Here is a 57,671-nt window from a genome sequence, read left to right on the forward strand (position 1 = left end):
CTGCTGTTGGCTGCTCTGCCCGCATCGGCACACCACATGATGGGCGGTCAAGTGCCCAGCAACGGCTTTGAAGGATTCATGTCCGGTTTGGCTCACCCGGTGATCGGCTTGGATCACTTGGCCTTTGTGGCGGCTTCCGGCTTGGTGGCGATCGGGGCGGCCCGAGGGTGGATTGTGCCTGTGGTCTTTGCGGCGGCGGCCCTCGGCGGTACGGGGCTGCACCTGCAAAGTTGGGATTTACCCTTCCCGGAGCTGATGGTTTCCGGTTCGGTGGTGCTGTTTGGGTTGTTGCTGGCCATGGGTCGCCAACTGCCGACGGTGGCCTTGGGGGCGATCGCCCTGGTGGCTGGCCTGTTTCATGGTTATGCCTACGGTGAATCGATCGTGGGGGCGGGTATGGTTCCCCTCACGGCCTATCTGGTTGGGTTCACGGCCATTCAGCTCACGATCGCCCTCGGGGTGCGGGGGGTGGTGCAACAGTTGGCGGAAGGCTCGATCGCCCAAACCCTTCGCTACATCGGCTTTGCCATTGTGGGTGCGGGCGCGGCATTTTTAGCCTCGGCCTTGGGCGCATAGGGCCGTTCAGGACTGGAGTTCAAGGACTGAATTCAACACCAATAACCATGCACAAAATTCCCGTTACCGTTGTCACCGGCTTTTTGGGCGCGGGCAAAACCACGCTGCTGCGCCATTTGTTGCAAAATCCCCAAGGCCGCCGGATTGCCGTGCTGGTGAATGAGTTTGGCGAAGTGGGGATTGATGGGGACTTGCTGCGATCGTGCCAAGTCTGTGATGAGGAAGATGCGACCGACCCCAATAACGGCCCCAGCAACGTGATTGAGCTGACCAATGGTTGCTTGTGCTGCACGGTGCAAGAGGAATTTTTGCCGACGATGCAACAGTTGCTCGATCGCCGGGAAGATATCGATTGCATTGTGATTGAAACTTCGGGGCTGGCGCTGCCCAAGCCGTTGGTGCAGGCCTTTCGCTGGCCGGAAATCCGCACGGGGGCGACGGTCGATGGCGTGATTGCCACGGTGGACTGCGAAGCCCTGGCGGCTGGTCGGGTGGTGGGCGATGTGGCCGCGTTGTTGGAGCAACGGGCCGCCGATGACAGCCTGGAGCACGAAACCCCGATCGAGGAGTTGTTTGAAGATCAGCTCGCCTGTGCTGATTTGGTGTTGTTGACCAAGTGCGATCAAGTGGCCCCGGCGGATGTGGCCCGGGTGGAAGCCTGGCTGAAGCAGGAGTTGCGACCCGGGGTGAAGATTGTCCGTTGCCAGCGGGGGGCGATCGCGCCGGAACTGCTGTTGGGCTTCAATGCGGCGGTGGAAGATAACCTAGCCGATCGCCCCAGCCACCACGACCATCACCACCATGACCACGATCATGACGATGAGCATGATCACGATCATGACCATGATCATGACGACGACATCAGCGCGATTGCCCTCACCCTCGGAACCGTGGAGCCTCGCGCCCTGGTGCAACGCCTAGAGCGGCTGGTTCAGGAGTGGGAAATCTACCGCATCAAGGGATTTGCCGATGTGGCTGGCAAGCCGATGCGGTTGGTGGTGCAAGGGGTGGGGCCGCGGTTCGAGACCTTCTTCGATCGCCCCTGGCGGCCCGATGAAGCGCGATCGACCCAATTGGTGATCATTGGTCGTGATTTGGATCGATCGGCGATCGCGGCGGCCATTGGATAAGGCTAGGCTCGGGGAAAAGTTACATCGCCTGATTCCAGGTCGTGCCCACAAACACGATCGCCGCCATCAGGGCCAACAGTCCTTGAATCACGTTGCCAATGATGGATCCCAACAGGATGCCCAAAGCCGCCTTTAGGGAAACTTTGAAGCGGGGCACGAGTGGTATGGTACGCCGGTAGAGCATTTCCCCCACCACGGCCCCCAACACCGGCCCCAACAAAATGCCTGCCAAAGGCCCTCCGATCGGGAGGGCCGGCAACAGGCCAAAGAACCCCAACAGCAACCCCACGATCGAGCCAATTTGCCCCCACTGGCTGGCTCCGGCCTTTTGTGCGCCAATGATGCCCGCCAGGTTGTCGATTAACAGGCTCAAGACCAACACGGCGATCGACACCCACAGGGCCGTGGTCACCAGGGCCCAGCCCTTGACGGCTCCCCAAATCACCACGGCCAACACCACCAAACTGGGCCCCGGAATGGCGGGGATGAAGGATCCCAAAACGCCCACCAAGGCCATGGCGATTAAGCCCAAATACAAAATTGTCTGACCTGTCTGCCCGTCCATGTTGAGTTGCGAATTGAGCTGCGAGTTGGTTGGTGAATTTGGGCGAGTTAATCGGGTTGGGATGACAACGGGCTAGCGATCGAGCCGCACCCTCGGATCCAAAACTCCGTAGAGTCCATCCGCAATCAGATTGAACAGCACAATCAAAATCGCATAGATAAACGCGATCGCCATCACCACGGGCGTATCGTTGCGCTGGATGGAGTCCACCAGCAAAGAGCCAATGCCCGGCACACGGAACACCTGCTCCGTCACGATCGCCCCCGTGAACACCGCTGGCACATCGAGCGCCACCAACGTCACCACGGGAATCAAGGCATTGCGCAAAATATGCCGCCCCACCACGATCCATTCCGGCAGTCCCTTCGCCCGAGCCGTGCGCACATAGCCCTGATAGACCTGTTCCAGCACCGAAGCGCGGGTGAACCGCATCAGGCCGGCCGTTTGAAACAGGGCCAACACCCCGATCGGCATCATGGACTGCTTGATCTGCTCTCCCAGGCTAGCGAAATCCACCACTTGCAGGTTGCTGTCATAGATAAAGGGCAGCCAGCGCAGTTGCACACTGAACAGCAAAATCACCAGCAAGCCCGTGAAAAAGGGCGGCAAAGAAAAGCCAATGAAGGAAATGAGCGTGGCCGTGCGATCAACCCAGCCATGGCGCTTGAGGGCGGCAATTAGCCCCAACGGCAGGGCAATGAGAGCGCTGAATCCATAGGCCACCCCCACCACGGCCAGGGTGGTGGGTAACCGTTGGCCAATCAATTCCAAAACGGGCACTCGACTCACGAAGGAGTAGCCTAAGTCGCCCCGTAGCAGGGACAGCAGCCACTTGACATAGCGGATATGAACGGGTTGATCCAGCCCCAGGGAGGCGCGAATTTGCGATCGCACCTCGGGGGAGAGGGCCCCGTTGGCGGCAAATTCACCCAAGGGGTCGCCGGGGGCCAGGGCCAGGATGCCAAAAATAATCAAACTGATGGCGAGCAGCGTTGGAATTGCCACCCCAATTCGTCCGAGGAAGTAGCGCCCCATGGGTTTAGTCGCGATTGACCCGGCTGATGGATCGAGTGATTGAATCGAGTGATTGAATCGAATGCCTGAATTGAATGACTGAATTGAACGATTGATCAGGGCATTGACCAACGTTCAAAGTTCAGAGTTCAAAGTTCAGAATTCAGACCGATGATAGGCCCTTGGAGCCGATCGCCCCGTAGCCAGCGAGACCCGCCGTGCAGATCGCTTTGGGCGGGTCTCGCTTGGCCAAATCGGCCTTAACGGACAAATTGGGGCATGATTTCAGCGGCGGTGAACAGGCCAAACTGCCCGCGCCGTTGCAGGGAAACGCCGGCCTTCAGGTAACCAAAGGCGGGGCCGCAAACGTTGGCGGCCATGCTGGTTTCGTCGCCGAGGGTGAAGGTGTGGGTGGAGATTTTGCCCTCGAAGGTGCGGCCCGTCACTTGCACATTGGTGCTGAGGGGTTTCTTGGCGTTGCGCGTATCCACCACACCACCGACGGTGACCCGATCGCGGCTGCAAATGCCCGCCAGTTCCAGCATCAGATCATCGGCATGTTCCATGTTTTCCAAGGATAGGATGCCGTTGGTGGTGTCGAGCAGGGCTTCGACTTCCGCATCGGTCATCAGGCGGGCCCGCTCGGTGTCATAACCGGGCATGTGGGCGATGTCTTCGCGGATGGTGGCGCGGTAGGCTTCCCAGTTGGCGATGCCGACTCCGAAGGTGATTTTGACGCTGTGAACTTCGGCGTAGCTTTGGGCGGCGATCGTGGCGGCGGCGGTCAACAGGCCGGGAGTGGCTCCGCAACCGGTGAGGTAGGTGATGCCAGCGTTGGCGAGCCGATCGCCCAGGGCCAGGATCTGTTCCATGGCGCTGGTGCGTTTGAGGGCATCCACCAACACGCCGCGCCAACCGGAGGCGATGATTTGTTCGACAACCTCGGCCATGAAGGTGTTGGGCAGGTTGGGCAGGGCCAGGAAGAAGCCATCGACGTTACCCTTGGCGGCTTCGATCGCCTCGATGATGCTGGTGGGGCTGAGGGAGCCGCCGGGCAGATGGCCCACGGAACCCCGATCGCGGTAGGTGGCGATCGCCCGATCGGGATCTAGCCCCTCGGGGCTGTAGGCAAAGCCATCGCGATCGACCGCTGCCACCAACAGCATTTCGCGCTTGGGAGCCAGCACCCGCGCCGCCGCTTGGCCCAAACCGCCAAAGCCCATCACCCCAACCCGAATTGCGCCGGTCTTGTCCGAATTCACCATTTGCGCCGATGCCAAGTCCACAACCGAATGACTCATAACGGAATCCCCAAACTGAACGGGTCAATCAACTTCCAACAAATTCCCACAATACAGATTCCAACAAATTCTCAGTGCGGGAAAACGCTGGAAAAAGATAACCCCCAATCATTGCAGTGATCGGTAAATCTCAGCAATCGCGATCGCCGGGCCACCTGCTTGGACTCGGCGGGTTTCGATCGAGATTGCCTAGGCGGTGGGTTGCCCAAACCGGTAGCTGACAATACTTTCGAGCGATAAATGGTGGGCGCTCAATGGCCGATCGATTGCCCCAAACCCTTGCCAATGCGTCCCTTGACTGCGATCGGAAGTTACGCCACACTATCAAAAAGGCAAAGTCAGCGCTCCTATTCAATTTAAACAATTGTCAAGAAGCGTCTCGAAATGGATCGTTTTTTGGACGATCCGAATCGATCGACTCTCGATCGATATTTCAGACCCTCGGTAACTCGGTGAAATCCCGATTCTAAAAAGACCATGGTTTGCTCGGTTGGCGCTTTCTGCGGCCCGGAACTCCTCCGTTGGGTTCCCCGTTGCGAAGCGATCGCCCGAGTCAGTGCTCAAACACCGGTACGAGTTATCCCGCTTGGGAACTTGTGCAAAGGCCTTGAGACCGCCTGTTGGCCGCCTAGTCTGGAAACCCTGCATGGAAACCCTGGAATTCATCATTTACCCCGATGGTCGGGTACAGGAGAAAGTCACCGGTATCATCGGGGCCTCCTGTGCCGAAGTGACCGCCGCCATCGAAGCACAACTGGGGCGGGTCATCAGCCGCGAGGTAACTTCCGAAAACTTTGCTCGGGCCCAAGCGGATCGCGAGGCCTCGATCGAAGCCCAAACAACCTTCAGCGAGTGGTAGCACTCTGGGATTTCTAAGGCGCAGCTTTCGAGCCATTCGGGAGCGGCGCTTTAAAAATTTCAGCCGCGCTTGCTCCGGGGGGTCTGCATCGTTCAACCCGTTCAGATCGCTGTTAACGAAAACCACCATGTCGCACTTTAGCCAAATCAAAACGCAACTTCGCAACCTGACTTCCCTGAAAGCCGCCCTGACGGATCTGGGCATGGATTGGAAAGAAGGCCCCGCCACCGTGCGTGGTTATCAGGGGCAAACGGAAACCGCCGACGTGGCGATCGAACAGCCCAACGGCTATGACATCGGCTTTGCCTGGAACGGTCAGGAATATGCCTTGGTGACCGATATGCAATTTTGGCAACTGAACGGCTCGGTCGATCGGTTCCTGAAGCAAGTGACCCAGCGCTATGCCTTCCACACCGTGATCAACAGCGGTGCTGAACAGGGCTTCCAAGTGGCCGAGCAGGTCAAGAATGAGGACGGATCGATCCGTCTGGTGTTGCAACGCTGGAATGGTTAAGGTTCGTTAAGGGAGAGGCTTTGATCCTTTCTGCGCAACGACTCAACCGGCCGCGTCGTCTCCATTGTCTAGCGCTGGCTTTGCCCAAAGCAGTGGCGATCTCGCCAGATTTTCTCGCTTGCGATCGGGGCAGGTTCTCAGAGTCCAAACTCGGAACTTGCCCCGATTTGTTTTTTCCGATTGTCGGCTTGCTATGCCACTAGAGGCAGGAAAAATCATGGATCAGGAACCACAAGCACCAATGGAATCCGCAATGGGATCCGCAATGGGATCCACCGACCTGGGGGTCAACAATGACGCGGGCCCCGGGTTTGCGCCAGAGCTGGGCGGTGCATTGCGTGGTCTGGGCGATCGCACCGGATTGGAGCCGGAGCTAGGCGGCCTGGTGCGCCAAAAGGGCGTGTATGTGGACGAAATTACCTGCATTGGCTGCAAGAACTGCGCCCACGTGGCCCGCAACACCTTTTACATTGAGCTGGAATATGGCCGGGCCCGAGCCATTCGCCAAGACGGCGACCCCGAGGAATTGATCCAGGAGGCGATCGACACCTGCCCGGTGAACTGCATCCATTGGGTTCCCTTTGCGGAGCTGAAGCGTCTTGAAGAAGAACGGCGCTATCAAGAAATTCCCACGGCGGGCTTCCCGATCGATAAATCCGTGATTGCGGCTAATTTGCGTCGTCGCAAGGAAGCGGCCAGAAAACGGCGATCGGAACAGGGTTGATCAACGATTGCAACCCACCATTACAACCGACGATTACAACCCACCATCACGAGCCTGAGTCCACGATTTAATGGTCGATCGCCCCTGACCCACGGGCTGGCCCCGTTTCCCGAAGCTCTTGTTTCCCGAAGCTATGGTTCCTGAACCGCGAGTGAATGAACCCAGGGCCGATCGATCGCAGGTGGATCCTCCCAGGGTCGATCGACTCAGGGCGATCGTCATTCGTCCTGGCTTGCCCAGCGACGCAGCGGCAATTGCCCGACTTTTTCACGATACTGTGCGAGAAATTAACAGCCGTGACTACAGCCTCTCGCAGGTGAAAGCTTGGGCCCCGGATGATTTGTCGTTTCGTAACTGGGCTGAACGCAGCCAAACCCGCTGGACAATCGTGGCTGAAGATCGGTCAGTACCCGATCGCTACCTGATCGCGGGTTTCTGTGAACTGGAACCCGATGGGCATATTGATTGCTTCTACTGCCACAAAAACTATCAACGCTGTGGTTTGGGTCGGCAGCTTTACCAGGCTTTAGAAACTGAAGCACTCGATCGTTCTCTTCAACAATTGCAAGTTGAATCCAGCATCACAGCGCGCCCTTTTTTTGAAGCGATGGGCTTTATTATGCTCTCTCCCCAGACCGTAAGTGTTCGAGGCGAAAGTTTTGTGAATTACAAGATGGTTAAAGCGCTCAGCCCAACTCCCAAAGGCAGCATAACCTAAGATTTAAACAAGCGAAATCTGCATCTCTGCCATGCGATCTTTTGATGACAATTCGAGAATTAATCACTAATAACTTTGTGATTGAAAAATGAAAAAATTAGTTGATTAATTTCAATTAAATCAACTAATTTTTGATCTGAGAATCATAGAGCAAATACTGATTGTTGATTCCTGAATTGGGGACTTAATTATAAATTTTGTCAACTGCTGGGATCGGATTCTAGCAATGGAGAAACGGGCGTGCTACCTTGAAAGTCCGGAAAAACTCGTAAATTAGTTCGAGCATTTCGAAGCATTACCCCTGCCCATGACCTGTCTCTGTCACGATCTTGCCCCCCTGATCCCGATACGTTGGTATCAATTTAAACCAGAAAATCTGTATTGATCAATCCTGGTTGTTCCGGCATTGCTTGTAAAGCGGCCTGTGCAAGCTAAATCCTGAGACTATGAATCAGAGAAAAAATAAAATAATCCTAAAAAAGTTGAATTGCCATCTGTTGTTGTGGTTCGGTCTGAATGACCGATCGGCCCTCGGCTCAGAGTGAGCCTGCCACTCGCTGCTCCTATCCTCTTCATTGCTGAAACTGATGGCCCCAAAATGATGGTTCTCCAAAAATTTCGACCCAAACGGTTCCCACAATTTCTGTTGGTTTGTGCATTTGTTCTGAGCCTGGTGATTCATGGCTGCTTGGCCGGTGGAAATCGCGAGCTGCCGACCTTGCGAGTAGGGATGAATAATTGGCCCGGCTACATGATTGCCCTCTACGCCAAAGAAGCGGGCCTCTTCCAAAAGCGCGGTCTCCAGGTGGAGTTAGTGCGCTTCACCAATCAGCAAGATAATATTCGGGCTACCATTCGCGGCTCGTTGGATGCCAGTTTTGTGCCCCTGTGGGAGGCAATGCAGGTAGACCCGGGGAACGATCGCCCGGCCTATGTGATGGTGGCGGACATTTCCCACGGTTCCGATGGGATTGTGGCGCGATCATCCGTGCCCTCGGTGAAAGATTTGCGGGGCAAAACCGTGGCGGCCAAGTTGGGAACCGTCAGCCATCTGATCTTGCTAGAGGCTTTGCAGTCTCAGCAACTGAAGCCAACGGACGTGAAAATTAAAGACGTTTCCAACGATATTGCCGTGCAGTTGTTGTCCAAAGGCGAAGTGGATGCGGCGGTGGTTTGGGAACCATTGCTGAGCGAAACGGCGGTCAAAATTAAAGGTAAAGTGATTTTTACCACCAAAGATGTGGATAGTTTGGTGATTGATGGATTGGCCACGCGGGCTAGCTTTGCGGCGAATCATCAAGCGGAATTAACCCAACTCATGTTGGCTTGGTTGGATGCGATTCATGCGGTGGATACCCAGCCCGATCGCGTGTTTGCCAGCATTGCGCGTCAGTTGGGCCAAACGCCAGAATCCGTTGCTAAGGACTACTCCGGCCTACTAAAGGGTGGAGTTGAATTGAATCGCCGGATGTTTGAGGGTCGTCTTGAAGCCGCTAAAAATGAAATTGTGCAGTTGCTGAAGTTAGACCCGCGCCATCGCCAGGTTATTCGTGAAGATATTGAGTTTGATCGTGGGCCGATGATGACTGCAATTGAACAATGGAAACCCTAATTTCAAGCCAAAACCCCGACCAAAAGTCCGGGACAATCATCATTACCCCATCGCCCAAATCTCCCAAAGCGGTTGCCCCTGCCCGCAGCCTGGCTCGGCAGCTCCTCAGCAAGCTAGGAATTTCCCTGATGGCGATCGGGGTGTCCATTTTGGGCGTGAACTATCACCTCATTTCAGCCCAATTGCAAAACCAAATGGGCAAGCGGGCCTTTGCCATTACCCAAGGGTTGCAGTTTGCGACGGAAGGACTGCTGGAAATTAGCCAAGAGAGCATTTTGCGGCGAGTGGTGCAAAATTATGCCACCTTGCCAACGGTGTTGGAAATTGCCATTTTGCGACCCGATGGCACGGTTTTAACCCATAGTTCCGGCTTCCTAGAAAACCAAGCCTATGCTGCGAAATATCCTGCCCTGGCGGAACCGATTCAAGGGGCAGCCGCTTCGGGGGTCGAAGCCAGTTATCCCATGCAATTGCAGGGGCGATCGGTGTTGGTGAGCCTGATGCCCTTTAGCAGCACGCTTTTTCAGGTGCAAGGGAAACGAGGGTTGGCCGTGGTGATGCTGGATCAAGAGCAAACGGCCTTGGAAATTCGCCAGAGTTTTTTGACTTCCATGGTGACTTGGGGGGCTGGCATCATTGGCATTTTGGGTTTGGGAACTTTGCTGTTGCAGCGCCTGGTGTTGCGGCCTTTGAATCAGCTTCAGCAGGCGATCGGGGTTAGCCAAGCAGGCATGACTTTCACCTTGCCTCCGCAAATGCCTGACCATGAAATCGGCTTTTTGGCAAAAACATTTGAGCAGATTTTTACCCAAAATATTGCCTTGCTAAATCAAGCCCAACAGCAAACAGTGGCCCTGGCCAAAGCCAAAGAGGCGGCGGACGTGGCTAACACGGCCAAGAGTGAATTTTTGGCCAATATGAGCCATGAATTGCGAACACCGCTGAATGGCATTTTAGGCTATGCCCAAATCCTTCTGCGATCGCGCACCATGACCGAAAAGGAGAAGCATGGGTTAACGGTAATTTACCAATGCGGCTCCCATCTGTTGAATTTGATTAATGACATTTTAGATCTGTCTAAAATCGAAGCGCGAAAGCTAGAAATTTTGCCCGCTCCGGTGAATTTTCCAGCATTTTTGCAAAGTGTGATCGAAATTTGCAAAATCCGTGCCGAACAGAAAGAACTGAATTTTATCTATGAAGCCGATCGCCCTCTACCGGAGGGGTTGCTGTTGGATGAAAAACGCCTGCGCCAGGTGTTGATTAATTTGTTGGGCAATGCCATCAAGTTCACCGATGCGGGATCGGTGACGTTGCAGGTGCAATGGGTCGATCGCCCCGTGGAAACCGCCGCAAACCCCCACCAACCAGCACAACCTTGCTTGCGGTTCGTGGTGAAAGACACGGGCATTGGCATGAGTGCCGATCAGTTGGGGCGTTTGTTCACGGCCTTTGAGCAGGTGGGCGATCGCCGCAGAAATGCCGAAGGAACTGGTTTGGGTTTGGCCATCAGCCAGCAAATGGTGCAGTTGATGGGCGGAACCATTCAAGTACAAAGTACCTTGGGCGTGGGGAGTGTTTTTTCGTTCCAGTTGTCATTCCCAGAAACTGATCGCTGGCAAGTGCCGTTGCTGGAGTCCCACAGTCAATTGGTGGTGGGCTATGAGGGGGCGAAGCGCAATTTGCTGATTGTGGACGATCGCCCCGAGAATCGATCGGTGCTGGTGGCATTTCTAGAGCCGCTGGGATTTGGTTTGGTCGAAGCGGAAAATGGGCAAGCGGCCTTGAACTATTTGCGATCGCAGATTCCCAATCAACTCCCAGATTTGGTGATTACGGATTTAGCCATGCCTGTGATGGATGGCTTTGAAATGCTGAGAAAAGTCCGCAATGATCCGCTACTCTGCCATTTGAAAATCTTGGTTTCTTCCGCTTCTGTGACGCAACTTGATCGCCAAACTAGCATCGAAGCGGGCGGTGATGACTTTCTGACTAAGCCAGTGTCAATGGCAAATTTGCTGGACAGTTTGCAGCGCCATTTGGGCGTGGTTTGGCGCTATGAATCGGAGGATGTTGCTGCGGGTTCTCAGTCCACAGCAGCCCATTTAACAGATGAATTCACTGAACAAAAAGTCATTCATTTACCCGATCGGGCAACCCTGGAAAATCTGCTAGATCTGGCCCAGCGGGGACGCTTAAAACAACTCTTGGCAGTCATTGACCCCCTGCAAACCCAAGATCCGCAACTGCAATCCTTCTGGAAGGAATTGCGATCTTTGGCGAAAACCTTCCAAGCGGAACGGATTGAAACCCTGCTGCAAACGGCCCTGGCCAGTCAAGATCAATCGCTGCCCAGCGAAGATCACACTGAGCCGGCCATTGCTGGGTCAGCCATTACCAGTCAGCCATCAACCTTTGGAGAGTTCTCATGACCAATATGCTATCGGGTTTGATTTTGATTGTGGATGATACGCCAACGAATTTGGATGTGGTTTGTGAAGCATTGAGCGATGCGGGACTTGAGGTGGCCATTGCCACCAGCGGTGAACGGGCGCTGCAGCAGGTGCAGCGAGAACTGCCGGATTTGATTCTCTTGGATGTGATGATGCCGGGAATTGACGGGTTTGAAACTTGCCAGCGCTTGAAGGCCGACCCCTTGACTCGATCGGTGCCAATTATTTTTATGACCGCGCTTTCGGATACGGATAGCAAAATTAGGGCCTTAGACTTAGGAGCCGCTGATTACATCACGAAGCCCTTTCAAGAACAAGAGGTGCTCGCAAGGGTCAAAACCCATTTGCAAATTCGATCGCTGACCAAAGAATTAGAACAGGATTTGGATCAAAAAAATGCGGCTCTGCAAGCTTCCCAATTGCACCTAATTCAAAGTGAAAAAATGTCTGCCCTGGGAAACCTGGTGGCAGGGATTGCCCATGAAATTAATAACCCGATCGGGTTTTTACGGGGCAGCATTGAGCACATTCAAGACTATTTGGAAGATTTGATGGAGCATTTGGACTGTTATCAACAGACCTACTCGGAAGCGAGTGCCCAAATTTTGGATCATGCGGAAGATATTGAGCTGGACTTAATTCGCGAAGACTTGCCCAACATTCTGGATTCTATGAAGGCCGCTAGCCATCGCATCGCAGAAATTAGCACCAGTTTGCGAACTTTTTCGCGATCGGATAGTGATAATGAAGATGCTCAGGTGTTGGCAGATATCCATGAGGGCTTGGATAGTACCTTGTTGATTTTGAAATATCGCCTGAAAGCGAGCGATCGCCGCCCAGAAATTTTGGTTCAAAAACTGTATGGGAACTTGCCGGAAGTGCCTTGCTTTCCGGGACAGCTCAACCAGGTTTTTATGAATTTGTTGGCCAACGCGATCGATGCCTTCGATGAAGCCACCCATCAACAATCCTTTATGGAATTGGCAACTCGGCAGCCAACCATCACGATCGAAACCCTCCTAGCACCCGATCAACAATCGGTGGAAATTTGGATTCGTGATAATGCCTTTGGAATGAGTGAAGCGGTGCAGCAGCGCATTTTTGATTGGGCTTTCACGACCAAAGGCGTGGGGCGCGGCACGGGGTTGGGTTTGGCGATCGCCCGCCAAATTGTGGTCGATCGACATCAGGGCGAACTGACAGTGAACTCAACCTTGGGAGAAGGCAGCAGTTTCTGTTTGCGGTTACCGCTGCCCTCAATGTTTTCTGATCTGACTTGGGGCAGTGGCGCGATGATGGGAGGGGTGTCGCCCAGTTCCCTGGTGGAGTCCCGTTGTTTTTGAGGGCCACCGTTTTTGCTCAATTAACCGGAGATCGTCCCTGTGGATCTGGCTCCGATCGTTTAACGGGAATTGCCCAACCTTCCTAGGTCTGCAGGGATTCCAGCACCCAGGGAGATTGTTTCGGGGGTTCCATCTTCGGATAGAGCGTTAGCACCTGTTCCAAACCCAGGCGCGATTGGGCGGCGGTGCTGAGGGGCGATTGTCGCTCCCGATCGAAATGTTCACCGGCCGCACAGGCAATCATGGCCGCATTGTCGGTGCAGAACTTCATGGGCGGGAACAAAACCCGTAGCCCTAAGGGTTCCGCCGCCGCCGCCAGGGTTGCTCGCAAGCCACGATTGGCCGCCACCCCACCCCCGATCGCGATCGTCGAAAAGCCCAGATCCTGTGCCGCCGCGATCGTCCGCTTGGTGAGGGCATTCACCACCGCCGTTTGGAAGCTGGCGGCCAAATCCGCCAAAGGCAGCTCAGGGGATTCCGCTTGCAGTTTTTGCACCAATCGCAACATGGCCGTTTTCAGGCCGCTGAAGCTGCAATCGTAGGGATGAAAGCCCCCGTCCGGCAACGAAACGCGCCCTTCCGGCAACTTGAAAGCCTTGGGATTGCCCTCGGCCGCCAGGCGATCGATCACGGGCCCGCCCGGATAGCCCAAGCCCATCAACCGCGCCACCTTGTCAAAGGCCTCCCCCGCCGCGTCATCCCGGGTTTGACCCACCGTTTCATAAACACCTGAGTCGCGCACCGCAATCAAGCTGGTGTGGCCCCCAGAAACCAACAAACACAGGAACGGCGGCTGCAACGTTGGCTCCATTAAATAGGAGGCGCAGATATGGCCTTCCAGGTGATGCACCGCCAAAAAGGGTTTTTGGTGCAGCATGGCCAGGGTTTTGCCCGCCGTCAGCCCCACCAACAGGGCCCCAACCAAACCGGGCGCACTGGTGGCGGCCACCGCGTCGATCGCCCCCCAATCGAGACCCGATTCCTGGAGCGCTTGGGCGATCGTCCAATTAATCGTTTCCACGTGGCCCCGGGAAGCCACCTCCGGCACAATGCCGCCGTAGGGCTGGTGGAGGGCAATTTGCGACGAGACCACATTGGCCAGCACTTGACGATTCTTTACGATCGCCACCGCCGTCTCATCACAACTTGTTTCAATTGCTAAAGCAGTCGCCATCGTTGGGAATTTGGCTGATATGGTGAGGGGCAGTATTGGCCATTTGTTGAAGTCTAACTGGTTTCGGCCGAAGACTTCAAACGCGCCCTCTGCCTAGCCTTGCGCGGTCTGGTGTTCCTCCTTAAAGGGATCCAAACCCACGGGGTGATCGGGCAAAGTTCTCGCGACAAATTGCCGTGATTTGTAACAGAAACGTATTGTTTCATAAAGAAAGGAAACAATCTATGCGTCAGTTGTTTGCAATTGCGCTAGCGGTTTGCCTCTGGTTTGGGTTTGCTGCCCCGGCTAAGGCAGATTACTACGCTAACCTGACCCCCTGCGGCCAGAACGCTGCCTTCGTCCAACGCGCCAAAGCAGCCACCACGCCCCAGGCGAAAGCTCGTTTTGAAAAGTATTCCACGCTGCTGTGCGGTGAAGAGGGTCTGCCTCACTTGATCACCGATGGCAACCTGTCTCACCTGGCAGAATTCACGATCCCGAGCTTGGCTTTCCTGTACATCGCTGGCTGGATTGGCTGGGCTGGTCGTTCGTACCTGCAAGCCGTCAAGAAGGGTGACAGCCCCGAAGAAAGCGAAATCATCATCAACGTGCCTTTGGCTGTGAAGTGCTCCTTGGGCGGTGCGGCTTGGCCCGCAGCGGCCTTGGCTGAATTCAGCAGCGGTAAGTTGTTGGCCAAAGACAGCGAAATTACGGTTTCGCCTCGCTAAACCCGGTTGGTTTACCGGGGTGCGGTAAGGGCACAGGTTTATGGTGACAAATCGGATGACGACCTCGATCGGTCAGCCTCCGTTGCTGGCAAACAACTGATTCTGTGAGCGATCGCCTGGGGCTGGGAGGCACAACCAACCGACCCGGTGATCGCTTCCCTGTTATCAGCGATCGCCCCGTTTCCGTTCCCGCCTGGGCCATGGCCGATCGACCCCCACTCCCCTGTTTTTAGAGATCTGGATTCGGAGACCATCCATGAAAGACTTGCAGCGCTATTTGTCCTCGGCTCCCGTGTTGGCAGCCGCTTGGGTTACCTTCACCGCTGGCCTGTTGATTGAATTCAACCGGTTCCATCCGGATTACTTGGTGCCGCCCTTCTAAATAAAGGGCGATCGCAGTTTGGGCGTTGGGTTGGGTCTGCCAAAGGGCAGCCAGAACACCGGCCCACGATCCAAACAACCAGTTTTGAAAACGCTTTGTCCCGCTGATTGCACGCTTAACCTCTAGAGGGAAAACTATGGCTTTGGACGTGGTTTCTCATAACGGCGATCCCCAGGTCGGCGATCTGGTGACTCCGATCTCCGGTTCTGGTTTTACGAAGGCTTTGATTCAAAATCTGCCGGCCTACCGCAAGGGGCTGTCGCCGATTCGTCGTGGTTTGGAAGTGGGCATGGCCCATGGTTATTTGCTGTTTGGGCCCTTTGCCTTCACGAGCCAATTCCGCAACACCAGCTACGGCACTTTGGTGGGCTTGATTGAAGCAATTATTTTGGTGACGATTCTGTCGCTGTGCCTGTCGGTCTATGGCAACGTGACGACCAAGGCTCCTTTGGCCTCCGTGGCCGTGTCCGAAGTGCCCGCTGAGTTGGGCACGAAGGAGGGCTGGAGCGAGTTCGCTGGCGGCTTCACGATCGGTGGCATCGGCGGCGCGGCCTTCGCTTACGCGGTCTATTCCGTGGTGCAGTCGGGCGTGTTCCAAACCTTTGCGAACGGTCTGTAATTGACCCGGCCCTTGGTTTTCAACCTGAACTTTTAAGCCCAAAAAGGCGGTGGTCTCAATGGCCATCGCCTTTTGGTTTTGGGCGGCTCATGAACTTTGGGCCGCTGGTTTGGGCGCTGATTTCTGAGCGCTGATTTCTTGATTTTCTGGATCTTGATTTCCTGGATCTTTAGGAGTCGATCGCGGCGGGTAAATCCGCCAGCCAGCCGGCCGCCCGTTGCCCATTGCCGGGGCCGCTGGCCAAACCCCAAGACCCGGTTCCCGTAATCACAAACCCATTGGGGCCACAGGGAGCCACCGTTGATTGGCCATCCGCATGGACTGGCCGCGCCCCCACCCAGGGTTGCAGAGCCGCCAACGATGCCCAATCTGGAGATTCGGACTCCAAATTGGGGGAGCCATGGAGCGCCCACAGCTCCGGAAAGAACTGCGCCGCCGCCCTCAGTTGCGATCGCAGGGCCCACCGTGCGCCGGGGTGTTGTAAATCGAGGGGCTGATCGACCCCGGGATAGAACTTGCAGCCGCCGATCCGAATTTCCCAATTTCCGGCGTTGGCTCCCAGGGCTTCCGGCTGGAATCGATCGAGCCGACGCGGATCCAAAACATCCAGGGGAATGAGCCGATCGCCCCAGGCCGCGGCCCAGGTGCGATCGATCCAATCAGTAGCATCCCCGCTCATATCCAATGCCAGGCGATCGAGCGCCCGCTGCTGATCCAACCAATCGAGAAAGGCCGTCGCCGGAATTAGGGTGGGGCTGATCACCAACGGTCCGGCGCTGCCGTCCTGTTTCCAGGCCCGGCGGGGAAAGGTCAGACCCTGGGCGATCGCCGATCGGGGAATGGCGAAGGTGATCGATGTGCCCGCGATCGGGAAGAGCGGTTGGCTGACCGCGCCGCTTTGTTCCAGCAGTGGATCAAACCCCGTGGCAAAGATGAACCGATCGGTAGCGCGACCGAGGGTGATCGCCTTGCCCCCTTGGTGGGCCCGCAATTGCTGGATTTGACCGCTGGCATCCCGATCGATTCCGGCAATTTCCGTGTTCAGTTGCCACTGAATTCGCCCCATTTGATTCAACCGATCGGTCAATTCCGCCACCAATCGGCCCGCATGGATCGCGCCCCCCGGTTGGCGGGTGATTTGGCCCGCAAAGGCCGCCGCTCCCAAAAAAGGAGCCAAACCGGGATTCAGGGCCAAGGCCTCCGCCACCGACACCAGAGCTGCCACGGAGCGATCGCCTGCGGCCCGGTGCAGCCGCGCCACCTCTTGGCTGGCCTTAGTGGCGGCTTGAGAACCCTGATAAACCCGCAGTTTCGCCCCCAATTGCAAACCGGTGCGGGCCGCCAAAGCGGGATCCTGGGCCGCCAGCTCGCGCCAGAGGTGCAAATTGCGGAACCCCAATTGCAGCATGGCCCGCTCCCGATCGGCCGCCGTGGCTTCCTGGGCCCGCGCCCGCTCCAAAAATGCCCCGATCGCGGCTCGATCGGCCCCCTGAGCCACAAACCCCGGATAGGCATAGCCCCCATGATCCACAGGTGTTTCAAAGGCCTGGGCCAATTGCGCGGCCGTGAGACCACCGGCCACCAGCCCTTCGGTGGCCGTCAAGCTGCGTCCATTGCCCGCCGTCAGGCCCGCCCCCGGTGTGGCGGCGCGATCGACCATTACCAAGGGCAGTTCCTTTTGGCCCGTTTGGCGAATGGCCCAAGCGGTCAACAAACCCGCCACGCCCGCACCGACGATGTAGACCCGACAGGCGCGGGGCCCGGTGGTGCGATCGACAGGATTCAACAGAACAGAGGACATGGCAGCAACTTGGGGTCTAGGGGATGGGAGCAGGCGGGTCGATCGGGCGGGCGATCGGGGGTAATGAATTTAGAATAACTATTCAACGATGAATCGATGAAAGCTTCAAGGGCTAAACAGCGGTCACCATGACCGTTGGCAACGGCCGCCGTAGCCCAAAGCTCATTTTAAAAACGATCGCCCCAACGATCGCCCATTCACGCCGCTGCCCAATCGGCCTAAGGTTCCGGTTCCGTCACCGGAGCAATCGCCGCAAACAGCGCCGAATAGTCCGTGTTGCCCAACCCCAGAGCGATCGCCCGTTCCACCACCGCCCGCACTGCCTGCACCGGAGCCGTCTCGATTCCTTGGGCCCCCGCCGCCTGGCTGAACAAGTCCAGATCCTTCAGCAGATGCTTCGTGGGGAAATTGGGGCGATCGAAGTCCCGATCGAGCATCCGTTGCAATTTCTTGTCAAAGGTCGGCGCGTAGAGGGCGCTGGGTCGCAAAATCTGCAAAAAAGTCTCCACGGCAATCCCTTCCCGCTGCACCAGAGCCAAACTGGCCGCAAACGCCGTGGTGAGCGACCCAATCAACTGATTCATGGCCAGTTTCAGGGCCGCCGCTGACCCCACGGGCCCCACCAACAGCGGCTCAGGGCCAAAGGTTTGTAACCAAGCCCGATCGCACTCAAACTGCTGTGGCGTGGCCCCCACCATCAACAGCAACTTGCCCGCGCTCAGTTCGGGAATGCTGCCCAGGACGGGCGCTTCGTAATAGTCACAGCCCAAAGCGGTCAACTCCGCGCCGATCGCCCGGCTTTCCTCGGGGGCGATCGTCCCCATATGCACCACGGTTTTGTCCGCCAACAGCGCCCTGATCGCCCGATCCAGCAGCACCGATCGAATCGCGGCCCCATCCGCCAGCCACAACACCACCCGATCGGCCGGGGCGATCGCCGCTGCCAAGTCCGTCGTGGTGTTCAGGCGATCGATCCCTCGCAACGGTTCCAGGGCCTCGGGCGATCGGTTCCAAGCCAGCACCTCCTGCCCCGTTGCTGCCAGCCGCCCGGCCGCGGCCCGACCCATTAACCCCATGCCCAACACGGCTACTACAGTCATTGCACTTACTTTTGTTCTGAGTGATTAGTTTGCGTGATCCTTAAGATCGCATCAAACTGCTGAGAAAATATGAATCCTTAAATGTCAATGATCAACTGAATCGATCATCCCGTCGGTTGGATGGAAGTAAGGCTAAATTGTGATGAAATGGTTGATTTTTCTCCCATATACCGAAAATTCTGACCACTCAACCGATCGACCCGGTTGGAGGGCGTACAGCGGTACGCCCCTACCCGATCGGGCCTTGTTGAATGGAGCGATCGATGCGGAAAAAATCGATCAATTCCCGTAGGGGCGCATCGCCATGCGCCCTCCGATACGCGAAATCTCGAATTGTCAATTCATGGCAATCGATCGACCCGGTTGGAGGGCGTACAGCGGTACGCCCCTACCCGATCGGTCCTTGTTGAATGGAGCGATCGATGCGGAAAAATCCGATCCGCAAAATCGCTACGGCTTCCTGAAATGTGATACAAAAAAATAGGATCTTTGCGGGTGGGATGTCCGCATTTTGGCTGGGAGATTGGGATATGTCGCGCTTGCTGATCGATCGCTACTATGCAGATTTAGCCGATTGCAAGCAATATGGCGGGCAATTCAACGAAAGCAATTTGCGAAAATCCTTTGCCAATTTGTTAGATGGCTATTGTCGGCCCCGCAACTATCGATTGGTGGAGGAAATTTCGACTCGCACGGCCCGAGGCAACATCATCAAGTTTGATGGGGTGGTGAAAAATGCCCTGCGCTTCGATTTGGGCTACTGGGAAGCCAAAGACACCAAAGATGATTTAGATCGGGAAATTGCAGCCAAATTTGAAAAGGGCTATCCCGACGACAATATTTTATTTGAAAACACCGAAACGGCGGTTCTGATTCAAAGCGGTGAGGAAGCGTTTCGGATTGAATTGGCGGATGCGGCGGCGTTGGATCGTTGCCTCAATCAGTTTTTAGATTATGAGCGGCCGGAGGTGAAGGGATTCCGGCAGGCGATCGAGAAGTTTCGGGAGGATTTGCCGCAAATTGTGGAGGTGTTGCGGGAAACGATCGCCCAGGAAGAAACCAGCAATCAGCGGTTTTTGGAGTTGCGCGATCGGTTTTGGGAAACCTGCAAAACGTCGATTAATCCGCAAATTACGCTGTTTGATGTGCAGGAAATTTTGATTCAGCATATTTTGTCTGAGGATATTTTCCTGAATGTGTTTAATGACGCGCAATTTCACCGGGATAACAATATTGCGCGGCAAGTGCAATCGGTGGTGGATACGTTTTTTACGGGTGGGTTGCGGCGAAATGTGCTGAAGTCGATCGACCACTATTACGGGGTGATTCGGCAGCAGTCGGCGGCGATCGCGGATCATCACGAGAAGCAAGAGTTTCTGAAGTCGGTTTACGAAAATTTCTACAAGGCCTATAACCCGAAGGCGGCCGATCGCCTGGGGATTGTCTACACGCCGTCGGAAATTGTGAAGTTCATGATCCAGGGGACAAATTACCTGCTGGATAAACATTTTGATCGGCTGTTATCTGATCCGGGCGTGAAGATTCTTGATCCGGCGACGGGGACGGGGACGTTTATCACGGAGTTGATTGATCTTTGGCCGGAGAAAAAGCTGAAGCAAAAATATCGAGAGGATTTGTTTTGCAATGAGGTGGCAATTTTGCCGTACTACATTGCGAATTTGAATATTGAATATTGCTATCAGCAGAAGATGGGGAGCTATGAGGAGTTCAACAATATTTGCTTTTTGGATACGTTGGATCATGCGGGGCTGAAGGAGGAGCAAAAGGATCTGTTTTCGATTTCGGTGGAAAATACGGAACGGATTCGGCGGCAAAATGCGGAAGATTTGACGGTGATTATTGGCAATCCGCCCTATAACGCTTGGCAAGAGAATTTTAATCTCCGCAATCCAAATCGTCCTTACAAGGAAATTGATAAGCGAGTTAAGGAAAGCTATATCAAAAAAGGAACAGCCCAAAATCAAATCGCTGTTTACGATATGTATGTGCGGTTTTATCGCTGGGCGGCTGATCGGTTGCGTGGTCAGGGAATCATTTCGTTTATTACGAATCGATCATTCATTAACTCTCGGGCTTTTGATGGCGTTCGGAAGTGCTTTTTTGAGGAATTTGACTATATTTACTTGCTGGATTTAGGGGGTGATGTGCGCGAAAATCCGAAGCTTTCGGGTACGACGCACAATGTGTTTGGAATTCAAGCGGGCGTGGCGATCACCTTTTGTGTGAAGCTGCCAGTTGAATCAGGAGAAAAACGCAATTGCCGAATTTTCTATATCGATCAGCCGGAAATGGCGACGGCTAAGGAAAAGCTGCGGTTTTTGGCTGAAAGCTCGCTGGAGTTGTTGGCCAAGTCCGAGATGGTGCGGATTAGGCCCGATGCAAAACAAAACTGGATTAATCAGACGGATAACGATTTTGATCAGTTGTTGCCGCTGGTTGATAAGGAAGTGAAGGCGGGCCGGGGCGATCAATCCATCTTTCGTCTGTTTTCACGCGGCGTTGCAACCCAGCGAGATGAGTGGGTTTATGACTTCTCTCGCGAAAGCCTTGAGCAGAAAGTAAAGTATATGATCGCCGCCTATCAAGAGCGCCTAAAAACTGGTAAGCGCCGCGATTCTCTCGATATGAAATGGGATCGCGAAACCGAAAAATATTTGTCTTCTGGAATCGCCAAAGAATTCACAAAAGATTGTATTCGTATTGGGGCTTGGCGTTCCTTTTCTAAAAAATATTTTTACTTTGATAAACATTTTAATGGAATGGTTTATCAAGTATTCAGCTTATATCCAAGTGTGAACTCTGAAAATAGAATTATTAGCGCAACCGATGCTGGAACCCAATCTCCTTTTATGGTCACATCAACTGATGCTGTACCTGACCTGCACTTGGTAGGAACTGCGGCTCAGTGTCTACCTCTCTATACATACGATCGCGACGGCAATCGCAGCGAAAACATCACCGATTGGGCGCTGCAACAATTCCGCGAAAACTATCAGGATTCACAGATTCAACGGCTCGATATTTTTCATTACACCTACGCCGTTTTGCACCATCCCGCCTATCGGCAAAAATACGAAATCAACCTCAAACGCGACTTTCCCCGACTGCCCCTCTACGCAGACTTTTGGCAATGGGCAAATTGGGGCCGCGACCTGATGGATTGGCATATTAATTACGAAACGATCGAACCCTACCCGCTCGATCGCACCGACCTGCCCCCCGACGAAAAAGCCAACCCACCCAAACTGAAAGCCGACAAAACCAAGGGAACCATTCAAATCGATCGGCTCACTACCCTCAGCAACATTCCCCCGATCGCTTGGGACTACAAACTTGGCAACCGCAGCGCGATCGAATGGGTCTTGGATCAACACAAAGAAAAGACCCCCAAAGACCCCACCATTCGCGAACTGTTTAATACTTATCGCTTTGCCGACTACAAAGAACGGGCGATCGATTTGATTCAGCGCGTCTGCACCGTTAGCATCAAAACTATGGAAATCGTGCAACAAATGCCCGCCGAATCGGTGCATCAGCCGCGAATTTCCTGAGGCTCCACCCAAACCGCATGGGCATAATGGGAGCCATGGCCCAAACCGCAACCGCAACACCCGCGAGGCCCACCCCATGATTGCTCATCTGGATCCGCAAACTCCTCCAGCGGTGATTTATCCCGACAGCGACGGCCAACCGATGGCAGACAACACCCAACAATTCCGCTGGATTACAGTCATTCAAGGCAATCTGGATTGGATCTTTGCCCAGAATGATCAGGTGTTTGTGGCAGGCGACTTGCTGTGGTATCCCGTGGAAGGCGACAACAAAACCCGCCAAGCACCCGATGTGATGGTGGTGTTTGGGGTGGCCAAGGGCGATCGGGGTTCCTATCGGCAATGGCGCGAAGGAAACATCGCCCCCCAGGTGGTTTTTGAGATTTTGTCGCCCGGCAATCGATTAGCAGAAATGCTGAAAAAACAGACGTTTTACGATCGCCACGGAGTCGAGGAATATTACATCTATGACCCCGATCGCCATGAACTCAGCGGATTTTTGCGCGGGGAAGCACCAACACCCTGGCTGACCCCGATCGAGTCCATGGAAAATTGGGTGAGTCCGCGCTTGGGTATCCGCTTTGAATTCACCGAAACTGGCCTGAATCTGTTTCAGCCCAACGGTCAGCCCTTTTTGACCTATGCGGAATTGGGCGAGCAACTGGTGAACGAGCGATCGCGCGCCGAAGCCGCCATCCAGCAGGCAGAACAGGAGCGCCAACGGGCCGAGGAGGAGCGCCAACGGGCAGAACAGGAGCGCCAACGGGCCGATCGCCTGGCGGAACAGTTACGCGCCCTCGGCATCGATCCCGATCGGCCAGTGGACGGGTAAGGCACTTCAGAACAGAATCGGGCCATTTTGGGGGGTGGATGGGCCTCTGCCTATACCATTTGGTTGAAAGAATCACGGATTCGATCGCGATCGCCCTTGCTCCTGTCTCGTCCTATGTCTGAGTTTGTCGCCGTCGATGCCCCCGCTGCCACCGAGTTCGATCGGGCAATGATGCGCCGTTGTTTAGCGTTGGCGCGTCAGGCCCTGGGGCGCACGGCCCCAAACCCAATGGTGGGTAGCGTGATTGTGCAGGGTACGGAAGTGGTGGGAGAAGGGTTCCATCCCGGCGCGGGCCAGCCCCATGCGGAGGTGTTTGCCTTGCGGGCCGCGGGCGATCGGGCGCGGGGAGCCACCGTGTATGTCAGCCTTGAACCCTGCAATCACTATGGCCGCACGCCGCCCTGTTCCAAGGCGCTGGTGGCAGCGGGCGTGGCCAAAGTGGTGATTGGAACGATGGATCCGAACCCCCAGGTGGCGGGCCAAGGGATTGCCACCTTGAATGCGGCGGGCATTGAAACCCTGGTGGGGGTGGAACGGGCCGCGTGCGATCGGCTGAATGAGCCGTTTTTTTATCGAATTCAGCAGGGTCGGCCCCTGGGCATTTTGAAATATGCCATGACCCTGGATGGCAAAATCGCCACCACCCACGGCCACAGCGCTTGGGTGACCGATGAGCGGGCCCGGGCGGAGGTGCATCACCTGCGGGCCGGTTGCGATGCGGTAATTGTGGGGGGCAACACGGTGCGGCGCGATAACCCCAAGCTCACCAGCCACGGCCTGGAAAGTCACGATCCGCTGCGGGTGGTGATGACCCGGCGGCTAGAGTTGCCCCAAACCACGGCGGATGGTCGAATTTTGCACCTGTGGGAGCCGTCGGAAGCGCCAACTTTGGTGTTGACTTTGCCGGGGGCAAATCCGGAAATGCAAGCTTGGTTGCGCGATCGGGGTGTTGAGGTGCAGGAAGTGCCCGACCTGTCGCCGGCCCGGGCGATCGAGGTGTTGAATCAGCGGCAATTTCTATCGGTGTTGTGGGAATGTGGCGGGGCCCTGTCGGCCCAGGCGATCGCCGATGGATCGGTGCAAAAAATCCTGGCGTTTATCGCGCCCAAAATTGTCGGCGGCGTGGCAGCTCCGTCCCCGGTGGGCGATTTGGGGCTGACGCAAATGGGCGACGCGATCGCCCTGGAGCGGGTCACCTGGCGATCAGTGGGCCAAGACTTCGCGATCGAGGGCTACTTGCGTCCCCTCAAAAAAACCGATTAGGGGTGCATCCCTTCCGCCGCCGCCCAACCCAGCAACTCCGCCTCATCCTCGATCGCCACTTCCACATAGGCCTTCAACTGTCCCAGGTTGCCACCCGCCAGGGTCAGCGCCGCCATTAACACTTGCTCCGTGTGGGCTGTGGCGGCCGGGTCTTGGGGATAGTTCACCAAAATTCCCAGCACGGTTTCTTGCTGTTCGATCGGGAACTGGGCTTTGACGTAATCTCGAATCGCTTGGGGCAACAACATCGCAATCCTCCCGATCGTTCCCGATCGCTGAATGTGAACTCAAACCAACTCCCGCGCCCTCGCTCAAGGCTGGCTAGTTTCAGGGTAGCGAATCCCGATCGGCCTGTTTCCCACTGAATAACCTCGCCTACAAACAAGCCCCCGAAATCCGCTCAGGATCTCAGGGGCTGCAACATTAGCTAGACAGAACAGGTTTCAGAACTGGGTTTCACCCATCTAGGCGATCGGGTCTAGTTGCGGCGGCGCTTCATGGTGCGCAGCGCAGCACCCAAAGCCACCAAGCCCATCACGCTCACAGGTTCCGGCACAGACTTCGGAGTGGGTTCCGGGGTCGGCTCAGGAGTAGGAGTCGGGGTCGGAGTCGGTTCCGGCGTAGGCTCGGGAGTGGGAGTGGGTTCCGGGGTCGGCTCAGGAGTCGGCTCAGGAGTGGGAGTCGGGGTCGGAGTGGGTTCCGGCGTAGGCTCAGGAGTGGGAGTCGGTTCTGGGGTCGGCTCGGGAGTCGGGGTCGGTTCCGGCGTAGGCTCAGGAGTCGGCTCGGGGGTCGGCTCAGGAGTGGGAGTCGGTTCCGGCGTAGGCTCAGGAGTCGGAGTGGGAGTCGGAGTCGGTTCCGGCGTAGGCTCAGGAGTCGGGGTCGGAGTCGGAGTGGGTTCCGGCGTAGGCTCAGGAGTGGGAGTCGGGGTTGGGGTCGGAGTGGGAGTGGGAGTCGGGGTCGGAGCGGGAGTCGGGGTGGCAATCACGAAGGACTCACTGCCGCCGTTGGCAAATCCTTGAACGTGGAAACCAATGTCAAATGCACCGGCCGTGATCGCGTCAATCAGGCTATTGAAGGTTTTGCCCGTATTGAGGCTAAACAGAAACTCAACCCACTCACCCGGGTTTACGCCGCTGGGCTGCACAGGCGACTTGGCTTTGAAGTTGAAATCTTCATCAAATTTGACCGTGTTGCCGCCGGGCAAGTTGCCGCCACTGTCCAACGAGTCAAAATTAACACCAGCACCGGAGTCGTTGATGCCGACACCCGAGGTCTTCAGGAAGCGCGAGCTATCCACATCATCAAAATAAATCTGAGTGATTGAGGATGCCGCCGGGCCCTTGTTGCTGAACTTGAACAGCACTTTATTGCTGCCGCTATCAGTCACATCAAGGCGCAGTTGGCTCTCACCTGAGAGGGCATTGGCTGGGCTATTACCAGTGATATTTGTAAAGTTAAAAGTAACAGCGTGAGCGCTGGCGGCAGACAGTGCTGAAGCGACGACTGCAACCGCAGCGGAGCCAACTGCACGACCCCAAAAGCTAACTAGATTGGTAGTTTGTCGTTCCATTGTCATTGACCGGCAAGGATAGAGTAGGAGGAGTGAAGGGCTTGGTAGGTGCGGTGGAATTGACTGGCGCAATTCAAACCCAGTGCTTTATCTAAGTGAAGATGCAATGACTAACTTGAATTGCTAGTTCGACATCAGGAGCTTTTGTCGAAAACACATCTCTTCTGGGTATATAGCTAACGATATTCGATCTGTTTGGGCCATTCAAGACACTTGAACTGCTCTTCATAGAAACTTCAATTAACTTCCTTTTTGGGTATCTTTTTTAGCCTAATTTCTCAATTTCTATACGGATATCGCTAATTTTGTATCTGAACTCTAATCAGTGATTTGGTGATTGGAGCTGAAGCCAAAAAACTACGATCCAGCGCTGGATATGATCTTGGGGCATCGTGGAGCGCTCCTGAGGCGATCGCGCTGTTTGTGTCTGCCGTGGAATACCTGGCCCGAGCTGGCAACTGAAGGGGGCGGGGGTTGTGTTTTTGCCGACGATCGCGATCGGGATCGAACCAATGCACCAAGAAAGTGCGCAAAACAAAAGCGACCAATCAGATTTCTCCAATCAGTCGCTTTTTGTTTTTAAAGAGCGGGTGACGCGATTCGAACGCGCGACATTCACCTTGGCAAGGTGACGCTCTACCACTGAGCTACACCCGCTTGCGTTTGACGCTTTAGTAGAATGCCAAGAGTTTTTTGATTTGTCAAGGGTTTCAGAAAAATTTTTCTAGGAACTTTCTAGAAAGTATTCAAAAAGTATTCAAGAGGATTCTGGGGCTGTTCCTGGGGACTGTTCTGGGATGTGTTGCTTTGAGCGGCTGGCTGCGGGCGATCGCCCCGTCAAGATCCGGACGATTGGGCCGGCTGCCGGGGGGCTGGGGGATAGAGCAGTAGGCTGAGGCCAACGCCCCGAATTAGCCCCACGATCGCCCCGCTCAGGAGGCCATTCAGCAGGGTGTAGCTCGCGGGGATAATTGCGCCATCGAGCCAGTCCAGGCTCATGGCCCCAAAAACCAACATGGGGAAAAGGTTCACGAACCAGGCCAGGGCACAGATCAAAATCCAGCGGTTGGGGTGTTGCACGCGCGATCGCAGGACGGGGGCTTGGAAGGCTCCTTGGATGGCGGCGGCGATCGGGAAGGCCGCTAGCAGAATTGAGAAATTGCCTGAGGGCAACCGCTGCCCCAACCAGACCATCAGACCACCGGCCGATAAACCCACCCAAAGGCCGATCGCGCTGGCCTTGGCCCAAGCTTTGCCCCGGCGCAGGTGCGATCGCAGCACGAAGCCTTGGGCCAGCCCCACAAAGGGCGCACCCAGCAAGGGCCCCAACCAGGGCAGCCAAGGGAACTGGGGCCAAGAGGCCAGGTGATGTTGCCCAAAGCCAACGGTTCCGGCCACGAGGCTGCTAACAATGGTCCATTCCAGCCAGAGGGGCCGGGGGCGAGGCCGGGGGTCAGGGAGTTGCATAGGAAGGTGGAGAGGGGATGAGCCGATCGCGTGGGAGCGCCACCTCAAAGCAGGCCCATGGCCCGTTGGGTGGTTAGGTCAGCAATGCCGGTGGGGCTGAGTCGTCGCGATCGCTGGAAGTTGATGACGGCCTGGGCGGTGAGGTTGTCATAGACTCCGTTTACCCGATCGAACCCCAAGAGACCAAGGGCAGCCAGGCGCTGTTGCAGGGCCGTGACGCGCACCCCTCGATCGCCCGGCATCAGCCATCGATCATCACTGCGGGCACTGGGCGATCGCTGGGCCAGGGGGCTGGTGTTGGGAATGGCTCGCGGGGCGGCGGCGGGCCGAGGCGATTGGAAGGCAGGGACGGCGCGGGCTGGCGTTGCCGAGTTGGGGCCAGGGCTGGCTTGGCTGCCGCTGGAGGCCCCAAACAGGGCCCTGAGGGTGGCGGGGCTGGCTTGGCCCGTGGCGGGGAGTTGGCGCGATTGCTGGAAGGCGGTGACAGCCGCTTGGGTGATGTCGCCATAGAATCCGGTGCTGCGGGCTTTGAGGAATCCCAAGGCTCGCAACTGATCTTGCAGGGCCTTGACCCGATCGCCGCTGTCCCCGGGTTTCAAGGCCTGGTAATCGGGATTCAGGGGCCGCATGGACGGGCGATCGGGCGGGTTGACCGGGGTGGCCGGTTGGGCTGGTGTTGGCTGGGTCGATCGCTGGCTGACTGCTTGGCGATCGGCGGGTTGCCCATTGGTCGATCGGGCATTGGTCGATCGGGCATTCGCCGGTTGGGCCGCCAGACGGGTTTCGATCGCCCGCAGGGTTTCCGGTGTGGCCCGGCCCGTGGCGGTCAACCCCGCCGCCTGTTGGAAAGCTCGCACCGCCCGGCTGGTGATGGGCCCATAGAACCCCGTGGGCGTGGTTGTGAAAAAGCCCAACTGGCGCAAGCGGGTTTGCAGTTGCCGAACGGCGGCGCTCCGTTGGCCGGGCCCCAGTCCATTGCTGGCTGTGGCCGGTTGGCTGGAAATCGGGCGATTGGGCTGGGTTGGCGTGCCTTGGCCGCTGTCGGTTCCGGCTCGATCGCGCAGGGCCTGCATGGTGGCCAAGTCCACATGACCGGTGGTTGAGAGGTTCAGGGATTGCTGAAACCGTTCCAGGGCTTGGCGAGTGGGGCTGTCGAAATTGCCAGTGGGTTCGGCGGCCAAAAAGCCCAACCGATTCAGGAGCCGTTGCAATTCCCTGGTGCTGGGGCCCCGATCGCCCGGTTGCAAATTCGCCACCAAGGTTAAATCAGCCCCCGTGGCTTCCAGGAGCGATCGCTTCGTCACAATATCCACCGCCCCCTTGGTATAGAGACCCCGCGATCGCTGGAAGGCTTCTAGGGCAGCGGCCGTGGCGTTATCAAACTGGCCATTGAGGGGGCCGCCGTAATTACCCAGGGTTTTCAGTTGTCGTTGCAAGCGCACCACACTGGGGCCCACATCGCCCGATCGCTGGCTGGCCGACAGGGCCCAAGCGGGCGCACCGCCCAAGACCACAACCCCGATCGCTGTTGCCACACAACTTCGCTCGATCGCTCGGCCCATGGTGGTGTCCTCCTGCTTGCTGATGCTGATGGTTAGGGGCTGGCTGTTGTTTGAACCGTGACTTGGAGCCGTTCCTGTGAATGCCTACTTTTGAAGGCTACTTTGGATCGTTGCCTCATCCCGGGGGCTGAGTCCAAGGGCTGGTTCAACGGAGCCAAGCTTGCCCTGGCCATGCTAGCTCAGGCGATCGACCGGTTTGCAGGGTCGGTTTCAACGGTTGCGCTGGGCGGGCGGAAGCCCCCACGACCAACCGTTGCCCGATACTATGAAAGACTCCGAAAGACTCCTTTGGCCATATGAGTGCCTCTGCCACGCCGCGTGAGATTCCTAACGCTGACTATCGGCTGCTGAACCGCGATCAGCTCACGCCGATGATGCAGCACTATGTCTCGGTCAAAGAACAACATCCCCAAGCCCTGTTGCTCTATCGAGTGGGCGACTTTTTCGAGACTTTTTTCCAGGATGCTTGCACGATTGCGGAAGTGCTGGAGTTGGTGCTGACTTCCAAGGAGGGCGGCAAAGATATTGGGCGCGTACCCATGGCCGGTGTGCCGCACCACGCGATCGAGCGCTATGCGGCGCAACTGGTGGAAAAGGGCTATGCGGTGGCCCTCTGTGACCAAACCCAGGATGCCGCCGAAGCTCAGGGGTTGGTGCGGCGGGAGGTGACCCGAATTCTCACGCCGGGGACGGTGCTCGAAGAGGGCATGTTGGCGGCCCGCAAAAATAACTTTTTGGCGGCGATCGTGCTGGAGCGTCGCCATTGGGGCTTGGCCTATGCGGACATTTCCACCGGGGAATTTTGGGCCACCCAAGGGGAAGACCCAGAACCCTTGGTGCAAGAGCTGTTGCGCCTGAGTCCGTCGGAAGTGTTAGTGCCGGTGAATGCGCTGGATCTGGTGGGGCTGTTGCGGCCGGGCGAGAGTCGATCGCACCTGAAGGGGCGGGACTTTCCCGATTGGTTACCCGGCCAGTTTTGCTATGCCCTGCGGCCCCAATCGCGGTTTGGGCTGGCGGAAGCAAGGCAACGATTACTCGATCGCTTCCGGCTGCGATCGCTCGAAGGGGTGGGCTGCGATCGCCGGCCCTTGGCGGCCCGGGCGGCGGGCGGGCTGTTGACCTATCTCACGGAAACCCATCCCAGCTCCGAAGACCAAACCCGCGAAATTCCGCTGCAACTGCTCAAAACCTACGAAATTACAGACTATTTAATTCTGGATTACCAAACCCGCCGGAATTTGGAAATTGTCCAAACCGTGCGCGATGGAACCCTGACCGGATCGCTACTGTGGGCGCTCGATCGCACCGTAACGGCCATGGGCGGTCGGGCCCTGCGTCGTTGGTTGCTGCAACCCCTGCTGGATTTGGACGGAATTCGGGCCCGCCAAGGGGCGATCGGGGAACTGATTGACCAGCCCGACTTGCGCCAGGATCTGCAACGGCTGCTGCGGGAAATGTATGACCTAGAGCGATTGGCGGGGCGGGCCGGGGCGGGCACGGCCAACGCCCGGGATTTGGTGGCTTTGGCGGATTCCTTAGGTCGGTTGCCGCAGTTGGCCCAAGTGGTGAGCGGAGGCCGATCGCCCTACTTCCGCGTGTTGCAACAAGTGCCGCCGGCCCTGGAGCAACTGGGCGATCGCCTACGCAGTCACTTGGTTGATGAGCCGCCCCTGTCCGTCACCGAAGGCGGCCTTGTTCGGGATGGTGTGAACCATGCCTTGGACACCATGCGCCAACAATCGGCGGGCGATCGGGACTGGCTGGCCAACTTGGAGGTGATCGAGCGACAACGCACCGGCATCAACACCCTGAAAGTGGGCTACAACAAAACCTTTGGCTACTTCATTGGCGTGTCCCGGGCCAAGGCGGATCTCGTGCCCGAGGACTATATCCGCAAGCAAACCCTCGTGAACGAAGAGCGCTACATCACCCCGGAGTTGAAGGAACGGGAAGCGCGAATTTTGTCGGCCCGTGAAGATCTGAACCGATTGGAATACGAGATTTTCTGTGAGTTGCGATCGGCTACGGGGGAGTTGGCGAATCAAATTCGCAAGGTGGCCCTGGCAGTGGCGGCGATCGATGTGTTGACCAACTTTGCCGAGCTGGCGATCGCCCGGGGCTATTGCCGACCCGTGATTGATCAGGGCCGCACGATCGAGATTCAGCAGGGTCGCCACCCGGTGGTTGAACAATCCTTACCGGAAGGGTTCTTTGTGCCCAACTCGACCCAGTTGGGGTATGAACGATCGGGCGATCGGACGGGGAGCCAGTCCGGTTCGCTGGTGGCTGCTTCCTTGGGTGCATCCATGGATGTGTCAATTGATGTATCAATTAATACCCGACCTGATCAGGGCGATCGCGATTTTGATCAACCGTCCGATCGCTCAAAAAATCCACCCCTTAGTTCAGACCTTAATCCAGCCCTTGACTCGGCTGGCCATGCCACTTTTGATCCATCCCTTGCGCCCTCGCCTGGGTCATCGGCCAATCAGCCTCAGGCCGATTTACCCGACGGGCCCCATTTGCCCGATTTAGTGGTGCTCACGGGGCCCAACGCCAGCGGCAAGAGTTGCTATTTGCGGCAAGTGGGCCTCATTCAGCTCATGGCCCAGGTGGGATCCTACGTGCCAGCCCAGGCGGCCCATTTGGGAATCTGCGATCGAATCTTTACCCGGGTGGGGGCGGTGGATGACTTGGCCACCGGGCAATCGACCTTCATGGTGGAAATGAACGAAACGGCCAATATTCTCAACCACGCCACCGATCGATCCCTGGTCTTGCTTGATGAAATTGGGCGCGGAACGGCCACCTTTGATGGCCTGGCGATCGCCTGGTCGGTGGCGGAATATTTGGCCAGCGAACTGCGCGCGCGATCGATCTTTGCCACTCACTATCACGAGCTAAACGAACTGGCCACCCTGTTAGACAACGTGGCCAACTACCAAGTGGCCGTCAAAGAATTGCCCGATCGCATTGTGTTTTTGCATCAGGTGCAACCGGGCGGAGCCGATCGCTCCTACGGCATCGAAGCGGCCCGCCTGGCTGGGTTGCCCCCCAGCACGATCGCCCGGGCCCGCGAAATCATGGCCCAAATTGAAAAACACTCGAAAATCGCCGTAGGCCTGCGCAAAACCGCCCAAACTGGGCCTCGGACTCACTCAAAAACTGCTAATGAGCTAAACAGCGCCTCAGAGCCGCCCATCGCCCAATTAGACATTTTTGGAAATGAGAGTTAGGCGTGAGGTTAGTTGACCAGTGTGATGGCTGGGTTAATCACCAGGTTGATTGCTGAGTTGAATTTGGGGCTTTATTTGGAGATCAATTTGAGATTGAAGATTGGGCTGGGTTTTGAGTTAAGCGTTGGGCTTGACTGGCTGCTCGCTTTTGGGGGCTAACGGCTGGTGGCTGATTTTCTGGACTGAACCTGGCGCGATCGCAATCCGGTTTCTCCAAGACTTCAGCGTGATCTCAGGATAGTTCCCCTCAATTCAGACGAATTCTGCCACCGCAATCCTGAAAATTTTCGCCAAATCCAGCGCACCCCATCAATACCGAATTAGCATCGATCGGGACTAATGCGGAGATTGATCGCCTTAACCGACCCAGGAGATAGTTTTGGCTTCTGCTCAGGCATTGACCCACCTCAGATCAATCCCTATGCTCAAAAAGATCACAAGAAATTTGGCAGCCGATCACACAGCGACAGAGGCTCCCTTGACAGGATAGAGGGGAACCCCCGTTCATCCTCAAAAGCAATCGACAAATGGCAGATCGATCGGCTAAAGATAAGACAGCAACGCGCCAAGGCTGAAGCCGTTGCCAGCAAAGCGAACCGGTTCTACGGTTGCCCATCTACCCTTGCTGAAAGTGTATCTATTTCCTTGGGATCTCATCGGAATGCCTCGCTCCGTGAAGTTTCGGACGCGCCCCTGCGGTTGATCGCTGTTGATTTCGGCAGTTTTCCCAAGATTTCTTGGGCTATCTCCGTACTTTTCCGTATTTTGTCGAATCGGTTGGCTAGGATTTGGACAGGTCTGAACCCCCTGACCCAAAGTTGGCTGTGGAATCTGGATCTGCGGCCCACCCACAAAGGGCGGATAGCCTGCTGTTTGGTGTGGGGATAGGGATTAGACTCAATCGCCCCGCTACCGGTCTTGAAGGTGATCAGGGTCTCTAGGTTGGTCTACGTCTCCTAGCTCACTATCTTTGCGGATCCATGACGGAAGCGTTTAATCCCCTTCGCACTAGTTCAATCTTGACTCCGCCACCCCTGCAACTACTGGATCAACTGACTTCGCCCATTTGGGTGATTGATCTGTTCGCCATGCGGCTCCATTGGGCCAATCGATCGGGGAGCGAACTCTGGAGCCGATCGAGCCTGCGGGCTTGGGTGAAACATGCCCAGCATGGCCGCCACGAGCAAGTGCGGATGCGCCTAGAGCGAATTCAGCAAGCTCTGAGCAAGCGGCAGACCTGGACAGAACATTGGACGTTTTATCGCCAAGGGGAGTTGGTGTCGCTGCCCTGTCTTTGTTCGCGGTTGACTTTGCCGGATCATGGGGAACCCCTGCTGTTGATTGAGGGGCTAGACGAACGGTTGGAACCTACCTTAGCCAAGGCCTTGCGCCTGGCGGAACAGGACTTGGAGCAGCGGGATGCGACGGCGATGGCGGTGGGGGAAGCCATGCGCTGCTTGATGTTGTTGCCCGATGGCGATCGTGCCATTACCCAAACCCTGCAGGTGCTGGGCAGCATGACCCAGGCCGATCGAGCCTATGTGTTTCGGAACCATCCCCACCCGGTCACGGGCGAGCTGCTCACCAGCCAGCGTTGGGAATGGACTCGCGCCGGGCTGACGCTGCAAATGGAGCATTTGGAGCTGCAAAACATTGCCTACAAAGATTTAGACCCCAGTTGGTATGAATACCTCAGCACCGATCGGGTGTTGAATTTCCGGCTGCAAGATTTGCCCGCCAACCATGCCTATCGCAGCTTTTGGCATGGGCAGACGGTTCATGGGGTTTTGATGTTGCCCATGATTTTGCAAGGGGAATTTTGGGGGTTCTTGGGGTTCGATCGCTGCCGAACCGATCGGCTTTGGACGGATGCGGAATGCAACCTGCTGCGGTTGGCGGCCGCGGGCATTGGCTGCACCATCTTGCGCCACCAAAGCGATGTGAAGCTGGCCAGCTTCAACATGCAAATTGAAAGCCTGGTGGAACAGCGCACCCTGAAGCTGCGGGCGGCGGTGCAACAACTGCAACAGGAAATTCAGGAGCGGGAACGGGCCGAATCGCAATTGCGCTACAACGCCCTGCACGATCGGCTCACCGGGTTGCCCAACCGCACCTTTTTGATGGAAGAGTTGGCCAAAACCATCCGCCTGATGCAAGTGACGGAACAGGGGGGCTTTGCGATCCTGTTTGTGGATATCGATCGCTTCAAGGTGATTAACGACAGCCTGGGCCATCAAGCGGGGGATGAACTCTTGGTGGCGATCGCCCACCGATTGCGGCGCTGCTTGCGGCCCACCGACTCGATCGCCCGGTTGGATGGCGATGAATTTGCCATTTTGCTGCAAGACGTGACCACCCGGGCCCAGGCGGAACAGGTGGCCGAATCGATCCATCGCTCCTTGGCGCGGCCGGTGACCTTGGGCAGCCAAGAAATTTTCACCAGCGTCAGCATTGGCATTGCCCTGGGATCTCGGGAATATGACTGTGCGGAGCTGCTGTTGCGGGATGCGGATATTTTCATGCGCCGGGCCAAGGCCATGCGATCGCGCCATGAGGTGTTCGATCGGGCCGTTCACCAACAGGTGCTCACCACCCTGCGCCTAGAACATGACCTGCGCCGGGCGATCGCTCAAATTGAGGACATGGGCATTGATCGAGCCGGTCACCCGGAAGTGCCCATGCCCTTCAGCTTGCGCTATCAACCGATCGCCGAGGCCCGCACGGGCGAAATTCAGTGTTTTGAGGCCCTGTTGCGCTGGCATCACCCGGAATTGGGGCCCATTTCCCCCGATCGGTTCATTGCGATCGCCGAAGAAACGGGCCTGATTGTCACCCTTGGTCTGTGGACGCTCTATCGCGCCTGCTATCAGCTTCGGGAGTGGCAACAACTTTTCCCACAATTTGGGCATCTGCAAATTGCCGTTAACCTTTCCGCCAAGCAATTTTCCCGCCTTGACCTGATGGAGCAAATTGATCAGGTTTTGAATCGCACCAACATCAATCCCGGAACCCTGAAGCTGGAGCTAACGGAAACCACCATCGCCGACAATTCCGATCTGGCAGCCGCCACCATGTATGAGCTGCGATCGCGCCAGATCGTCCTTTGTCTCGATGACTTTGGCACGGGCTACTCTTCTCTCAGCTATCTGCATCGGTTCCCGTTGGATGTGCTGAAAATCGATCAGTCTTTCATTTCCCAACTGGGCGGGCGCGACAACACCCAAGCGATCGTCCGCGCCATCATCACTCTGGCGGAACAGTTGGGCATGGACACGATCGCTGAGGGGGTGGAAACCGCTGAACAACTGGTCTGGCTGGCCAACCTGGGTTGCACCTACATCCAAGGCTATTGGCTGGCCCAGCCGCTTCAGGCCAGTGCCGCCACTCAACTGCTGGAGCAGCACGATCCTCGCCTAATTGCGGATTTGGAATCTAACCTGCAAGAGAGCGATCGCCCGTTCAATTTACTGGCCCGCTCCTAGCACGGTCGATCGAGCCGCGCGAAAAATCTTGAGCTGAAGATGATCGCTAATCGCTAGGCGATCGCCTGGAGGCTGGCATCATACCAGCGTTGTTTGCCGTTATCTTCGTAGGACAGCAGCAGCCCCGCGCCTTCGAGGGCTTCGATCGCCTGTCTGATGTTCTTTGCTTTGGCTTTGGTGTTTTTGCCGCTGAATCGGCTGGTGGCGCGATCGATTGTCCATTCGCCTCCTTCGGTGCGGAACAGATCGCGGACGGCGGCGACGCGCTCTTTGAATTCCTTGGGCAGAGGCAAGGGGCGATCGTCCTGCGCAGCACGGCTCCGCGCGATGTGTTTGCCTGGAAGCGCGGCGAAACGACGGCTACCGCTGGTCAACTGATGGGTCTGAATGGTCTGACGGCTGAGAACCTGGTGAAACGGGCGATCGCGCCGTTGGATTAGGGCTGTGGTGTTTCTGGGGCGATCGTTGCGGTAAAAGTCCTATAAGGGGGGGTATTATCTTGCAACTGCGGGATAATACTCTTAGTACCGGAGCTAGACCGCAACTGCTTGACAACACTCTGCTGAGGGGAGTTATCCTGTACCTGCGGTTTAATAAATAGTTAGCTGACTTACGTTTCGGGTGGTGCTCACTACATTTATCTGTTGGTGCACAGCAGTTGGTGCACAGCAGCAGATTCAGAAATTTTATAATCCTCAAACATTGAGCATTGCTTCAGCTATTCGTAGCATTGGTTAGTCTATCGAGAATCTTTACGAGAAACTTCACCTCGTTTGCATTTAAGTGATAAGCGAAATATTTCTCAACTGCCTGCCCATAGACAGTCCACATCCGATTCAGCATTTTGAACCCCTCGTCTGTGATAACAGCAAAAGCACCTCGGCGATCGCTAGAACACTGTTCTCGCTGAATTAATCCTGCTACCTCCAAACGATCAACCAATCGTGTGAGGTTACTGCGACTGAGAAGAACGGCTTGAGCGAGTTCATGAAGCCGAAGTCTTTGCTCAGGTGCTTCTGCCAAAGCAAACAAAACGTCATACCAATTCAGAGATGGTAGTTCTGCTTGAGCTAAATCTTGCTCAACTTGCTCGATTAGCGTCACATGGGCGACTAAAAACTTCCGCCACGCGAGATTATGGGCTTTGCTCAGTTTGACAGACATAATTTTAATTGAAGTTGAGATTATTGCAATTGCAATAATATGTAAAATCTCAGGCGAGATAATTGCAACTGCAACTTGTTTAGGATATACCTAAACAAGTTGCAGTTGCAATTAATTTTTGAGGTGAATCATGAGCATCGACTTAAAGGCGACCTTTGAAGATATCCAATCCCTGGTGTTGCAAGGCAAAGCAATGGAGGTGTTGGAAAAGTATTATGGCGAGGATGTGGTCATGCAGGAAAACGAGGCTCCTGCCACAATCGGCAAAGCAGCCAACCGTCAGAGAGAACTCGAGTTCTTCTCGAAAGTGGTTGAATTTTGAGGCATCGCAGTCAAAAACGTCGCTTATGGTGAGGATGTGATTATCTCGGAATGGTTCGTGGACTACACCCACGCAGGTTGGGGCAAAGTGACTCATGACCAGGTGTCAGTTCAGAAATGGAAGGATGGCAAAGTCGTTCACGAGCGCTTTTATTACGGAAATCGAGCAAAATGAATCAGAGGTTTTCTATGTCAACGCCCAAACTGGAGTTGGTCAGCCATGTGCTTTGTCCCTACGTTCAACGAGCAGTCATCACTTTGCTTGAAAAAGGCATTCCGCATGAACGAACCTACATTGATCTCGCAAATAAGCCAGATTGGTTTCGCCAGATTTCACCGTTAGGCAAAGTTCCGTTGTTGCAAGTAGATGAGGAAGTCCTGTTTGAGTCGGCAGTGATTTGTGAGTATTTGGATGAAATCACGCCTGGTTCGCTGCACCCTACTGATCCATTGCAGAAAGCGAAGCATCGGAGTTGGATCGAATTTGGCTCTAACATCCTCAATAGCATTGCTGGATTCTACAACGCGCCTAATCAAGAAGTTTTTGAGCAGAAGCGTGATGAATTAGCCAGCAAATTTCTCTGGATTGAGCAAACTCTGGGCGATGACGGTTATTTTGATGGGAACACGTTTTTCCTCGTTGATGGTGTTTATGCAGCCATTTTTCGTTACTTTGATGTCTTCGATGCAATTAAGGACTTTGGTGTTTTTGACAAGACTCCAAAAGTTAAAGAGTGGCGGCGACTGCTTCAGACCCGCCCCTCAATCCAACAAGCTGTAACTGAAGATTACGCCGAACGCCTACTCATCTTTTTACAACAGCGTAATTCTTATCTCTCTACGTTGATTTAGTCGTGTAACAGCCAGCTAACCAGCCATTGGAACGGACGAACGAGAGATCTTGCGTCCTGCGTTTAGGTCTTTTTACCGCCGCTCAAGTAGGTCGTTAGCTGGCTCCGCATCCAGTCGTTGCACTTGTTCTTCAGGGTTGCCTGTTTGCTCGAAGCCGCTCAGAATATTGGTCGTTGAGGCAGTGGTTTGGGTCTTGTGGTGGTTGCGAAAGCGCCCAGAAGGGTGGTGGTGGGGCAGTGGTGAGGGGAGATCGGTCAGTACGATAACGTACGGGGACAATCAGCGAGACAAAATTGGGGCAATATGTGAATCACTCAGCTAGCACGACATTGGAGCGGACTTGCCGAGGCTATTTGTGGTGAGCTAAAATTCTCTGAAGCCGCTCAATTTTGCTGTTATGCCGCTGCGCTGCGATACCCTTGCAGTGCTAGCCATCGGCAACCGACAGAGATCAGGCAGGCAATGCACTCAGTCCTGTGATCATCCTCATGACGAGAGCCAGTAGAATCGCTGAGCAACAGTTGGGTGAATCCGCAAGACTTGGACGTGCGATCGCCCCTTTCGGATCGGGCCGCGCCACCCCCAACAAGTCACACCATTCACTCAAAAAAAGCTGATAATTTCCCCGCTCATTGCCGCTTGACGCTTGCCACCGCTGAATGAAGGAATGAATGGCTGAAGAAGCAGGCTCAGGCCTGGCGCAATGGGCTTGAGAGCGCGTCGATCTTGGGTGAGGTTCCTATTGTAACCCTAACTTCTGCCTCCTGCCCTGGCCATCCTGACTGACGCTCGGGGCTAAGTGGATTGCCCTTCTTGCTTCAGGGGCATCACGATCGTAAACGTCGATCCTGCACCCGGCACAGAGCTAAACCGAAGCTGGCCCTGGTGTTGCTCCGTCACAATTTGATAGCTAATCGACATTCCCAGCCCCGTGCCTTTGCCAACCGGCTTCGTCGTGAAAAAGGGATTAAAAATTTGCGATTGGATGCTGTCCGGCATCCCCACCCCATTATCGGTAATTTGAATTTGCACCCGATCGCCCCGCAAAAGGCGCGTTTGAATTTCAATACAGCCCTTAAATTGACCCCTAACTGATGAATCAGGGTTCGTAGCGTCCAGCGGATCAACTTGATATTTTTCAGTAATTGCCTCGATCGCATTGGCAAGCAAATTCATAAAGACCTGATTTAAATTGCTGGCATAGCATTCCACCGCCGGTAAATCGCCATAGTCACACTTCACCTGAATTTCCGGGTGGTCGGGTGCAGCCTTCATCCGATGTTGCAAAATCGCCAAGGTGCTGTCAATGCCTTCATGGATGTTGACCGGTTTATAACAAGCCTCATCCATCCGCGAAAAATTGCGCAAGGACAGAATAATTTGGCGAATCCGCTCGGTTCCTAAATTCATGGAAGATAGAATTTTAGGCAAATCTTCCTGAATAAATTCAAAATCCGATTCTTCATCTAAATCAGCAATCATCCGCACCAATTCAGGATGCTTGGCACAAGAACTGGATTGGGCCCAGTTCCGGAGTTTTTCTGTCCAACCTAATAGCAACTCCACATGACTTTGCACATGATTAAGATTGCCATGAATAAAATTCACCGGATTATTAATTTCATGGGCCATGCCGGCCACCAACTGGCCCAAGGAAGACATTTTCTCGCTTTGCACCATCCAAAGCTGGGCTTTTTTCAGCTCATCCAAGGTGGCTTCCAGTTCGATCGTCCGTTGGCGCAATTGATCTTCGACGCGCTTCCGCTCCTGCATTTCCCGCTGCAAACGGGTCACAACCAATTGCAAATCTTGAGTGCGTTTGGTGACCTGTCGCTCCAAATCTTCATTCGCCGCTTGCAGGGCCTTTTCGGTTTGGTGTCGTTCGATCGCCACACGGGCCAAATAGGTTGCCTTAATCAGCAATTTGCGATCGTGGGGATGGGGGCGATGGGGAAAGGGGTTATACATGGCAAAGGTTCCCAACACCTGACCTTCACAGGACAAGATGGGCGTGGACCAACAAGCCCGCAGGCCAAAGCCGATCGCCAAATCCCGAAATTCAGCCCACAACGGATCGATCGCAATATCCTCAACAATTACGGAAGCTTTGTGATAGGCAGCCGTGCCGCAGGATCCCACCGCAGGCCCGATCGGGATGCCATCAATGCATTGGTTATAGTCGGGCGGCAGGCTGGGTGCTGCCCCATGGCGTAATCGTTGGGTTTCTGCTTCTAGTAATAAGAAAGCGCAAAAAGTTTGACAGGACGTGTGGGCTTCAATGAGTAAAGCTAATTCCGTGAGCACAGTTTCTAAGGGTTGGCCTTGGGCAATTAGCTCCAAAATATGATTTTGACCATCTGCCAGGGCCACCAAATTTTGATGATAGATCAGGGGAATGGTTTTGCCCTGCACCGAGTCGCTGACCGGGTACAAGTCCGCCACTTGAAGAGGAGAAAATTGCATAGTAATCACAATTAATATTGACTAGGTGTTTTAGGTGTTTAGGGTTGGTCGTCAAAGCACTTGAAACCCTGATGCTGCTGTTAGCCAATCCTTAGGCAGTCAGGAACTTCAGACCCTTGTTGCAACGATTGGTATCGACGACTGTTACGACGATCACAGAGCAATTCTGGAGGCAAAGAGCTTGCGAATTTTGTCTGCGATGGTTTGAACTAGAAAATTAGCGATTAGTTTGCCCACAAGGGGCAAGGCGCACCCAACGATCGATGGCTCAACAATGGCTCAACAGAGTCGCCAGTGAGAAAACCGACGAGTTTAGGTATAGCGGTCAGGGGTGAAAATCTGGTGAAAGCCGATTTTGGTTTGATGGCAAATCCGCCCCGAGTGGGTAGCGCAGAAGTCGCGTTAGATCCCTAGACACAACAAGATGGCGCTGATCCTAAACGCGAGTTTCAGCCACCAACGGTAGATTCTGATTTTTCTCTAGTTTTGACCAAAATTCCGCTGTTTTAGAGAAATTTTGGCTTTTCTGCTGAATCAGCGCACAAAAGTGCCACCTAAGCGGCAGCGGATACCGAAGGGGGCAAGCGATCGGGGCGGAATCCCAGGGCGGCCAATTGCTGTTGGGCCGTGTGGGCGGCTCGTTCCCAAGTCCAGAGGCTGGCGGCTTCGGCCCGAGCGATCGCCCCGCGTTGTTGGGCCGCTTCCCGATCGTGATAAACCTGCCGCATCAAGGCCACCAGCGCATCCAAGTCCGGCTCGGCCCAGTGGCCCCAGTCCAAGTCGGGGTCAAAAAACTGCGGATCATTGACGGGAATTAGGTTTTTGACCGGAATCAGATAAGCATTGCCCGGGTGAGCATAGGCCCGCAGGCCGCTCCAGTCCGTGACAATGCAGGGCAGTCCACAGGCCATGGCTTCCAAAATGGGCAATCCCCAAGCCTCGCCCCGGGTGGGCAACACAAAGGCATCGGCTTTTTGCAGAACTTGCACTAGGCCCGATCGCCCGGCTGGATGGCTGGGCAAAATGCGATAGGCCTCGGCCCCCAGCAGCCGCGCGGCATAGTCGATCGATTCCTGGAGGTCAAAGTGGGGAATGTAGCCGTTGTGGGCGTGCAACACCAGTTCCACGGGATCTTGAGGTTCAAAGGCTTTGGCAAAAGCTTGGATCAGCAGATCGATCCCCTTGCGTCGTTCCCATTTGCCCACACAAAGGAACCGAAAGGGCCGCTGCCGCAAGTCGCGATTCAGGGCTGAGGGGCGGTGGGGATGGGGCTGAAAGACTTGGGGGTCAACCCCTTCTGGCACAACGGCCAGGCGCTGGGGGTCAAGCCCGGACTCGATCGCCACCTGGCGCTGCCAAAGGGACGGAACCCAAAGGTAATCGAACCGATCGAGCAATTGCTGAAATTTTTGATGAACGTGGGTGGTTTCCCACACAAACAGCCCAATTTGGCAGCAACCGGGAAAGGGCGGCATCGGCAACCCGGACACAATGACCAGGGTGGGGGCATTGGCCGCCGGGCTGAGACCGGCCGCTAACAGTTCCGGCACGCCCCGTTCCCAGTCGGCCAGGGGCTGGGGAGGCTGCCAATCACAAAGGGCGATCGGCTCGATCGGGTGCAGTGCTCCCGCGAGCGATCGGGCATGGGTTCCCCAGCCACCGGGGGCAAAAAAATAGCTCGCAAAATTCAACACAAGCGATCGCAGCAATGGTTGAGGACAAAAGACGCAGCTTGCTGTCTCGATCGGTTGGAATCAACTGGAATTAACAAACCTCAGAGGATGGCTGAAGCGACTGGGGGCAATGGTCAAGCCCTAACGGTCTTTGGATCAAGGGACTTGATCAGCTTTGCTTTGTCGGTGCATGAGACCCACAAGCAAGGTAGCCATTGCGGCTTTTCAGACATCCTCTCAGGCTATTTCAAGTGCATTCGCGCGATCGCCTCAATCCTATGGGGGTTCTCAATTGAACTCCATCAATTCTGTGCCAATCTGTAACTGTCTATGCCAACTTTAATTGACTAGAATTTAATTGACTGAAAGTGGGGCTGGCTCTAACAATTGGTCGCAACAAAGTCGTGGACTTAAAAAGAAAACATTTCTAAGCGTGATAGAAATTAACGGGTTTAAGTAGGGTTAAATTCACCCCTAATTGCATCACTCATTCCCGATCGGCTATTTCGCTTCCATCCAGTTTTGACCCGCATGAACTTCCACCGCCAAGGGCACACTCAAGGTGACCGCTGATTCCATGGTTTCCTGAATAATTGGGCGCACAAAGTCCCACTCTTCCGGAGGCACTTCAAAGATCAATTCATCATGCACTTGCAACAGTAAAGTTGCCTGGGTGGATTGCAACCGTTGATGGAGTTGAATCATGGCAATTTTGATGATGTCGGCGCTGGAACCCTGAATGGGAGCGTTGGCCGCCGCCCGCAGCAATTGGGCATCATTTTGACCATTGACCCGCAACCGATCGAGGTCGATCGCCTGGGGATCGGAGCCGCGCAATTGATTCAACGAAGGACTCATGAATTGAAAATAGCGCCGTCGGCCCAGGAGTGTATGCACATAGCCCAGGGCGATCGCCTCGCGCTGCATTTGTTGCAAATACTCAAAGACCTGGGGATAGCGTTGGTTAAAGCGATCGATAAATTCCTTGGCTTCCATGCGCGACACGCCCGCTTCCCGAGCAAACCGTTGCGCCCCCATGCCGTAAATCACCCCAAAGTTGATGATTTTTCCCAGTCGTCGTTCTTCGGGGGTAATGTCAGGGCGATCAAGCAATAATTGCGCGGTCAAAGCATGGACATCTCGCCCCGTTTGATAGGCCTCAATCAAGACCGGTTCTTGGCTCAAATGGGCCAAGATTCGTAGCTCAATTTGGGAATAGTCTGCTGCGGCCAACAGCCAGCCCGCTTTGGGTAAAAAAGCCCGCCGAATTTGCCGACTAAAGGCCGTCCGAATCGGGATATTTTGCAAGTTGGGATTGGATGAAGAGAGGCGACCCGTGGCCGTCACCGTTTGATTAAAGTCCGTATGGACGCGATCGGTTTGGGGCGAAACCAACTGCGGCAGCGCATCCACATAGGTAGACTTCAGTTTGGCTAAGGTGCGATGCTCCACGATCGCTTCCACCACGGGATGATCATCCTTTAACTTTTCCAAGGTGGCGGCATCCGTGGAATAGCCGGTTTTGGTTTTGCGAGACTTTTTGGGATCAAGACCCAATTTGCCAAACAATAATTCACTGAGTTGCTTGGGTGAACCTAAATTAAAAGTCTCCCCAGCCGCTGCGTAGGCCCGCTGTTCGATTGCCAATAAATCTGTTTCTAATTGCTTAGAAAATTCCGCCAAATAGGCCGTGTCAATCCGAATGCCTCGCCCTTCCATGGCCGACAAAACCGGCTCAAGGGGCAGCTCCACCTGCTCAAAAAGTGGCAACAAATCCTGCTCGCTAGACAGTTGCGATCGCAAGATATTGACCAAATGAAATGCACTATAAACATCTGTGCCGCAATAGTTGGCAACGGCAGCAATGCTCACCGCTGCAATGGTTTGTCCCTTCGGCACCAGATCTTGGTAGCTGGTGGCGCTGATTCCTAAATAGCGCAATCCCAAATCTGTTAGGTTATGGCTGGCTTCTGGATTCAGCACATAACTGGCAAGCATTGGGTCAAAAATTACCCCAGCCAGTTGAATTCCTTGGCTGCGCAAAATTGCCCGATCGAACTTGGCATTTTGCAGCACCTTGGGATGGTTTTCGCTTTCCAAAATGGGTTTCAGCGCTTGCAACACCAGCGATCGATCGAGCTGTTTTCCCGTACTGTGTCCCACGGGAATATAAGCCACCGTGAATTGTTCCGCATTGCCATAGCAAACCCCAATTCCTACCAAGGCCGCTTTTCGAGGATCTAGGTCAGTGGTTTCTGTGTCCCAAGCGGTGGGATAGTCACGGTTTTGGCAGCGCAACAGTGCGGCAACCAGCGCCTCCAATTGATCGGGTGTAGTAATAATTTCTGGGGTGAATTCGGCCGGTAGTGGCGGATTTTCCTTGAGCAAATCGGTCTCTTCGGCACTGAAAAACCAAGTATCTTCTGCTTCTAAGGTCGAAGCTGGGGAATTGCCCGCTAATTGGGGCGATCGGCCCGCAGAACTCGTTTCATTGCCTGTCCCTTGCTCCGCTCCCAAGGTTAACTGACCATTACCAAATCGAGCCTCCAAACGTTCAATTTGCTTCAGAAACTGATTCAGTTCTAGTTTTTCCAGCAGGGGAGTGAGGGCAGCGCGATCGAATCCGCTTAATTCACAGTCGGTCAAGGCCAAATCTAAGGGCACATCACATTTAATTTGCGCCAAAAACTGAGAATGGTAAGCAGCTTCTCGATCGGCTTCCAATTTGCTCCTGACGGATTTTTTCAGAGAGTCTAGTGCCTGATAAATCCCATCCAAGGACTCATGCTCTTGCAGAAGCTGGGCGGCGGTTTTTTCGCCAATGCCTTTCACCCCCGGAATATTATCGGATTTATCGCCGCAAAGGGCTTTGAAATCCACCACCTGATCCGGACGAACGCCCCATTTTTCCACCACTTGGGCTGCACGATATTCGCTGTAGCGGGAAGACTTCACATCACGCCCACCCAAGTGCAAAACGCTGATGCCTTGTTGGTCATTAATGAGTTGAAATAAGTCCCGATCGCCGCTCAAGATTTTGACTCGATAGCCCGCCGCAATGCCCTGTTGGGTCATTGTCCCGATCGCGTCATCTGCTTCAAAACCTGGCGTTTTAACAATGGCTAAATTCAGCGCTACCAACAGGGTTTCGAGGTGCTGAATATCTTCAATAAACTCCACGGGAGTTTCCGGCCGCCCATCCTTGTAGGTCGCATCGGCTTCGTGGCGAAAGGTGGGCTGACGAGTATCAAAAGCCAGGGCGATCGCTTGGGGTTTTTCAAGGGCGATCGTGTCCAATAGGGCCTTAATAAATCCGTAGCAAATGCTGGTGGGAATGCCCGTGGAAGTACGTAGTCCACCATCTCGTCCATTCACGAAGGCATAGAATGCTCGGAAAGCCAAGGAATGGCCATCTACCAAAAGCAAGGTCTTTGCGGAGTCGGTCATGGGGCGATTGCAGAATGCTCGCCCTCAGCATAGCAGTCCCTTTGCGCACCGGGCGATCGGGCAGCTCGCCCACTGCTTGGCCCCATTGGCGATAATAGAACTGATCAACCGTTTCAGGAGTTGTGAGCAATGATTGCGATCGCCCCGCTGGCTCCCACCCAACTCATCGGCGAAAAACGTGTGACGCTGCGTGGCCTAACTTGGCAAACTTACCAACAGGTTCTCCATGCCCTGCCGTTCCGTCGTTCTGCTCGCTTGACCTATGATCATGGAGTTTTAGAAATCACTATGCCCTTGGAAGATCATGAATTTTCGATTCGTCTCATTGAGCGCTTTATCATCATCATGATCTTTGAGATGGGTCTGAAAATTAAAACAATGGGATCTACTCGGATTGAGCGTGAAGAACTTGATCGCAGCTCAGAACCTGATTGTGCTTACTACATTCAAAATCAAGCACGGGTTGCGGGTCGAAGAGTTGATTTTGCGACTGATCCTCCGCCGGATCTGGTGGTTGAAGTCGATATCACCCACACGGATATTGACAAAAATCGGCTCTATGCCGCGATGGGTGTTCCGGAATTGTGGCGATATAACGGCCGTGATTGGCGCATTTTTATTTTGGAAAATGGGGATTATCAAGAATCGGAATTCAGCCCCATTCTCCCTTGGGTGCAAAAAGCGTATTTATATCAATTTTTAGCAGAGGCTCAGCAAGATGAAATTGCTGCTGAACAAGCGTTGCGCCAGTTAGTGCGTGATCACTTAGCCCAGTAAGCAATTTGGGCTAGGATTCCTTGGACAATTCTGGAAACTTCATTCCTGAGGAATCAGGATCCGTGAGTCGCCGCCCCTGAGAAAAAGCGGTACGATCGAACCGGGGGCTTCTGGCGAAGTTAACCGGATTGGGTTCCCGATTTGCAGAACAATACCCTAGAGATTTGCGTCCACATCCCTAGCTCGCTTCGATGATGAAGCTGGATTGCACTGGGATCATTCCATCGACGAAGGGGCTGCATCTCTGAAGTCAGCAACTGGGCTGGCAATTCCCCCAACGTCAATTTTGGGAGGTCAGAATCATGACTCAGCGAACTTTTCCTGACCGATTTCATTCTTGGGACGATGCGATCGACCTGAGTAAAATTGTGGTTGATAAGCGATCGCGGAAACGCTCGAATGCTGCTAAATCCCGCCGCCGCAATCGGCGATCGGAAAATGGACTATTGAGCAGTCAATTGCGCCACAGTTGGGAATCCATGGCCGACTGGGTGTAGGGTCAATTCAATGCAATTGCTCAAGAATTGTTCACAACAATTGCTCAAAATTGTCACTGACCAGTTCCATCGGTCAATTTTGTGGGGGCGTACGGCCGTACGCCCCCACTTGGACTGCTTGAGTTGGACTGTTTCTGTTGAGGTTGATCAACAGTAATTAATTTACTAACGTTCGCTAACGTATGCCAATATTTAGATATGGCATACATTCCTCTCAGAAAAGCGGTCGAATTTCTGGGATTGCATCCAAATACGCTAAGGAAGTACGCAGATGAAGGGAAGATCGAAACCATCCGAAACGAGGCGGGCCAGCGGCTCTACAACGTCGAGTCATATGGACGCAACGCAACTCGATCTACCGTTGTTTGCTACTGCCGCGTCAGTTCTGCCAAGCAACGAGACGATCTCGCTAGACAAGTCCAGTTCATGCGAGACCGCTACCCCGATGCCGAAATCATCCAAGACATCGGATCAGGTCTTAACTTCAAGCGAAAAGGATTGCAATCCCTACTGGTCAGACTCATGCGCGGCGATCAGCTCCAAATTGTGGTTGCCTGTCGAGACCGATTGTGTCGATTCGGATTCGAGTTGTTCGAGTTCATGGTTCAACAAAACGGTGGCGAACTCATGGTTCTTGACCAATCTGTTCACTGCCCAGAATCCGAACTCACAGCGGATCTGCTCGCCATCCTTCACCTCTTCTCTCGTCGAATGCACGGACTCAGAAGTTACCGGAAAGCGATCCAGGAAGATCCGAATCTTCCTAAACCCTGATCAAAAAGCACTCCTGAAGCAATGGTTTGGTGTTTCTAGATACGTCTACAACGCCACGATCAAACATCTTCAGGAACCGGGAACCAAAGCCAATTGGATGGCAGTTGCGCCCATCATCTTGGGTGCGCTTCCTGAATGGGCCAAGCCAGTTCCCTACCAGATCAAAAAGATTGCGGTCAAAGATGCTTGCACTGCCGTTCGAGAAGCAAAGAAAGGTTTCAAAAAAGACGGGCAAATTCGCAAGTGCCGTTTCCGCAGTCGCAAAGATCGACAACAAACGATCTACATCCCCAAATCAGCCATCAGTGAAAACGGTGTCTATTACACCATTCTGGGAAAAGCAGCCCTGAAAGAATCAATTCCTGATGGCTTTAGTGATGGTCGGTTAACACTTGCCTATGGTGAGTATTACCTGATCACCTCAACAGAAGTGCAACCCATTCAGTCCGAAAACCAAGGGCGAGTGGTTGCCTTAGATCCCGGTGTCCGCACATTCATGACCTTCTTTGCTGAATCCTCCTATGGATGGATTGGCAATGACTCGAACTTGCTGATTCAAAAGCTGTGCTTCAAGCTGGATCGCCTGATTTCCAAAATTACCAAGGCTAAATCAGCTCAAAAGCGTCGCCTTAAGAAAGCCGCTGATCGCCTGCGTTCCAAGGTGCAACACCTGGTGAAAGAACTTCACCACAAAACCGCACGGTTTCTGACTGAAAACTTTGATGTGATCTTGCTACCCAGTTTTGAGTCCTCTCAAATGGTGAGCAAATCACGTCGAAAAATTAAGTCGAAAACCGTGCGGCAAATGTTGACCCTATCGCATTACCAGTTCAAGAGACATTTAGAATGGAAAGCTTGGGAGTTGGGCAAGATTGCTTTGACCAATATCAACGAAGCCTACACCTCTAAAACCGTTTCGTGGACAGGTGAGATCGTCAAGATTGGCGGCTCTCGGGTCATCAAGTCGAAGGTTGATGGGCGGTCAATGAATCGGGATCTAAATGGTGCTCGTGGGATTTTTCTACGGGCATTGGTTGATACGCCTTGGTTGAGAGACCACCTCAACTTATGCATTTGTTAGCATCCGTTAGCAAAAAAGTATCGGGAATGGAACTTGCCTCAACAGAATTAGTCCAGTTGATTGATCTTTAGTTTGTTGATCCAGTCCGTTGTTGATCTAGCTCGTTGATCTTTAGTTCGTTGATCGTTACTGATCAAGGGCGGCTCGCAAATCCCGGCAGAATGCTTCAACGGCGGCTAGACCCGCTTCCGGCGTGCCGTCGGCCAGTCGCTTCACAAAGGCACTGCCCACGATCGCCGCATCAGCCCCCCAAGCACGCACCTGCACCGCTTGCTCCGGCGAGGAAATGCCAAAGCCTACCCCGATCGGCTTATCGGTAACCTGGCGCATGGCGGCCAAAATTTCGGACACGCGCCCGTGCATTTCGCTGCGCATCCCCGTTACCCCGGTCACGCTGACCAGATAAATAAACCCTTGGGACTGCTGGGCAATGGCTTCAATCCGATCCTTGGAACTCGTCGGGGCCACCAACAAAGTGACTTCCAAACCCGCTGCCGCCGCTGGCTTCAGCAGGCCGTCTGCTTCTTCGAGGGGCAAGTCTGGCACGACCAGGCCCGCCGCCCCGGCCGCTTTCACATCTTGAATGAATTGCTCAATTCCTCGATTCAGAATTGGGTTGTAGTAGGTGAACAGGACGATCGGGGCGGACAGTTCCGGCGACACCCGCTGCACCAGTGCCAACACATCATCAAGGCGAGTGCCGTTTGCCAAGGCCCGAGTGGCGGCCGCTTGGATGGTGGGGCCGTCCGCTAGGGGGTCGGAGTAGGGCACGCCCAGTTCAATCAGGTCGGCTCCTGCCCGATCGAGTCGCCGCAGGGCCTCCTCCGTTGTTGCCAAATTCGGATCCCCGGCGGTGATGAAAGGGATCAGGGCACAGCGTTCTGCTTGGCGCAGGGTGGCAAAACGTTCAGAAACAGAGACGGTCATGGTGGCAGGCGATCGATCAACTCGGTGGTCAGGACATCAAAAACGGCCAGCAACTTCGCCCACAGGCTGGATTCAGGGTGAACCCTTGTTGGGGGCTGAGGATGCTGGCTTTGAATTGGGGGAACGGGCGGCGCGTTGGTGGCGAAGAATGCGGATTAGGGTGACGGATGGGTCGGGTTCGATCGATCCGTTTCCGCCGCTTCCGCTTCCAAGCGAGCTTCCAAGGCGGCCAACTCCTCTGGTGACAATGCTTCCAACTGCTTCTGCAAAACCGCGTCTTTGTAGTCTTGCAACTGCTGGGAGTAGGTCATCTTTTGGGTCAGGGCCCGCACCAGATAGGTCAGCAACCAGCCCATCAATCCTACTACCAACGCGGCCTGAGTCCAGATGCCCGCATTGGTGGCATCCATGCCCACCAGTTGCAGGAGACCATAGACCAGCCCCCCACCCAAAAAGACACCTAACCCAATCAGAATCGCGTCAATTCGCCGCATGTTTGCTCGATCGCCCCTGTCAATTGCTCACGATTGCTCACCATCATCCAACCCATCACCCTGGCTCGATCGCCCAAGCGGGACAATCGAGGCATCCTAGGCATTAAATGGCCAGGCATTAAATAAATGGCCAGACATTAAATGGCCCGACGTTGGGGACGCAGATTCAAAAACGGCGACAACAACAGCAGCCCGGGGAAGAACAAAAACACCGCAAAGTAGGCCAAGAGCCGCTCGATTGAGCTGGCCACATACCACCGTTTTTGGAGATAAACGTAGAGGCCCAGCGGCAACACCACCAGGTAAGCCCCCGCCAGCGCCACATACAGAATCAGCGCGATCGGCAAATCCGTCAAAGCCATAAACCAGACCCTCGCCTGAACGTCATCCTGACAGCCCGCACGGACAACCGCAGCCCCTTGCAACCCATTAGCAGCCAGCGATCGGCCCCTAATTTCCGGTTGCGATCCTCAGCGCTGCGCCTTTGTCCGTAACCAGACCACATTTTATCGTTCCCCTTCCCCTTCCAAGGGCGATCGGCCCCTCAAAAAATACAATTGCAACCATTAGTCGATCGCCAGATGCCTAGCGATCGGTCAATGGCCCTAACCAATCACCATCAGGAGCGAGGGCAAGGGGTTTAGAAGATGTCGTCATTGCTTGCCTCTCTTCCCCCTTTGCGAGGTATGATGGGACGGCTCAACGTTACCCGTTAACTTGAGTTGTCCTTAGGGGCGAGTCATCTTAATTGATTCGGTCTAATTGATCGGTCTAATTAATCAATTGGCTCCACTAAGGGGGCATGGCGGAATGGTAGACGCTACGGACTTAAGACAATTGAGCCTCGGTTGAGAAATTGATCGAGTGGCAGCTCTCAAACTCAGGGAAACCTAAGGCACGGAACCAATTCTGGGACGTTGTTCGCAGATCACCCCGATCGCTACGGCAATCCTGAGCCAAGCCGAAGGCACAAAAAGCTTACGGGCTTTTCCTTCGGAAGGTGCAGAGACTCGACGGGAGCTACCCTAACGTAACCAGCCGAGGGTAAAGGGAGAGTCCAATCTTCAACGCCAAACGGTCGATCGAGCAGTTTTGCTGACTCACGAGCCGAATTGTGCAGGGGCGAAAGCCACAGGAAGATGAAAATCCGTTGACCCTAAACGGTCGTGAGGGTTCGAGCCCCTCTGCCCCCATCCTTAAACCCATTTATCATCCAAAGCTCCGGCCAGTGCTTCTGGTCGGAGCTGCGCGTGGTTAACCGGCAATTTAACTAGAGGCGCTGGTGTAGAACCGGAGGGCAAACCGCCAAAATTGATTGGACAAATACAACAGCCCGATCGCCAGTAACCCTGAAACTCCTACCAAAAACCAAGCATCGCGGCCCAAGGCAATTTCCGCCGGCACAGTAGTCATAAACAACACCGGCACAATGAAGGTAAAGAAGAAGCGAAATGCCGCCGGATAGGCCGTGAGGGGATAGCGCCCAGCTTCCAACAGCCCCCGCAATACTTCCGTGATGTTATAGATTTTGGTAAACCAAATGCTGGTGGCTCCTAACACAAACCAGAGACTATATAAAATTAGCAATCCAAAGCTGAGGGGCAACATTGCCCAGCCATATTGCCACCAGGGAAGTTGTAGATTGATCCCCGCATAGAAAATCAACCCCAAACCAAGGGCAATGTCAGGAAAGCCCCAAAGGGAAACGGCGCGGGTGGATAGCCAAAATTGGCTGCTGATGGGTTTCAGCAACACAAAATCCAGGGTTCCTAGCTCCACCTGGCGCACGATGCTGTTGAGGTTGGGAGCTAAAAAGGTGTTAGAAAAGCCTTGTAAAAACAGAAAAAGACCCAACACCAAAAGTGCTTCATGCCAGTTCCAGTTTTGGAAGGTGTAGCCCGTTCGATAAAACAAAAAAAGCCCAAAGCCGCTGGCAATTCCCCCACCAATGGAGGAAATGCTGGCTAAGAGAAAGTTGCCGCGATATTCCATTTCGGCCGCGATCGCGGTGGTGACAAACAACCGCAGAAGTTTCCAGTGATGGAGCAGCATGGGTGCGAGGGTGATAAGGGCCGATTTCATCCGGGGCGATCGGGTTGGGCGATCGCCCTCGGGATGGGCGGTTGAAGCGGGTGGGCGGGAATGGCTAACCCATTACCCCACCGGCTCCAGGGACTCATCAATCGCCTGTTCAGCGCGATCGCGGGCCGACTGTTCCGCCATTTCGATCAGGAACTGGAAGGCCTTCACCATAAAGGTGGCGCAATTGTAGGGCGACGTTTCATAGAACTGTTGCCAGGCCTGACCCTTACGCTCGTTGTAAATGGGTTCATCCTGGGGATGGCGATCGAGCCAGGCCAACCGCACCGCGTGGCCCACCAACACATCCAACACCAGGTAATCATCAATTTGCAGTTCGGGGTTGCGATCGGTCAGGGCTGCCAGCTCCGCCAACGCCTCCATGCAAACCTGTCGGTAAAGCGGCGCACCAATCTTGTTCAGCAGGTGTTCCACTTGCAGGGCGAAGTTCTTTTCGCCGGGGGTCATTTCCGCCAACACCAAGGCACTGTCGAGCCGGTTGCGACGTTCCAGCTTGTCCCCAATCACCAGGCCCTTGCAGTGGCCCAACAGGTTCCAAACCTGGGGATAGAAATCCTTGGGCACGCGGTTCAATGCGCCGTCCAATTCCCGCTGGCGGGCCCAACTCCCAGCGGGGGGCAAACCCTCTTCCCGCTGCGGCACAATCGTCCATTCGATCGCCCGGCCCGTGGCCCGCAGGTGCAACGATTCCTGCTGTTGCAAGGCCAAGGTTGCGCCCTGATAGCCTTCCAGCACGTGGCGCAAGCGCAATTGCACCTCGTAGGGACTGAGTTCCATCAGTTGCTCGTAGGCCTCATCGGGCGTGACGAGCATTTCGCGACCCAATTCACTCACCAACAGCAGCAGAAAATAGCTGGTACGGAGGGTCAAAAAGCCTTTGAACAGGGCTGGATTGGACTTAATGAGCACGCCCAAGGCCACCAAAATTTCCTGGCTCAAGACCCGATCGCGGATGTCTTCCCCACAAAATTCATCAATCTTGGCCATGATCTCGTCGTGGGGCATGGGGCGATCGATCAAGGATCCCTCGCTGTAGGCGCGGCCCACGGCGATGAACTTTTGCCGCACCAGCAAATCCGTCACCGCATCCGAAAGGTTAATGTCCGCCTTGTTCAGCAGGCCCGCCGCCCGCCGCACAATTGCCCAATAGGGCCGACGGCGAGCAATCCCGTCAGATTCCACGACGCTGTAGCCCTGAAGGGCCCGGTTATAGATTTCCTCCACCAGCAGATTGAGCGGCACGGCGCGATCGTCCCCGGCAAAGCCCGTCTCAAAATCCGGGCCCACCAGTCGCCACAGGTCTTGAATTAGCTCAATTTGCTCATACAGGTTCACCGTGGCCCGCAACCGGGTGAGCAAGCTCTTGGGATTGGTTTCCGACTCCAGTTGAAATTCCTGGCGGCTGCTGAGGGGTTTGGTATCCGCCGCCGAAAAAGCCAGGTATTGGGACAGGGGCAAGGGTGCGCCATTGGCCACGGATTGCTCGAATTCGTAGCCGTGGAGAAAGTCAATCCGCTCGCTCCCGGCGGTGAGCACAAAGGATTGCAGCCGTCCCAGGCGAATCGGCACATTGTTGCATTTGCCAGCTTTGAAGTCCGCAATCAGGGAGAGCAGGGGCGATCGGGTGTCGAGGTCGGCCTCTGTGGATCCCAACATTTCCCGAGTCAGCAACAGGGTCATGGTCGGTCGCCCCAACTGTCGCCACTGGCGGGCAATGTAAGCCAGTTCGCTGCGAATTTGGGAGGTCAAAAACTCCGGATCCGCGCCCGAATAGAACTGCTCCTGATCCAGGAAGGAGGGCAGAAAGACCATGGTTTTGCCGCAAATCGAGAAAATTCGCGACGTGGTGAGGGTGCGCAGCCGCCGCAGGGGCCGCCCCGTGAGGCCCAGGGCTTCGTTGCGGCCGATTTGGGCATAGGCCGCCGAAAGATCCCGCGCGGGCCGCACCTCGATCGGGGCCACTTGATCCGGCGTTTGGGTTTCAATTCCGTAAATTGCCAGTTGATGCTGCAAGGCCGCATCTTCCGATAGCAACACCATTTGCACCAACGGTTCCCGCACGGCTCCCGGGCGCGATCGCCGGCCAAGGGGATCCAAATCCGCCACATCGATCAGCTCTTCCAACACCAACTGACCCAGCAGCCACAGGGATTGGGCCCAAACCAGGGGTACGTTGTCGTTGGGTAAGCGGGTTTGGGAACCGGGGTTGGCCTGTTCGGCGGCGATCGCCTCCTCCGGCACGTAATAGACCTCCGGCAACAAGGCGAATCCCTCCCGTTCCACGGCTACCCCTTGCAATCGGTGGTGATAGTCCAAGGCCCTGTCCCGATCGCCCCGAAACAGGGCATCCAGCAACAGATAGGTCCAAAACAGCGGCCACTCACACTCAATATGCTCAAAGCGCTTGAGTTCGTAGGGTTCGTAATGCAGGCGGCTGGTGTCTTCAAGAACGGTTTGGTGACCATCCCGCAGGAACCGCTTGCAGCCGTAGTGCCCCTCCAGTTTTTCGACAATTTGCCGCCGCGTGCGATCAACCAAGTTCGCATCATCTACCGCGAACGCCGGGAAACCAATGATGCTCAACAGGGCCCCATCCACCTCCTTAGAGGCCGACTCGCGCGGCAACAGGGATTCCAGCGTGGCCCGCGATCGGGCAATTTCATCCTCCAGCACATGCAGTACGGATGATTGCGATCCCCTTGCCCCAAACAGATCAAAGCCATTCAGCGCTTCCAACGCCGCCTTTGCCATCCCGATCGAGCTGGCGTTTAGCTCCGGGTTGCCGTGATTAATCTTGTTGCCCCGTTCCCAAATGCCGTAATCGGCCGTGCGGTAGGCGCGTCCAATGTAATAGACCAGATTTTGGACAAAATTCACCTCGTCGGTGGTGTAAATCACCTCCAAGCCCGAGGCCGTCATTTGCGCCAAGATCAACAAAAACACTGAGGTGGCATCAATCTGTAGATGGCCCCAGCCGTCATCGGCCACCACCGTGTTGCCCGTGCTCGTGTCGTACTTGGCATGGAGCGCATCCAATGGATCTTGGGTGTGCTTAAAGCGCTCCACCTTGTGGGCTTGCCGCATCATCGATGACAACAGCCCCCGCATCAGCTTCACCACGCTCTGCTGAATTTCGTAGCCGCGTCCCGCTTCGAGTCCCGCCTTGCGATAGGCCAGCGCCAGCCCCCAGGCCGCCAAGATGCTGTAAACGTTATCGCGTACCCAAGCATCTGTGTAGTCCCCATGGATATTAACGGCGGTGCTGGCAGGCATCAGGCCGCTGATGGGGTGTTGGCGGTTCAAAATGACCTGGGAAATCAGCCGATCGAAATACTCCAGGCGATCGCGACGGGACTGAGAGGCGGTCATAGGCTACAGCAGGGACTTAAAGACACTATAGACGGTTTATTTTCCTGGATCGCGGCAACGCTGCAGCCGTTGATGAACCCTTGAGGGAGACCCAGGGGCCACAAGCCGTGCCGGGGCGATCGGGAACATCGGTCAAAGGAGTGGGGGCAATTGTGATCGGAATCTCCCTGGCTAGCCAGGCGATCGCCGTAAAATTGGCTCAAGGGGATTGCAACGGTTGTCAATTTCTTGTCAGCCCTTGGTCAGCAATATTGCAGCCACCAACGGTCAGCCGCTCCTAGCCCTGCCTCCAATAGCCCCCCAAAACGGGCCCAAGCTTCCCTATCCAGCGCGCTAAATTTCGACTAAATGAATGGGCCTTGCTTGTTCACGAAGTTCGAGGAGGGGAATTGAGATCTAACTCGAAATTCTACGGAGTCTTGCTCTGGGAACCGTTAGAATCGATTTTTAGATCTCAATGATGGGTCTCACCCCCCATAGCGGTTGATCGGGGGAGTCCGCACCGGGAACAACGGGGAGCCTATTCAACTTCAATGGGATGGGGGCTGGTCGAAAGTGATGCAACAAAACCGTTTGGGAGGCAAATCGGTTCGGAGAATTCGGCAAAATCGGGGTCGAATAGAGCGATCATTGCTGTTGGGGGCCGCAGAGTCCACAATCCCGCAAGAGTCTACGGCTGGGTTAAACCTTGGGGTTGCTTGTCTGATGTTGGGGGTAAAGGCGCAAGTTGATGCAAGGCTGCAACAATCTACGCGGCTCTCTATGCGGCTCTGTGCGAATCGATTGAGGCATTATCCCGACCATTGCCTCGCTGCTGTGGCAATTGAGGAGTAGCAACGCAAACACCTGCCTGAGTAATTCTTGTTGGACGAGTGAATGGTTAGTAATTGCTCGCGACTAGGGCAATTTGAAGCTAGGGGTTTCACCCCTCCTATGCTTGAGTTAGAACCCTACGGGATCACACTAGGGTTAAGTTGGGCGTGGGAGTGCGCTCCGAGCCATTGTCGCGAATTGATTGGTCGCCAATTAAGTCTCCAATTGATCGATCGCGAATTTATTCAGGTGCATTTGCCGTTGCTGTTGCAAATCGTTGTGCAGTCGCCATGGCAGCTTCCAAGTCAGGTTCGACCGAAACCACCGGCCGAGACCCAGGGGTCTCCAGCCGATCGGGGGCAGTGGATCGATCAACCCTGTGGTCAACCATGGGTCAGGTCAGGTCAGCGATGTTGGCCCGAATCCATTGGCCAAGGGCTGATGTGGCGGAACTATCAGGGGGCCAGGAGGGTGATCGCGTGAACTTACGCCGAAAAACCTTGGCGATTGTGGGGATGGCGGCGGTGGTGTCGATCGTGACGCTCTGCATTGCGCTGTCGGTGTTGGTCTCTGGGGACTTTCGGGCCCTGGAGGTGCAATACGCGCGCCAAGATGCTCAACGGGCCATGGATGCCCTCTCGGCGGATTTCGACAGTCTGGCGGTGGCGGCTCAGGAATATGCGGAGTGGGACGATACCTATGAATTCATTGAAACGCGCAACCCTGCTTATATCCAGTCCAATCTGATCGATCGCACGTTTACGGCTTTGCGGCTGAATGCGATCGCGATTGTGAATCGCCAGAAGCAAGTGCTTTACAGCCAAGGATTTGATGCGAAGCGGGGACGGTTGCAACCGGCTGATCGCTCCCTGTTGGACTATTTGGCTGGGCCGGGCCAAACGACGCTTTTACAACAGGATCAGCCCGATCGCGTAATTTCAGGGTTGGTGTCCCTGCCGGAAGGGGTGTTGATGGTGGCGGCCCGCCCGATCGTCACCAGTCAAGGAGCCGGCCCCATTCGTGGCGCGCTGGTGGTGGGCCGCTGGTTGGATCAGGTGGAAATCGATCGCCTGGCGGAGGGGGTGGAATTACAGCTTTCCCTGCGGCCGGCGGTCAGCCTAGAACAATTTCAGACCGCGGACTCTGGAACCCTCGGTCAGCCCATGACCCTGGAGGTGAGCCGGCCCGGTTTGGCCCGCAGCCCAATTTCCATCACGGCCCTGGAATCCTTGGATCTGTTGCGGGCGGAAATTCTGCTGCGGAACTTGGAAGGGGAACCGGCCCTGATTTTGGAGGTGACGCTGCCTCGGGAGATTGATCACCGTAGCCAACAGGCTATCCGC

The 57,671-nt window shown here is 55.1% G+C and carries 47 protein-coding genes, 1 tRNA gene and 2 pseudogenes (2 of these 50 cut by a window edge); 29 read left to right on the top strand and 21 right to left on the bottom strand.

Annotated elements, in window-relative coordinates; genetic code table 11:
- On the top strand, positions 1-576 hold the 3' portion of the coding sequence (locus tag H6G52_RS14735) for a HupE/UreJ family protein (RefSeq protein ID WP_190529306.1). 66 nt of this gene lie to the left of the window's left edge; 576 of the gene's 642 nt are visible here — the last part of the coding sequence; its start codon lies off the left edge, out of view; its stop codon occupies positions 574-576.
- Positions 577-623: 47 nt separating this feature from the next.
- Complete coding sequence (cobW, locus tag H6G52_RS14740; RefSeq protein WP_190529308.1) at positions 624-1,706, top strand: cobalamin biosynthesis protein CobW; 1,083 nt, start codon at positions 624-626, stop codon at positions 1,704-1,706.
- 19 nt (positions 1,707-1,725) lie between these two features.
- Here the strand turns inward: cobW and H6G52_RS14745 are convergent, their stop codons facing one another.
- From H6G52_RS14745 to H6G52_RS14755, 3 genes are all read right to left on the bottom strand, one after another.
- Positions 1,726-2,271 (bottom strand): DUF456 domain-containing protein, encoded by a 546-nt coding sequence (locus H6G52_RS14745; RefSeq protein ID WP_190356245.1) that lies wholly within the window; start codon positions 2,269-2,271, stop codon positions 1,726-1,728.
- Positions 2,272-2,343: 72 nt separating this feature from the next.
- Complete coding sequence (locus tag H6G52_RS14750) at positions 2,344-3,306, bottom strand: ABC transporter permease (RefSeq protein WP_190529310.1); 963 nt, start codon at positions 3,304-3,306, stop codon at positions 2,344-2,346.
- Between the two features lie 239 nt (positions 3,307-3,545).
- Positions 3,546-4,550, bottom strand: coding sequence for a saccharopine dehydrogenase-like oxidoreductase (locus H6G52_RS14755; RefSeq protein WP_190356249.1), 1,005 nt, complete (start codon positions 4,548-4,550; stop codon positions 3,546-3,548).
- 682 nt (positions 4,551-5,232) lie between these two features.
- Between H6G52_RS14755 and H6G52_RS14760 the strand changes: the two genes are divergently transcribed.
- From H6G52_RS14760 to H6G52_RS14790, 8 genes and pseudogenes are all read left to right on the top strand, one after another.
- Positions 5,233-5,445 carry a DUF2997 domain-containing protein gene (locus tag H6G52_RS14760; protein WP_099532398.1) on the top strand — a complete coding sequence of 71 codons (213 nt, stop codon included), beginning with the start codon at positions 5,233-5,235 and terminating at the stop codon, positions 5,443-5,445.
- A gap of 127 nt (positions 5,446-5,572) precedes the next feature.
- Positions 5,573-5,959 carry a DUF1257 domain-containing protein gene (locus tag H6G52_RS14765; protein WP_099532397.1) on the top strand — a complete coding sequence of 129 codons (387 nt, stop codon included), beginning with the start codon at positions 5,573-5,575 and terminating at the stop codon, positions 5,957-5,959.
- A gap of 253 nt (positions 5,960-6,212) precedes the next feature.
- Positions 6,213-6,683, top strand: a complete 471-nt coding sequence (locus H6G52_RS14770) for a 4Fe-4S domain-containing protein (protein WP_370567200.1) — start codon at positions 6,213-6,215, stop codon at positions 6,681-6,683.
- 133 nt (positions 6,684-6,816) lie between these two features.
- Entirely contained in the window at positions 6,817-7,401 is a 585-nt protein-coding gene (locus H6G52_RS14775) for a GNAT family N-acetyltransferase (RefSeq protein ID WP_190529312.1), read from the top strand.
- A 601-nt stretch (positions 7,402-8,002) separates the two neighbouring features.
- A complete protein-coding gene (locus H6G52_RS14780; RefSeq protein WP_255508541.1) occupies positions 8,003-9,013 on the top strand; it encodes an ABC transporter substrate-binding protein in 1,011 nt (336 codons plus the stop codon).
- A complete protein-coding gene (locus H6G52_RS14785; protein WP_190529316.1) occupies positions 9,001-11,445 on the top strand; it encodes an ATP-binding protein in 2,445 nt (814 codons plus the stop codon). Before H6G52_RS14780 ends, H6G52_RS14785 begins: the two co-directional genes overlap by 13 nt.
- 5 nt (positions 11,446-11,450) lie before the next feature.
- Positions 11,451-11,816 (top strand): annotated as a pseudogene (locus H6G52_RS19155) (response regulator); the annotation flags it as partial.
- 69 nt (positions 11,817-11,885) lie between these two features.
- A complete protein-coding gene (locus H6G52_RS14790; RefSeq protein ID WP_370567717.1) occupies positions 11,886-12,809 on the top strand; it encodes a sensor histidine kinase in 924 nt (307 codons plus the stop codon).
- Positions 12,810-12,891: 82 nt separating this feature from the next.
- On the opposite strand, the gene tsaD is transcribed toward H6G52_RS14790, so the two are convergent.
- Positions 12,892-13,983: a tRNA (adenosine(37)-N6)-threonylcarbamoyltransferase complex transferase subunit TsaD gene (tsaD, locus tag H6G52_RS14795; RefSeq protein ID WP_190529320.1), complete on the bottom strand. Its 1,092-nt coding sequence runs from the start codon at positions 13,981-13,983 to the stop codon at positions 12,892-12,894.
- Between the two features lie 224 nt (positions 13,984-14,207).
- Between tsaD and H6G52_RS14800 the strand changes: the two genes are divergently transcribed.
- The 4 genes from H6G52_RS14800 to H6G52_RS14810 all read left to right on the top strand — a co-directional run bounded on the left by H6G52_RS14800 (position 14,208) and on the right by H6G52_RS14810 (position 15,691).
- Entirely contained in the window at positions 14,208-14,690 is a 483-nt protein-coding gene (locus tag H6G52_RS14800; protein ID WP_099532392.1) for a Photosystem I reaction center subunit III, read from the top strand.
- 104 nt (positions 14,691-14,794) lie between these two features.
- Positions 14,795-14,923, top strand: a complete 129-nt coding sequence (locus tag H6G52_RS18825; protein ID WP_255508539.1) for a hypothetical protein — start codon at positions 14,795-14,797, stop codon at positions 14,921-14,923.
- Positions 14,924-14,946: 23 nt separating this feature from the next.
- Positions 14,947-15,072 carry a photosystem I reaction center subunit IX gene (psaJ, locus tag H6G52_RS14805; RefSeq protein ID WP_099532391.1) on the top strand — a complete coding sequence of 42 codons (126 nt, stop codon included), beginning with the start codon at positions 14,947-14,949 and terminating at the stop codon, positions 15,070-15,072.
- Between the two features lie 136 nt (positions 15,073-15,208).
- Positions 15,209-15,691, top strand: coding sequence for a photosystem I reaction center subunit XI (locus H6G52_RS14810; protein WP_099532390.1), 483 nt, complete (start codon positions 15,209-15,211; stop codon positions 15,689-15,691).
- 169 nt (positions 15,692-15,860) lie between these two features.
- Here H6G52_RS14810 and H6G52_RS14815 read toward each other — a convergent pair whose 3' ends face one another.
- Positions 15,861-17,492 carry an FAD-dependent oxidoreductase gene (locus tag H6G52_RS14815; protein WP_190529322.1) on the bottom strand — a complete coding sequence of 544 codons (1,632 nt, stop codon included), beginning with the start codon at positions 17,490-17,492 and terminating at the stop codon, positions 15,861-15,863.
- 218 nt (positions 17,493-17,710) lie between these two features.
- Positions 17,711-18,592: an NAD(P)-dependent oxidoreductase gene (locus H6G52_RS14820; RefSeq protein WP_190529324.1), complete on the bottom strand. Its 882-nt coding sequence runs from the start codon at positions 18,590-18,592 to the stop codon at positions 17,711-17,713.
- A gap of 500 nt (positions 18,593-19,092) precedes the next feature.
- Between H6G52_RS14820 and H6G52_RS14825 the strand changes: the two genes are divergently transcribed.
- The 3 genes from H6G52_RS14825 (at position 19,093) to ribD (ending at position 24,259) form a co-directional block, all read left to right on the top strand.
- Positions 19,093-22,164 (top strand): type ISP restriction/modification enzyme, encoded by a 3,072-nt coding sequence (locus H6G52_RS14825; RefSeq protein WP_242026413.1) that lies wholly within the window; start codon positions 19,093-19,095, stop codon positions 22,162-22,164.
- 76 nt (positions 22,165-22,240) lie between these two features.
- Positions 22,241-22,996, top strand: a complete 756-nt coding sequence (locus tag H6G52_RS14830; protein ID WP_190529326.1) for a Uma2 family endonuclease — start codon at positions 22,241-22,243, stop codon at positions 22,994-22,996.
- A gap of 114 nt (positions 22,997-23,110) precedes the next feature.
- Positions 23,111-24,259 (top strand): bifunctional diaminohydroxyphosphoribosylaminopyrimidine deaminase/5-amino-6-(5-phosphoribosylamino)uracil reductase RibD, encoded by a 1,149-nt coding sequence (gene ribD, locus H6G52_RS14835; RefSeq protein WP_190529328.1) that lies wholly within the window; start codon positions 23,111-23,113, stop codon positions 24,257-24,259.
- Here the strand turns inward: ribD and H6G52_RS14840 are convergent.
- The 5 genes from H6G52_RS14840 to H6G52_RS14860 form a co-directional block, all read right to left on the bottom strand.
- Positions 24,256-24,507, bottom strand: a complete 252-nt coding sequence (locus H6G52_RS14840) for a hypothetical protein (protein ID WP_190529330.1) — start codon at positions 24,505-24,507, stop codon at positions 24,256-24,258. The genes ribD and H6G52_RS14840 overlap by 4 nt on opposite strands.
- Positions 24,508-24,737: 230 nt before the next feature.
- Positions 24,738-25,646: a PEP-CTERM sorting domain-containing protein gene (locus tag H6G52_RS14845; protein ID WP_190529332.1), complete on the bottom strand. Its 909-nt coding sequence runs from the start codon at positions 25,644-25,646 to the stop codon at positions 24,738-24,740.
- Positions 25,647-26,414: 768 nt separating this feature from the next.
- Positions 26,415-26,486 (bottom strand) — tRNA-Gly (locus tag H6G52_RS14850).
- 180 nt (positions 26,487-26,666) lie between these two features.
- Positions 26,667-27,296, bottom strand: coding sequence for a hypothetical protein (locus H6G52_RS14855; RefSeq protein WP_190529334.1), 630 nt, complete (start codon positions 27,294-27,296; stop codon positions 26,667-26,669).
- Positions 27,297-27,340: 44 nt separating this feature from the next.
- Complete coding sequence (locus H6G52_RS14860; RefSeq protein ID WP_190529336.1) at positions 27,341-28,858, bottom strand: peptidoglycan-binding protein; 1,518 nt, start codon at positions 28,856-28,858, stop codon at positions 27,341-27,343.
- 296 nt (positions 28,859-29,154) lie between these two features.
- Between H6G52_RS14860 and mutS the strand changes: the two genes are divergently transcribed.
- From mutS to H6G52_RS14875, 3 genes are all read left to right on the top strand, one after another.
- Complete coding sequence (gene mutS / locus H6G52_RS14865; RefSeq protein ID WP_190529338.1) at positions 29,155-32,094, top strand: DNA mismatch repair protein MutS; 2,940 nt, start codon at positions 29,155-29,157, stop codon at positions 32,092-32,094.
- A 339-nt stretch (positions 32,095-32,433) separates the two neighbouring features.
- Complete coding sequence (locus H6G52_RS14870) at positions 32,434-32,982, top strand: hypothetical protein (RefSeq protein ID WP_190529340.1); 549 nt, start codon at positions 32,434-32,436, stop codon at positions 32,980-32,982.
- Positions 32,983-33,074: 92 nt separating this feature from the next.
- Positions 33,075-35,576, top strand: a complete 2,502-nt coding sequence (locus tag H6G52_RS14875; RefSeq protein ID WP_190529342.1) for a bifunctional diguanylate cyclase/phosphodiesterase — start codon at positions 33,075-33,077, stop codon at positions 35,574-35,576.
- Positions 35,577-35,629: 53 nt separating this feature from the next.
- Here H6G52_RS14875 and H6G52_RS14880 read toward each other — a convergent pair whose 3' ends face one another.
- Complete coding sequence (locus H6G52_RS14880) at positions 35,630-35,869, bottom strand: hypothetical protein (protein ID WP_190529375.1); 240 nt, start codon at positions 35,867-35,869, stop codon at positions 35,630-35,632.
- On the opposite strand from H6G52_RS14880, the pseudogene H6G52_RS19160 reads away from it, so the two are divergent.
- Positions 35,834-36,016 (top strand): annotated as a pseudogene (locus tag H6G52_RS19160) (hypothetical protein); the annotation flags it as partial. The gene H6G52_RS14880 and the pseudogene H6G52_RS19160 overlap by 36 nt on opposite strands.
- Positions 36,017-36,290: 274 nt before the next feature.
- Here the strand turns inward: H6G52_RS19160 and H6G52_RS14885 are convergent.
- The gene (locus H6G52_RS14885) at positions 36,291-36,740 is read right to left on the bottom strand and encodes a MarR family winged helix-turn-helix transcriptional regulator (protein ID WP_190529344.1); all 450 of its coding nucleotides are present in this window, start codon (positions 36,738-36,740) and stop codon (positions 36,291-36,293) included.
- A 130-nt stretch (positions 36,741-36,870) separates the two neighbouring features.
- Here H6G52_RS14885 and H6G52_RS18610 point away from each other — a divergent pair, with 130 nt between their 5' ends.
- The 3 genes from H6G52_RS18610 to H6G52_RS14895 are packed head-to-tail and all read left to right on the top strand — an operon-like array spanning position 36,871 to position 37,913.
- Positions 36,871-37,062 carry a hypothetical protein gene (locus H6G52_RS18610; RefSeq protein ID WP_242026414.1) on the top strand — a complete coding sequence of 64 codons (192 nt, stop codon included), beginning with the start codon at positions 36,871-36,873 and terminating at the stop codon, positions 37,060-37,062.
- A 36-nt stretch (positions 37,063-37,098) separates the two neighbouring features.
- A complete protein-coding gene (locus tag H6G52_RS19165; RefSeq protein WP_370567716.1) occupies positions 37,099-37,236 on the top strand; it encodes a hypothetical protein in 138 nt (45 codons plus the stop codon).
- 14 nt (positions 37,237-37,250) lie between these two features.
- Positions 37,251-37,913, top strand: a complete 663-nt coding sequence (locus tag H6G52_RS14895; RefSeq protein ID WP_190529345.1) for a glutathione S-transferase family protein — start codon at positions 37,251-37,253, stop codon at positions 37,911-37,913.
- 795 nt (positions 37,914-38,708) lie between these two features.
- Here the strand turns inward: H6G52_RS14895 and H6G52_RS14900 are convergent.
- The 3 genes from H6G52_RS14900 to polA form a co-directional block, all read right to left on the bottom strand.
- On the bottom strand, positions 38,709-40,376 hold the full coding sequence (locus H6G52_RS14900) for an ATP-binding protein (RefSeq protein ID WP_190529347.1): 1,668 nt from the start codon (positions 40,374-40,376) through the stop codon (positions 38,709-38,711).
- Between the two features lie 554 nt (positions 40,377-40,930).
- A complete protein-coding gene (locus H6G52_RS14905; protein ID WP_190529349.1) occupies positions 40,931-42,085 on the bottom strand; it encodes a glycosyltransferase family 4 protein in 1,155 nt (384 codons plus the stop codon).
- A gap of 465 nt (positions 42,086-42,550) precedes the next feature.
- A complete protein-coding gene (gene polA / locus H6G52_RS14910) occupies positions 42,551-45,496 on the bottom strand; it encodes a DNA polymerase I (protein WP_190529351.1) in 2,946 nt (981 codons plus the stop codon).
- A 129-nt stretch (positions 45,497-45,625) separates the two neighbouring features.
- On the opposite strand from polA, the gene H6G52_RS14915 reads away from it, so the two are divergent.
- The 4 genes from H6G52_RS14915 to H6G52_RS14930 all read left to right on the top strand — a co-directional run bounded on the left by H6G52_RS14915 (position 45,626) and on the right by H6G52_RS14930 (position 48,625).
- Positions 45,626-46,273, top strand: a complete 648-nt coding sequence (locus H6G52_RS14915; RefSeq protein ID WP_190529353.1) for a Uma2 family endonuclease — start codon at positions 45,626-45,628, stop codon at positions 46,271-46,273.
- A gap of 302 nt (positions 46,274-46,575) precedes the next feature.
- Positions 46,576-46,770 carry a hypothetical protein gene (locus H6G52_RS14920; RefSeq protein ID WP_190529355.1) on the top strand — a complete coding sequence of 65 codons (195 nt, stop codon included), beginning with the start codon at positions 46,576-46,578 and terminating at the stop codon, positions 46,768-46,770.
- Between the two features lie 198 nt (positions 46,771-46,968).
- Positions 46,969-47,544 carry an IS607 family transposase gene (locus tag H6G52_RS19170; RefSeq protein ID WP_190529357.1) on the top strand — a complete coding sequence of 192 codons (576 nt, stop codon included), beginning with the start codon at positions 46,969-46,971 and terminating at the stop codon, positions 47,542-47,544.
- A complete protein-coding gene (locus H6G52_RS14930) occupies positions 47,447-48,625 on the top strand; it encodes an RNA-guided endonuclease TnpB family protein (protein WP_190529369.1) in 1,179 nt (392 codons plus the stop codon). The genes H6G52_RS19170 and H6G52_RS14930 overlap by 98 nt, the downstream gene beginning before the upstream one ends.
- Positions 48,626-48,751: 126 nt before the next feature.
- On the opposite strand, the gene trpA is transcribed toward H6G52_RS14930, so the two are convergent.
- The 5 genes from trpA to H6G52_RS14955 all read right to left on the bottom strand — a co-directional run bounded on the left by trpA (position 48,752) and on the right by H6G52_RS14955 (position 55,515).
- Positions 48,752-49,552 (bottom strand): tryptophan synthase subunit alpha, encoded by an 801-nt coding sequence (trpA, locus tag H6G52_RS14935; RefSeq protein ID WP_190529359.1) that lies wholly within the window; start codon positions 49,550-49,552, stop codon positions 48,752-48,754.
- 155 nt (positions 49,553-49,707) lie between these two features.
- Positions 49,708-50,046: a DUF3007 family protein gene (locus H6G52_RS14940; RefSeq protein ID WP_190529361.1), complete on the bottom strand. Its 339-nt coding sequence runs from the start codon at positions 50,044-50,046 to the stop codon at positions 49,708-49,710.
- A 137-nt stretch (positions 50,047-50,183) separates the two neighbouring features.
- Positions 50,184-50,408, bottom strand: coding sequence for an NAD(P)H-quinone oxidoreductase subunit L (ndhL, locus tag H6G52_RS14945; RefSeq protein ID WP_190354306.1), 225 nt, complete (start codon positions 50,406-50,408; stop codon positions 50,184-50,186).
- A 904-nt stretch (positions 50,409-51,312) separates the two neighbouring features.
- Positions 51,313-52,095 carry an ABC-2 family transporter protein gene (locus H6G52_RS14950; protein WP_190529371.1) on the bottom strand — a complete coding sequence of 261 codons (783 nt, stop codon included), beginning with the start codon at positions 52,093-52,095 and terminating at the stop codon, positions 51,313-51,315.
- Between the two features lie 105 nt (positions 52,096-52,200).
- Positions 52,201-55,515, bottom strand: a complete 3,315-nt coding sequence (locus tag H6G52_RS14955) for a glycoside hydrolase family 15 protein (protein ID WP_099535385.1) — start codon at positions 55,513-55,515, stop codon at positions 52,201-52,203.
- Positions 55,516-56,618: 1,103 nt separating this feature from the next.
- On the opposite strand from H6G52_RS14955, the gene H6G52_RS14960 reads away from it, so the two are divergent.
- A protein-coding gene (locus H6G52_RS14960) for a response regulator (protein WP_199312448.1) crosses the window boundary here: on the top strand, positions 56,619-57,671 show its 5' end (the start). It continues 3,489 nt past the right edge of the window; 1,053 of the gene's 4,542 nt are visible here — the first part of the coding sequence; it begins with the start codon at positions 56,619-56,621; the stop codon falls past the right edge of the window.

It is taken from the genome of Limnothrix sp. FACHB-881 (genome assembly GCF_014698135.1).
Lineage (GTDB): Bacteria > Cyanobacteriota > Cyanobacteriia > CACIAM-69d > CACIAM-69d > CACIAM-69d.

What these genes read in the sequence shown, in the direction of transcription:
- cobW (WP_190529308.1), top strand. Translation starts at nt 624, where the DNA reads ATGCACAAAATTCCCGTTACCGTTGTCACCGGCTTTTTGGGCGCGGGC.
- H6G52_RS14745 (WP_190356245.1), bottom strand. Translation starts at nt 2,271, where the DNA reads ATGGACGGGCAGACAGGTCAGACAATTTTGTATTTGGGCTTAATCGCC.
- H6G52_RS14750 (WP_190529310.1), bottom strand. Translation starts at nt 3,306, where the DNA reads ATGGGGCGCTACTTCCTCGGACGAATTGGGGTGGCAATTCCAACGCTG.
- H6G52_RS14755 (WP_190356249.1), bottom strand. Translation starts at nt 4,550, where the DNA reads ATGGTGAATTCGGACAAGACCGGCGCAATTCGGGTTGGGGTGATGGGC.
- H6G52_RS14760 (WP_099532398.1), top strand. Translation starts at nt 5,233, where the DNA reads ATGGAAACCCTGGAATTCATCATTTACCCCGATGGTCGGGTACAGGAG.
- H6G52_RS14765 (WP_099532397.1), top strand. Translation starts at nt 5,573, where the DNA reads ATGTCGCACTTTAGCCAAATCAAAACGCAACTTCGCAACCTGACTTCC.
- H6G52_RS14770 (WP_370567200.1), top strand. Translation starts at nt 6,213, where the DNA reads ATGGGATCCGCAATGGGATCCACCGACCTGGGGGTCAACAATGACGCG.
- H6G52_RS14775 (WP_190529312.1), top strand. Translation starts at nt 6,817, where the DNA reads ATGGTTCCTGAACCGCGAGTGAATGAACCCAGGGCCGATCGATCGCAG.
- H6G52_RS14780 (WP_255508541.1), top strand. Translation starts at nt 8,003, where the DNA reads ATGGTTCTCCAAAAATTTCGACCCAAACGGTTCCCACAATTTCTGTTG.
- H6G52_RS14785 (WP_190529316.1), top strand. Translation starts at nt 9,001, where the DNA reads ATGGAAACCCTAATTTCAAGCCAAAACCCCGACCAAAAGTCCGGGACA.
- tsaD (WP_190529320.1), bottom strand. Translation starts at nt 13,983, where the DNA reads ATGGCGACTGCTTTAGCAATTGAAACAAGTTGTGATGAGACGGCGGTG.
- H6G52_RS14800 (WP_099532392.1), top strand. Translation starts at nt 14,208, where the DNA reads ATGCGTCAGTTGTTTGCAATTGCGCTAGCGGTTTGCCTCTGGTTTGGG.
- psaJ (WP_099532391.1), top strand. Translation starts at nt 14,947, where the DNA reads ATGAAAGACTTGCAGCGCTATTTGTCCTCGGCTCCCGTGTTGGCAGCC.
- H6G52_RS14810 (WP_099532390.1), top strand. Translation starts at nt 15,209, where the DNA reads ATGGCTTTGGACGTGGTTTCTCATAACGGCGATCCCCAGGTCGGCGAT.
- H6G52_RS14815 (WP_190529322.1), bottom strand. Translation starts at nt 17,492, where the DNA reads ATGTCCTCTGTTCTGTTGAATCCTGTCGATCGCACCACCGGGCCCCGC.
- H6G52_RS14820 (WP_190529324.1), bottom strand. Translation starts at nt 18,592, where the DNA reads ATGACTGTAGTAGCCGTGTTGGGCATGGGGTTAATGGGTCGGGCCGCG.
- H6G52_RS14825 (WP_242026413.1), top strand. Translation starts at nt 19,093, where the DNA reads ATGTCCGCATTTTGGCTGGGAGATTGGGATATGTCGCGCTTGCTGATC.
- H6G52_RS14830 (WP_190529326.1), top strand. Translation starts at nt 22,241, where the DNA reads ATGATTGCTCATCTGGATCCGCAAACTCCTCCAGCGGTGATTTATCCC.
- ribD (WP_190529328.1), top strand. Translation starts at nt 23,111, where the DNA reads ATGTCTGAGTTTGTCGCCGTCGATGCCCCCGCTGCCACCGAGTTCGAT.
- H6G52_RS14840 (WP_190529330.1), bottom strand. Translation starts at nt 24,507, where the DNA reads ATGTTGTTGCCCCAAGCGATTCGAGATTACGTCAAAGCCCAGTTCCCG.
- H6G52_RS14855 (WP_190529334.1), bottom strand. Translation starts at nt 27,296, where the DNA reads ATGCAACTCCCTGACCCCCGGCCTCGCCCCCGGCCCCTCTGGCTGGAA.
- H6G52_RS14860 (WP_190529336.1), bottom strand. Translation starts at nt 28,858, where the DNA reads ATGGGCCGAGCGATCGAGCGAAGTTGTGTGGCAACAGCGATCGGGGTT.
- mutS (WP_190529338.1), top strand. Translation starts at nt 29,155, where the DNA reads ATGAGTGCCTCTGCCACGCCGCGTGAGATTCCTAACGCTGACTATCGG.
- H6G52_RS14870 (WP_190529340.1), top strand. Translation starts at nt 32,434, where the DNA reads ATGCGGAGATTGATCGCCTTAACCGACCCAGGAGATAGTTTTGGCTTC.
- H6G52_RS14875 (WP_190529342.1), top strand. Translation starts at nt 33,075, where the DNA reads ATGACGGAAGCGTTTAATCCCCTTCGCACTAGTTCAATCTTGACTCCG.
- H6G52_RS14885 (WP_190529344.1), bottom strand. Translation starts at nt 36,740, where the DNA reads ATGTCTGTCAAACTGAGCAAAGCCCATAATCTCGCGTGGCGGAAGTTT.
- H6G52_RS18610 (WP_242026414.1), top strand. Translation starts at nt 36,871, where the DNA reads ATGAGCATCGACTTAAAGGCGACCTTTGAAGATATCCAATCCCTGGTG.
- H6G52_RS14895 (WP_190529345.1), top strand. Translation starts at nt 37,251, where the DNA reads ATGTCAACGCCCAAACTGGAGTTGGTCAGCCATGTGCTTTGTCCCTAC.
- H6G52_RS14900 (WP_190529347.1), bottom strand. Translation starts at nt 40,376, where the DNA reads ATGCAATTTTCTCCTCTTCAAGTGGCGGACTTGTACCCGGTCAGCGAC.
- polA (WP_190529351.1), bottom strand. Translation starts at nt 45,496, where the DNA reads ATGACCGACTCCGCAAAGACCTTGCTTTTGGTAGATGGCCATTCCTTG.
- H6G52_RS14915 (WP_190529353.1), top strand. Translation starts at nt 45,626, where the DNA reads ATGATTGCGATCGCCCCGCTGGCTCCCACCCAACTCATCGGCGAAAAA.
- H6G52_RS14920 (WP_190529355.1), top strand. Translation starts at nt 46,576, where the DNA reads ATGACTCAGCGAACTTTTCCTGACCGATTTCATTCTTGGGACGATGCG.
- H6G52_RS19170 (WP_190529357.1), top strand. Translation starts at nt 46,969, where the DNA reads ATGGCATACATTCCTCTCAGAAAAGCGGTCGAATTTCTGGGATTGCAT.
- trpA (WP_190529359.1), bottom strand. Translation starts at nt 49,552, where the DNA reads ATGACCGTCTCTGTTTCTGAACGTTTTGCCACCCTGCGCCAAGCAGAA.
- H6G52_RS14940 (WP_190529361.1), bottom strand. Translation starts at nt 50,046, where the DNA reads ATGCGGCGAATTGACGCGATTCTGATTGGGTTAGGTGTCTTTTTGGGT.
- ndhL (WP_190354306.1), bottom strand. Translation starts at nt 50,408, where the DNA reads ATGGCTTTGACGGATTTGCCGATCGCGCTGATTCTGTATGTGGCGCTG.
- H6G52_RS14955 (WP_099535385.1), bottom strand. Translation starts at nt 55,515, where the DNA reads ATGACCGCCTCTCAGTCCCGTCGCGATCGCCTGGAGTATTTCGATCGG.